Consider the following 57,671-nt stretch of genomic DNA (forward strand, 5'->3'; position numbering starts at 1 on the left):
CCACCACCCCCCAACCCACCCCCTAGCCCCCCCCCCCCCCCCCCCCTCCTTTCTCCCCCCCCCCCCCCCCCCCCCACGGCAGCTCGAGATGCCTAGGACTTGTCCTGGCCGATCCCCTGCCACCCCTCCGGGTCCACCCCTCCCGGCACAGGTGCCCCTTCGTCGTACGGCTGGCGCGTGAACACGAACGACCCGAGGTCCAGGTGGCTCACCGACCCGTCCGCGCGCCGCACGGCTCGCAGGAGTTCCCCGGCGTAGTAGCCCTCGAGCCCCGTCCACGTGCCATCGCTGTTCGCCCGGAAACGCGAGCTACGGCCATGGCCCGACAGCGGCTCCAGCGAGACTCCCCCACTGGGGGCCAGCCGCAGGGCGAAGGCGTGTGTCCCCCAGTACCACTGACCGGCCAACTCCAGCACGGAGGCGTCGACTTCCGGCAGCGGGCGCCACGGTTCGGGGAACCGGGGTTCCGCCTCGGCGACGATGCGAACGAGATCGGCACCGACCACGGCCGGCATCGGCCCGGACGTGCAGTTGGTCAGTACCACCGCAGCCACGTCGTCCTCCACGCTGATGGTGAGGTTGGCCAGGAAGCCCGGCAAGGAGCCGGAGTGCCCCACGAACAGCCGCCCGTCCCAGCGCTGGATCTGCAAACCCAGTCCGTAGGCCGAACCGTCCACGACGTCCGCGGCCTCGGCCGGCGCCGCGGGTGTCCTCATCTCCTGCACGGTCTCCGCGCTCAGCACCCTGTCGTCCCCCCTCGCCAGGAAGACGGCGAACCGTGCCAGATCACCCGTGGTGGACCAGAGCTGACCGGCAGGGGCCATCCGCCCGAGGTCTTCGGCAGGCTCGGCCAGCATCACATCGGCCCATGGATGCACCGCCCAGCCGCCGGCGTGGGGTGCCTGCGGACTCCCGGACGTACGGTCCAGACCCAGCGGTTGCAGCACCTCCCGCCGCAGCACGTCCTCCCACGGCGCACCGCGCAACTTCTCGACCAGCGCGCCGAGCAGGGTGTAGCCCGGGTTCGAGTAGTGGTGCCGACGGCCCGGCGGGTGCAGAAGCGGCTGCTCGCCCAGCACGTCGGCGAGCTCGGGCCTCAGCGAGCCCGGCGTCCGCTCCCACCACGGCGCGGGCGACTCTGCGGCCAGCCCGCCCGAGTGCGCCAGCAACTCGGCGATCGTGGCCTCGCCCGCTCCGGTACCTGGCAGGTGCTTCTCCAGCGGATCCCCGAGGTCGAGCACTCCTTCGTCGCGCAGCCGCAGGACGAGGACGGCGGTGAACGTCTTGGTGATCGAGCCGATCCGGTACTGCACGTTCTCGTCCGGGCCGTGCCCGTCTACCGAGGTCCGCGCTCCGTGCCACACGGTGCGCCCGTCCCGGACGACCGCTGCGACGAGCGACGGGGTACGCCCCTCGGCCTGAGCCACGGCGATCCGGTGCAACAGCGCCCGGCGGGTGGCGGGGAGCAGCTCTTCCTGAGATGTCGTCATGCTCCCAGTCCATCGGCCGGGGCGTCGCGCGTCGAGCGGATTTCCCCGCAGTGGGTCAGGTCTGGGCCATGTCCACGAAACGCGAGTAGTGGCCCTGGAAAGCGACGGTGATCGTCGCCGTCGGACCGTTGCGGTGCTTGGCCACGATCAGGTCCGCCTCGCCCGCGCGCGGCGACTCCTTCTCATAGGCGTCCTCTCGGTGCAGCAGGATGACCATGTCGGCGTCCTGCTCGATCGAACCTGACTCACGCAGGTCGGAGACCATCGGCTTCTTGTCGGTGCGCTGCTCGGGGCCACGGTTCAGCTGGGAGAGCGCGATGACCGGGATTTCCAGTTCCTTGGCCAGAAGCTTGAGGTTACGGGACATGTCCGAGACCTCCTGCTGACGGCTCTCCGCGCGCTTGGAGCCACCCGACTGCATCAGCTGGAGGTAGTCGATGATGACCAGCTTGAGGTCGTTGCGCTGTTTGAGACGGCGGCACTTGGCGCGGATCTCCATCATCGACAGGTTCGGGGAGTCGTCGATGTAGAGGGGAGCGGCCGAGACATCCGGCATCCGGCGGGCCAGGCGGGTCCAGTCGTCGTCCGTCATCGTGCCGGACCGCATGTGGTGCAGCGCGACGCGGGCCTCGGCGGACAGCAGACGCATCGCGATCTCGTTGCGCCCCATTTCGAGCGAGAAGATGACGCTCGGCAGGTTGCTCTTGATCGAGGCGGCCCGCGCGAAGTCCAGCGCGAGCGTCGACTTACCCATGGCGGGACGCGCCGCGATGACGATCATCTGACCGGGATGCAGCCCGTTGGTCAGCGAGTCGAAGTCCGTGAACCCCGTCGGCACACCGGTCATCTCGCCGCTGCGTGACCCGATCGCCTCGATCTCGTCGAGGGCACCCTCCATGATGTCACCGAGCGGCAGGTAGTCCTCACTGGTGCGCTGCTCAGTGACGGCGTAGATCTCCGCCTGGGCGCGGTTGACGATCTCGTCGACGTCGTCGTCGGCCGCGTACCCCATCTGCGTGATCCGTGTGCCTGCCTCCACCAGGCGGCGCAGGACGGCACGCTCGTGAACGATCTCCGCGTAGTACGCGGCGTTCGCGGCCGTCGGCACGGTCTGGACGAGAGTGTGCAGATAGGAGGCTCCGCCGACCTTGTTGATCTCGCCACGTTTGGTGAGCTCGGCGGCGATCGTGATGGGGTCGGCCGGCTCGCCCTTGGCGTAGACGTCGAGGATGGCCTGGTAGACGGTCTCGTGGGCCGGCTTGTAGAAGTCGTGGCCCTTGAGGATCTCGACGACGTCCGCAATGGCGTCCTTGGACAGGAGCATGCCGCCGAGGACGGACTGCTCCGCGTCCAGGTCCTGCGGGGGCACCCGCTCGAACGACGGCCCGCCGCCGTCCCACCCGGCACTGTCCGGACCCCGCTCGTGCTGCTCGTCGCGGCTGCGGCCGCCGTCTCCGCGGCGGCGGGAAGCGGGCAGACGATCACTGGGACCGGTGTCGGCCCACGGGTCGTCCAAGGGCTCGGAAATGCTCACCGAGCCACCTCCTCCCGTCCGCCGAGCGGACCTCGCCGTGCTCTCATTTCTACGGCACGGCACTGACAAATAGGACGCCCAACTCCGGTTCTGGCGCGTCGGTTTTGTGATGGTTCACCAGCCGACGGACGGAGGAGACGCCGGACCACCGTAGGCCTGCGGGCACCGTCAGCCAATCTGGTTATCCACAGGCCATGTGGACGACCGGCCAGATGCTGTGGAGAACTCCCCGAAACCTGTGCACGACCCGGTGGACAGCCCTGTGAACAAGCCCTCGAACCCACCTGCCAAACCCCTCTGACCTGGACCTCTGCCGTCCACTCCCTGTGCAGAAGAAAAACTTCCCCACTCAGTTCAAGATCGCTTCGAACCGTGCCCAGAAGTGCACGCGGCGAGACGGCACGTAAGGGTCATAGTCGCGTTGCATCTCTTACCTGTGGACGATTAGATTGGTGCTCATGACACAGGCTCCCGCGCGCTCCCGAACCGCCCGGCGCCGGCACAACCGAGACATCATCGCGCTGGCCGTCCCGGCCTTCGGCGCGCTCGTCGCCGAGCCCCTCTTCGTCATGGCCGACAGCGCGATCGTCGGCCATCTCGGCACCGCACAACTCGCCGGACTAGGCATCGCCTCGGCCCTGCTCACCACAGCCGTCAGCGTTTTCGTCTTCCTCGCCTACGCCACCACGGCGGCCGTGTCCCGGCGTGTCGGCGCGGGCGACCTGCAAGCCGCGATCCGCCAGGGCATGGACGGAATCTGGCTGGCGTTGCTGCTCGGTGCCGCCGTCATCGCCGTCGTCCTGCCCACGGCCCCCTCCCTCGTAGAACTCTTCGGCGCCTCCGACACCGCGGCCCCGTACGCCGTCACGTATCTGCGCATCTCCGCCCTCGGCATCCCCGCCATGCTCGTCGTACTGGCCTCAACCGGTGTCCTGCGGGGACTGCAGAACACCCGGACCCCTCTCTACGTCGCCATCGCCGGCTTCCTCGCCAACGCCGTTCTCAACGTCGTACTCGTCTACGGCGCCGGCCTCGGCATCGCGGGCTCCGCCTGGGGCACCGTCATCGCCCAGTGCGGCATGGCCGCCGTGTACCTCTGGGTGGTGATCCGCGGGGCACGCCGACACGGTGCCTCGCTGCGCCCGGATGTCGCCGGGATCAGGGCCTCCGCCCAGGCCGGGGTGCCGCTGCTGGTGCGTACCCTCTCGCTGCGGGCGATCCTCATGATCGCCACGGCTGTGGCGGCCCGGCTCGGTGACGCCGACATCGCGGCCCATCAGATCATCCTGTCCCTGTGGAGCCTGCTCGCCTTCGCCCTCGATGCCATCGCCATCGCCGGGCAGGCCATCATCGGGCGCTGCCTGGGGGCCGGCGACGCCCAGGGTGCCCGCGACGCCTGCCGCAGGATGGTGGAGTGGGGCGTCGCGGTCGGGGTCGTGCTCGGAGTGCTCGTGGTGCTCTCACGTCCGGTGTTCCTGCCCCTTTTCACCGGGGACTCCGCGGTCAAGGACACTGCCCTGCCCGCTCTCGTGATCGTGGCCGTATCGCAGCCGATCTGCGGAGTGGTCTACGTCCTGGACGGCGTTCTGATGGGTGCGGGCGACGGTCCGTATCTCGCTTGGGCGATGTTGGTCACTCTCGCGGTCTTCACTCCCGCGGCACTTCTGGTCCCGACGCTCGGTGGTGGGCTCACTGCCCTGTGGGCAGCCATGACGCTGATGATGGCGATGCGCCTGGTGACACTGTGGCTGCGAACGCGTTCGGGCCGCTGGGTCGTCACCGGCGCGACGCGCTGACCGTTTCGCATGAAACACGATGTTTCACGTGAAACTTCGGGCATGAGAGCAGCCGTCAAAAGCGGGGTCGTGAGAATCCGACCATGAAGAGGGGGCCGCATCCCCCTACCGGGAGATGCGGCCCCCTCTCATCGCTTCAGCGAGAGCAAGGCTCAGGCTGCGACGACCTCGATGCTGACCTTGGCGGCAACCTCGGGGTGCAGACGCACGGACGTCTCGTGGGCGCCCAGGGTCTTGATCGGCGAGCCCAGCTCAATGCGGCGCTTGTCGACGTCGGGACCACCGGCAGCCTTGATCGCCGAGGCGACGTCGGCCGGGGTGACGGAGCCGAAGAGACGACCGGCCTCGCCGGAGCGGACGGCCAGGCGGACCTTCACGCCTTCGAGCTGGCCCTTGACCTGGTTGGCCTGCTCGATGGTCTGGATCTCGTGGATCTTGCGAGCACGACGGATCTGCTCGACGTCCTTCTCGCCGCCCTTGGTCCAGCGGATGGCGAACTTCCGCGGGATCAGGTAGTTGCGAGCGTAACCGTCCTTGACGTCGACGACGTCGCCCGCGGCACCGAGGCCGGAGACCTCGTGGGTGAGGATGATCTTCATTAGTCGGTCACCCTTCCCTTATCGCGCGGTGGAGGTGTAGGGCAGCAGCGCCATCTCACGGCTGTTCTTCACGGCCGTGGCGACGTCACGCTGGTGCTGGGTGCAGTTACCGGTCACGCGGCGGGCACGGATCTTGCCACGGTCGGAAATGAACTTCCGCAGCATGTTCGTGTCCTTGTAGTCCACGTACGTGACCTTGTCCTTGCAGAATGCGCAGACCTTCTTCTTCGGCTTGCGCACAGGCGGCTTAGCCATGATGTTTCTCCTGTGTGATCAAGAAGTGTGAGTGGAGCGCCCTCTAGAAGGGGGGCTCGTCCGAGTAGCCGCCACCGCCGCCGGAGCCACCGCCCCAGCCGCCGCCCTGGCCGCCACCACCCTGCTGGCCACCGGCGGGAGCGCCGGTCGCCCAGGGGTCGTCGGCCGGAGCGCCGCCGCCCTGCTGGCCACCGCCGGGGCCGCCGCCCCAGCCGCCGCCACCCTGGCCGCCACCGCCACCGCCGCCGTAACCGCCCTGGCCTCCGCGGCCCTGGCCCGAGGTCTTGGTGACCTTGGCCGTGGCACTGCGCAGGCTGGCGCCGACCTCGTCGACGTCCAGCTCGTAGACCGTGCGCTTGACGCCCTCACGGTCCTCATAGGACCGCTGCTTCAGCCGGCCCTGCACGATGACGCGCATGCCTCGCTGGAGCGACTCGGCGACGTTCTCCGCCGCCTGACGCCAGACCGAGCAGGTGAGGAAGAGGCTTTCGCCGTCCTTCCACTCGTTCGTCTGACGGTCGAAGGTGCGGGGAGTCGACGCGACACGGAACTTCGCGACGGCCGCACCGGACGGGGTGAAGCGCAGCTCGGGGTCGTCGACAAGATTGCCGATGACCGTGATGACGGTCTCGCCTGCCATGGGGGAACCTCTCGGCGGGTTTGCTGCTGGCTGCTTGTGCTGCTACTCGAATCCCGGGATCGACTGAGCGGAAGGGCTCAGTGCATCTCGGGACGGAGGACCTTGGTCCGGAGGACCGACTCGTTCAGGTTCATCTGGCGGTCGAGCTCCTTGACGACCGCAGGCTCGGCCTGCAGGTCGATGACCGAGTAGATGCCCTCGGGCTTCTTCTTGATCTCGTACGAGAGACGACGACGGCCCCAGGTGTCGACCTTCTCGACCTTTCCGCCGCCGTCACGGACGACAGAGAGGAAGTTCTCGATCAGCGGGGAGACAGCACGCTCCTCGAGATCGGGGTCGAGGATGACCATCACCTCGTAGTGACGCATGTGGAACCCACCTCCTTTGGACTCAGCGGCCACGGTCGTTCCGTGGCAGGAGGGTTGCGATGCGTTGGCACCGGTATCAACGAGTAAACCAGGACCCACTGACAATCGGGCCTCCTCCGGGGAGGTGGCCCGGCCGTGGGACGGCAGCAGACACCAGTGCAGAAGGTACAGAGTACCCGTCCACCGGCTTGCGGTTGAAATCCGGCGGTGAGGGGACACAATCGGTACTCAGCGGAATGTGAAGGGCGAAGACACACTGCCTTTGGCAGGAGGTTCCCCATGGCACAGATCATGCGACCCGCCAAGCCGCGGACCGGGCTGCTGGCCACCGACGGCAAACCGCATCCCCTCCAAGACACGCTGCTCGCCGTGACCCTGGTGCTCGCGGTCCTCGCCCTCGCCACCGCGAGCTTCCGAGGGCTCCACGTCCTGACCTCGTGGGCCGGGCTGCTCGGGGTGCTGGCCGGCGGGTACGGCCAGCTCATCTCCGAGACGACACGTGAGCGCTTCGGCCTGGTGGTGGGCCTCGGAGGCGCCGCGCTCGGCCTGTACTTCGGCATCTACCACGGCGGGCTCTTCGGCTGAGCCCCCGGAGCCCGCTCCGGGCCGCCGACCGCCCCCCGGACACGCCCTTCCCTCCGCCTTCCACCCGTACGCCGAACGGGGCGCTCACGGGGCGCAGTAGGCTTCGCGCGAGAGCCGGAGCCCCTGTACCCATGGGGACACACCAGCCCGAGGAGCGCCCCGAATGAGCCTGACCCTGAGGACCATCAGTCGCGAGCAGCATCTGGCCTACATCCAGAGTCTGCCGGCGGCGAGTCACATGCAGGTCCCGGCATGGGCAGACGTGAAGGCGGAATGGCGCTCGGAGAACCTCGGCTGGTTCGACGACCGCACCGGTCATCTGGTCGGCGCAGGCCTTGTCCTGTACCGGCAGCTGCCCAAGATCAAGCGCTATCTCGCCTACCTCCCAGAGGGCCCGGTCATCAACTGGTTCGCGCCGAACCTCCAGGACTGGATGGAGCCCATGCTGGCGCACCTCAAGCAGCAGGGCGCCTTCTCGGTGAAGATGGGCCCGCCGGTGATCATCCGCCGCTGGGACGCCACGTCCATCAAGAAGGGCATCCAGGATCCCGACGTCAAGCGCCTGCGCGACATAGAGGCCGACCACATCGAGCCGCGCGCCTTCGAGGTGGCCGACAAGCTGCGCCGCATGGGCTGGCAGCAGGGCGAGGACGGCGGTGCCGGCTTCGGTGACGTGCAGCCCCGCTACGTCTTCCAGGTGCCGCTGGCCAACCGGTCCCTGGAAGAGGTCCACAAGAACTTCAACCAGCTGTGGCGCCGCAACATCAAGAAGGCCGAGAAGGCCGGCGTCGAGGTCGTCCAGGGTGGCTACCACGACCTCGAGGAGTGGCAGCGCCTGTACGAGATCACGGCCGTGCGCGACCGCTTCCGGCCGCGTCCGCTGTCGTACTTCCAGCGCATGTGGGCGGCCCTCAACAACGAGGACCCCAACCGCATGCGGCTGTACTTCGCCCGGCACAACGGGGTGAACCTGTCGGCGGCGACCATGTTGGTCGTCGGCGGGCACGTCTGGTACTCCTACGGCGCCTCCGACAACATCGGCCGCGAGGTCCGGCCCTCGAACGCGATGCAGTGGGCCATGCTGCGCGACGCCTACGCCCTGGGCGCCACCGTCTACGACCTGCGCGGCATCTCCGACTCCCTGGACGAGAACGACCACCTCTTCGGCCTGATCCAGTTCAAGGTCGGCACGGGCGGGCAGGCGGCCGAGTACCTCGGCGAGTGGGACTTCCCACTGAACAAGCTGCTCCACAAGGCGCTCGACATCTACATGTCGCGCCGCTGATCCCCTGCCCGGCGCTCCCGGCTCCAGTAGCGTCGGTGACAGCTTTCACAGCTCCACCAAGGCTTTTCCCCGCAGTCCCCGACACACCGCAGCACACCGCAGCCACGAGAAAGGTCCCAGGTCCGGCCATGGCGCTCACGCTCTACGTCGACACCGCGCGCTGGCGGGCGCACCACAAGCACGTGCAGGAGCAGTTCCCCGGGCTGGTCCCGGTCTGCAAGGGCAACGGCTACGGCTTCGGCCACGAGCGGCTGGCGGAGGAGGCCACGCGGCTGGGCTCGGACGTGCTGGCCGTCGGCACGACGTACGAGGCTGCCCGGATCAAGGACTTCTTCGGCGGTGACCTGCTGGTCCTGACGCCGTACCGGCGCGGCGAGGAGCCCGTACCGCTGCCCGACCGGGTCGTGCGCTCCGTGTCGTCCATCGACGGCGTGTACGGCCTCGTGGGCGCGCGCGTGGTCATCGAGGTGATGTCCTCGATGAAGCGGCACGGCATCAGCGAGCAGGACCTGCCGCAGCTTCACGCCGCCATAGAGAACGTCCGGCTGGAGGGCTTCGCCATCCACCTGCCGCTGGACCGTACCGACGGATCGGACGCCGTCGAGGAGGTCATCGGCTGGATGGACCGGTTGCGTGCGGCCCGGCTGCCGCTGCACACGATGTTCGTCAGCCACCTCAAGGCGGACGAACTGGCCCGGCTCCAGCAGCAGTTCCCGCAGACCCGCTTCCGCGCCCGAATCGGTACCCGGCTGTGGCTGGGGGACCACGAGGCCACCGAGTACCGCGGTGCGGTCCTGGACGTCACGCGCGTCGCCAAGGGCGAGCGATTCGGCTACCGGCAGCAGCGAGCCGCCTCCGACGGCTTCCTGGTGGTCGTGGCGGGCGGTACGTCGCACGGGGTGGGCCTGGAGGCACCGAAGGCGCTGCACGGCGTCATGCCGCGCGCCAAGGGCGTCGCCCGGGCCGGACTCGCCACGGTCAACCGCAATCTCGCGCCGTTCGTCTGGGGCGGCAAGCAGCGTTGGTTCGCGGAGCCGCCGCACATGCAGGTCTCGATCCTGTTCGTGCCCTCGGACGCGCCGGAGCCCAAGGTCGGTGACGAACTGGTGGCCCATCTGCGGCACACCACCACGCAGTTCGACCGGATCGTCGACCGCTGACGGCTGGGCCGGCATTCGGATCCGGCAACAGCGAAAAGGCCGTACACGCTGTCCCGTGTACGGCCTTCCCCATGGCTTACGGCGTCCGGTCCACACCAGGGCTCTGTTCGCTCAGAGCGAACCATCCGTCTGCTGTCCCACGCCCCACTGCACCCGGGATGTCTCGTAGTGAGCCGTGTGCCGCGGTGCATGAGCGGCGGGCCCCAGGACGAAGACGTCCTTCGCACCGTCGAGCACACCACCCGACGGGTCGTCGTCGCCCGTTCGCCGGACCGGGTCCCGGTCCGGCATCAGAATGTCGCGCACGACCATGACACACAGGAACAGCGTCCCCAGCAGGTGTACGCCGATGGCCCAGTGGTAGCCGTCCGTCGGCAGGCCTTTGTGAGCGTCGCCGCTGGTCGTGTACGCGAGATACATCCAGATGCCCAGGAAGTAGACGACCTCGCACGCCTGCCAGATCAGGAAGTCGCGCCACTTCGGCCGGGCCAGCGCCGCCAGCGGAACCAGCCACAGCACGTACTGCGGTGAATAGACCTTGTTGGTGAGGATGAACGCCGCGACGATCAGGAAGGCGAGCTGGGCGAACCGCGGACGCCTGGGGGCGGTCAGAGTGAGCGCCGCGATACCTCCGCAGCACAACACCATCAGGAGCGTGGCCAGCGTGTTGACGGTCTCGGTGCCGGGCGGGTTGTCGGAGTTCTGGGCCAGGATCAGCCAGAAGGATCCGAAGTCGACCCCGCGTTCCTGGCTGAACGTGTAGAACTTCGACCAGCCGTCGAAAGCGAAGAGCATCACCGGCAGGTTCACTACGAGCCAGGCGACGGCCGCACCCCCCAGGGCCTTCCCGAAGTCACGCCACTTGCCCGCACGCCAGCACAGCACGAGCAGCGGGCCCAGGATCAGGAAGGGATAGAGCTTCGCGGCCGTGGCAAGCCCCAGCAGAATGCCGAAGGCCAACGGACGCCCCCGCGACCACATCAGGATCGCGGCGGACGTCAGAGCGACCGCCAGCAGGTCCCAGTTGACGGTCGCGGTCAGCGCCAAGGCCGGCGCAAGGGCGACCAGCAGGCCGTCCCAGGGGCGCCGCGCGTGCGTACGGGTCACGCATACGGCGATGACGACGGCACACACCATGAGCATCCCGGCATTGACCATCCAGTACCACTGTTCCTGGTCCTGGATGGAGCCGTCGCCCGGCGTGAGCCAGGACGCGACCTCCATGAAAACGCCGGTCAGCACCGGGTATTCGAGGTACTCCATGTCACCCGGCAGCTTGTCGAAGTACGGCACAAGCCCGTCGACGAACCCGCGCCCCTGGTAGAGGTGCGGGATGTCCGAGTAACACGCATGCGTGTACTGGGAGCTGGCACCGAAGAACCAGGCACCGTTGTAACAGGGCGCTTTCTGGACCAGGCCGAGGGCGAACATGCCGATCACCACAAGAGCGATCACCCGCACGGGAGTCCACCAGGACGTCCCGAGCAGGGCACGTCGGCCGATAGGGCCGCCGATCAGCTCGCTGCCGGCGGCGGCGACCGTGTCCTCCTTGGTCGGCTGCGCCTGGTCCGGCTCGTGCGCGCTCGCTGGCGTCGATTCTGCACTGGGCATGGGGCACATCCTGCCGTACGTACCTGGGAATACGCCGGGGCCGCCGCACCCTCGTGGATGCAGCGGCCCCTGTTTCACGTGAAACCTGCGGGCGTTTCACGTGAAACGCCCATGCCGGGCAACTCTTCGGCTAACCGTTCGAGCCCCAGATGGTGTTTCCCTGACTGTTCCCGTCTCCGTTGCCGTCGCCGTTGTCCTCCGTCTCGGTGGCCGTCGGTGACGGTGCCCCGCTTCCGTCCGAGCCGCCCGGGCCGTTGCCGGAGTCGTCACTGCCGCCATCATTCCCGTTGTTGCAGTTCAAATCCCAGACGCCGCACGTCGACGTCGGTGCGGACGGTGTGGGGCTGGTCTCCGTCTGGCTCGGCGACGGGCTCGGCGAGGGGCTCGCCTCCTCCGTCTCGGAGGCAGAGGGCGAGGGAGAGGGAGACGGGCTTGGCGGCGGGGTGTCGTTGACGACCTCGCCGATGGGCTCCGGCTTCGGGAACTTCTCCGCCTTCGTGCCCTTCAGCGCGTCTTCCATGTAGTCCTTCCAGATGTGGGACGGGAACGACGCGCCGTGGATCTCCTTCTCACCGCCCGTTCCGTACATCTCCAGGAACGCCCGCTCCTTGACGGACTCGTCGTCCGGGTAGCGGAACATGCTGATCGCGGTCGACAGCTGCGGCGTGTAACCGACGAACCAGGCGGACTTGTTGCCGTCCGTGGTACCGGTCTTCCCCGCCACCTCGCGTCCGGGCAGCTGGGCGTTGGTACCCGTCCCCTCCTCGACGACGGTTTTCAGAATGTCCGTGACGTTGTCCGCGACCTGAGCGGTGAACGCCTGCTCGGTCTCGACCTTGTGCGTGTAGATCGTGCCGCTCTTGTCCGTCACCTTGGTCACGGAGTAGGGCTCGCTCTGCTTGCCGCTCGCCGCGAACGTCGCGTACGCGTCCGCCATACGGATGGCACTCGGAGACGAGACGCCGATGGAGAACGACGGGTAGCCGGCACCCGCCAGGCTGTCCTCGAGAAGGCCCGCATCAACGGCGGCCTCCTTCACCTTGTCCAGACCGACGTCCATGCCGAGCTGCACGAAGGCAGAGTTCGACGACTCCCGCATCGCCTCACGGAGGGTGATCTTGTAGTCCGGCGCATCGCCCAGTGACACCTTGCCGTCATTCCTCTGGAGCCACTGCTCACCGTCCTCGTTCTTCCAGATCGTCCCGTCGTATTCCTTGATCTTGAGGTCGTTCTTGCCGCTGTAGAGGCTCTTGGGGGAGACGATCGTGCGTTCGTCCTGGGACTGCGTCGGCCCGAGGTCGGGATCGCGCACGCCCCAGTTCATCGCCGCCGCCAGCACGAAGGGCTTGAACGTCGAACCTACCTGGGCACCGGTCACGTCGGCGTTGTTGGTGAAGTGCTTGGTGGCGTCCTCTCCACCGTAAACAGCCTTGATGGCGCCGGTTTCGGGATCCACGGACGCCCCGCCGAACTGAACGTGCGTGTCCTTGTCGGGACGCTTCTTGGGGTCGATCTTCTCCTTGTAGACCTTCTGCACCGCGGATTCGAGAGCCTCGACCTTCTTCTTGTCGAAGGTCGTGTAGATCGAGTAGCCGCCCCTCTCCATCTGCTGCTCCGAAACCACGCCGTTCCTGACCACGGACGACTTGGCAAGCCTGACGAGGTAACCGATCTGGCCGCCCAGCTGCGCGTTCGACTGCGGGTTCCGCACGGTGGGAAGGTCGGTGTACTTGTCCCGCTCCTCCTGGCTCAGATGTTCGTACTCCACCATCTTGTCGAGGGTGTCCTGCATCTGCCGCTTGGCACGCTCGCTGTTGGCCTCGGGAGTCGCGGCCGGGTCGATCGAAGTCGAGCCCGCCGGGTCGTAGTACGTGGCGCCCTTGAGCATCGCCGACAGGAAGGCGCACTGTCCCGCGTTGAGGTCGACGGCATCCACGTTGAAGTACGCCCGCGCCGCAGCCTGGATCCCGTAGGCGCCGCGGCCGTAGTACGCGGAGTTCAGGTAACCCTCGAGGATCTTGTCCTTCGGTTCCTTGGCGCCGACCTTGATCGAGACGAAGATCTCCTTGACCTTGCGGGAGATCGTCTGCGACTGGTCGTTCAGCATCGCGTTCTTCACGTACTGCTGGGTGATGGTGGAACCACCCTGCGTATCGCCACCCTTGGCCATGTTGAACACGGCTCGGGCGATGCCCTTGGGGTCGATGCCGCTGTCGGAGTAGAAGGTCTTGTTCTCCTGGGAGATGACGGCGTTGCGCATCTCCTTGGGAATCTGCGCGAAGCTGATGCTCTGACGGTTGCGCTCACCGCCCGTGGCGACCATCTGGGTGCCGTCGGCCCAGTAGTAGACGTTGTTCTGGGCCTCCGCGATCTTGGCGACATCAGGGATGCCCACCATGGCGTAGGCGATGCCCGCGGCGGCCACCATGGTGCCGAAGAACCCGACGCACAACCCGGAGACGAGTTTCCAGGAGGGCACCCAACGGTGCCATCCGTCCTTGTCGCGGCGCGGGTAATCGATCATCCGCTTCTTGCCGGACGCTGCCGCACGGCCCCGTCCGGCCCCTCCAGGGCCGCCGGGAGCGGCCCGCCGGCCTCCGCGAGACGGCTCGGCCACTCTGCGCCGACCGCCCCCGCTGCGCTGTGCCGCGCGCCGGGCTTCGGCACGACTCCCGTACGGACGCTCCTCGTCCTCCGGACCGTACGAGCCGGACGGAGACCCTGTGGCGCCTCGCGGTGCCGCACGGCGGCCGGAGGACGAGCCGGACTGGCCGCGTCGGGCCGCGGCACGTCCGCCTCCCTGCGGCGGCGGCGGTTTGCGACGGTGCTCGCTCATCGAACGACTACTCCTCGGGCAGGCGCACCTTTGCGCGCCTGGTAAAGGCGGCTGTTTTCCGGTCCCCCCGAAGTACGGATGCGGCCCCTCCCGCATTCACCCGTACTGCACCAGGGACAGGGACGCCCCCAGGCGTCACTCGGTTCCCGGTGGTCTGCATGGCGCACAGACTACGCACCGTCAAAACCCCCGAGCCCCGAAGTTCACCTCAAATCAGGCAACTTGCTCTCGATGAATCCCTGATGTGATCCCGTTCACCGGCCCCCCTCTTGTCGCACGAGGAAGCTCGTTCTATCGTGCTGATGTATCGAGTCGATACATCAGCGCGGCATAAGGACGAGAGGAGGCGACGATGAGCCGACGATCCGGCATCCTCGAGTTCGCTGTACTCGGCCTGCTCCGCGAATCCCCGATGCACGGCTATGAGCTGCGTAAACGGCTCAACACGTCACTGGGTGTGTTCCGGGCGTTCAGCTACGGGACGCTCTACCCCTGCCTCAAGACGCTGGTCGCCAATGGCTGGTTGATCGAGGAACCGGGGAACGTCGGCGAGGCCGCCGCTTCCCTCACGGGACGCCGCGCCAAGATCGTCTACCGGTTGACGGCCGACGGTAAGGAACACTTCGAGCAGCTCCTCTCCCAGACGGGCCCGGACGCGTACGAGGACGAGACCTTCGCCGCTCGCTTCGCGTTCTTCGGCCAGACGTCGCGCGACGTGCGCATGCGCGTGCTCGAGGGCCGGCGCAGCCGGCTGGAGGAGCGCCTGGAGAAGATGCGGGCCTCCCTGGCCCGCACCCGGGAGCGACTCGACGACTACACGCTTGAGCTCCAGCGCCACGGAATGGAGTCCGTGGAGCGCGAGGTGCGCTGGCTGAACGAGCTCATCGAGAGTGAGCGGGCGGGGCGGGACCTACGGGGTTCCGCTTCGGAGGGGACCGCTCAACAGGACACGACATCTGGAGCGACGGGCGGCCTGCCCCGGTCCGGGGACGACCCCCGGCCGGATACGCCCGGCGACACCGCCACGTGAGCGCCCAGTCAGGGCCTCACTCGTACACACAGGGAGCAACCGGAATGGGTTCGGTTCGCGTAGCCATCGTCGGTGTGGGCAACTGCGCCGCATCGCTGGTGCAGGGCGTCGAGTACTACAAGGACGCCGACCCGGCGGCCAAGGTCCCGGGCCTGATGCACGTCCAGTTCGGCGACTACCACGTCCGTGACATCGAGTTCGTCGCCGCCTTCGACGTGGACGCCAAGAAGGTCGGCCTGGATCTCGCGGACGCCATCGGCGCCTCCGAGAACAACACCATCAAGATCTGCGACGTCCCGAACAGCGGTGTCCAGGTCCAGCGCGGCCACACCCTCGACGGTCTCGGCAAGTACTACCGCGAGACCATCGAGGAGTCCGCCGAGGAGCCGGCCGACATCGTCCAGGTCCTCAAGGACAAGCAGGTCGACGTCCTCGTCTGCTACCTGCCCGTCGGCTCCGAGGACGCGGCGAAGTACTACGCCCAGTGCGCCATCGACGCCAAGGTCGCCTTCGTCAACGCCCTCCCGGTCTTCATCGCCGGCACCAAGGAGTGGGCGGACAAGTTCACCGAGGCGGGCGTCCCGATCGTCGGCGACGACATCAAGTCGCAGGTCGGCGCCACCATCACGCACCGCGTCATGGCGAAGCTGTTCGAGGACCGGGGTGTGATCCTGGACCGCACGATGCAGCTGAACGTCGGCGGCAACATGGACTTCAAGAACATGCTCGAGCGCGACCGCCTCGAGTCGAAGAAGATCTCCAAGACGCAGGCCGTCACCTCCCAGATCCCCGACCGGGACATGGGCGAGAAGAACGTCCACATCGGCCCGTCCGACTACGTGGCCTGGCTGGACGACCGCAAGTGGGCCTATGTCCGCCTGGAGGGCCGCGCGTTCGGTGACGTCCCGCTGAACCTGGAGTACAAGCTCGAGGTCTGGGACTCCCCGAACTCGGCGGGTGTCATCATCGACGCCCTGCGCGCCGCGAAGATCGCCAAGGACCGCGGCATCGGCGGTCCGATCCTGTCGGCGTCGAGCTACTTCATGAAGTCCCCGCCCGTGCAGTACTTCGACGACGAGGCCCGCACCAACGTCGAGAAGTTCATCGCCGGCGAGGTCGAGCGCTGACAAGCGCGGACTCCGGTCCGTCGGAGGTCCCCGGGTCGCATGACCCGGGGACCTTTCCCGTATGTGAGGCTGTGCCCCATGGCCGTCGTCCGTGACCTGCGCGTCCTGCTGCGCCTGAAGGGCTTTCGGCGCCTGCTCGCCGTACGCCTGCTCTCCCAGGGCGCCGACGGCGTCTACCAGGTCGCGCTCGCCGCCTACGTCGTCTTCTCCCCGGAGAAGCAGACCTCGCCCGCCGCGATCGCCTCCGCGATGGCGGTCCTGCTGCTGCCGTACTCCCTGGTGGGCCCCTTCGCCGGCGTCCTGCTGGACCGCTGGCGCCGCCGCCAGGTCTTCCTGTACGGCAACCTGCTGCGCGCCGCGCTGGCCTCGGTGACGGCCGTACTGATCCTCGCATCCGTCCCGGACTGGCTCTTCTACGTCTCGGCCCTCTGCGTCACCGCCGTCAACCGCTTCGTCCTCGCGGGCCTGTCCGCCGCGCTGCCACGCGTGGTCGACACCGACCGCCTGGTGATCGCCAACTCGCTCTCCCCGACCGCCGGTACCCTCGCCGCGACGGCGGGCGGCGGCCTCGCCTTCGTCGTACGTCTCGTGTTCGCGGACTCCGATGCCGCAGTGGTGCTGCTCGGGGCCGCCCTGTACCTGTGCGGAGCGCTGGCATCACTGCGCATCGCCGTGGAACTGCTGGGTCCCGACCCCACCCGCGTGCCGCCCCGACTGGCCTCGGCGCTCGCAGGCACCGCCCGCGATCTCGTGGCAGGAGTACGTCATCTCGCGGCCCCCGCACGCCGGGAAGCGGCTTGGTCACTGGCGGGCATGACGCTGATGAGGTTCTGCTACGGAGCCCTGCTGGTCATGCTGCTGATGCTGTGCCGGTACGCCCTGACCTCGGACACGGACGAGGGGCTCGCCCTGCTGGGGCTGGCGCTGGGCGTCTCCGGCGCCGGGTTCTTCGCGGCCGCGGTGGTCACCCCGTGGGCGGCGGGGCGGCTCGGGCCCGGCCGCTGGATGGCCGTGTGCGCGGCGGCCGCCACGGTGCTGGTCCCTGCACTCGGTCTGCCGTTCGCCACCGTGCCGCTGCTCGCCGCGGCGTTCGCCCTGGGTCTGACGACGCAGGGAGCGAAGATCGCGACCGACACGGTCGTACAGTCCTCGGTCGACGACGCCTTTCGCGGCCGGATCTTTTCCGTCTACGACGTGTTGTTCAACGTCGCCTTCGTCGGCGCCGCCGGGGTGGCCGCGCTGATGCTGCCGCCGGACGGCCGTTCGGTACCGCTGGTCGTGACAGTCACGGTGATCTACGGAGCGGTCGCGGCCGCTATGGCCCGGTTCGAAAGCCAGTAAGTGTCACACCGATGCCACGAAGTCTCAGCGAAATACAGAGATGTCAGTGGGGGGCGATAGCTTACGTGCGTTTTATTCGCGACCCGTTCGCTACACCGTCCCTATGCTTCAGGGGCCCCAGTGACCACTCCGCCGCCCCAGGGCAATCCATTCGCGCAGGGCCGGTCGGTGGTTTCATCGCGCGCCGGGACGACGCCGACCAGGCCGGCGTGGGTGACTGCCTGAAGTCCGCGCGTCGTCTTCCGACCGCATGGAGGTGGTGGACTGCTCCTCGGCGGATGCCGAGGCCAAGGTCATTGAGAAGATCAAGGACCACCACACGCAGTTCACTGCTGAGTCCGCATGCAGCAAGGTCGAGGGCGCCACCGGCTTCTACGCGGAGACGGGCGACGGGCGACGGGCGACGGGCGACGGGCGACGGGCGACGGGGAAAGAGTTCCTGCTCTGCCTCACCAACGTCTGAGCCACCCCGTAGCGAGACGCAGGGGCGGTGTTTCACGTGAAACATCGCCCCTGCCGCGTCAGGCCGGGTCATGTTTCACGTGAAACATGACCCGCTCTCCGCTACTCACGCCTCCTGCTCGGCCCACCACTGCTTGAGTGCCGCCACCGCCGCCTCGTGCCCCATCGGCCCGTGCTCCAGGCGAAGCTCCAGCAAATGCTTGTAGGCCTGGCCCACGGCCGGCCCGGGGTGGATGCCGAGGATGTCCATGATCTGGTTGCCGTCCAGGTCCGGACGGATCGCGTCCAGCTCCTCCTGCTCCTGCAGCTGCGCGATCCGCTCCTCCAACCCGTCGTACGCACGCGAGAGCGCCGAGGCCTTGCGCTTGTTGCGGGTCGTGCAGTCCGAACGGGTCAGCTTGTGGAGCCGGTCAAGCAGAGGGCCGGCGTCCCGGACGTACCGGCGGACGGCGGAGTCCGTCCACTCGCCCGTGCCGTAGCCGTGGAAACGCAGGTGCAGCTCCACCAGGCGCGAGACGTCCTTCACCAGGTCGTTGGAGTACTTGAGCGCGGTCATGCGCTTCTTCGTCATCTTGGCCCCGACCACTTCATGGTGGTGGAACGAGACCCGGCCGTCCTTCTCGAACCGGCGTGTGCGCGGCTTGCCGATGTCGTGCAGCAGGGCGGCCAGGCGGAGGGTCAGGTCGGGACCCTCGCTCTCCAGCGCCATCGCCTGCTCCAGAACGATGAGTGTGTGGTCGTAGACGTCCTTGTGCCGGTGGTGCTCGTCCCGCTCCAGGCGCAGCGCCGGCAGTTCGGGCAGGACCCGCTCGGCGAGGCCCGTCTCCACCAGCAGACTCAGGCCCTTGCGCGGGTGAGAGGAGAGAACGAGCTTGTTCAGCTCGTCCCGGACCCGCTCGGCCGAGACGATGTCGATGCGCCCGGCCATGTCCTTCATGGCAGCGACCACTTCGGGAGCCACCTCGAAGTCGAGCTGCGCGGCGAAGCGTGCGGCCCGCATCATCCGGAGCGGGTCGTCCGAGAAAGACTCCTCGGGGGTGCCGGGAGTACGCAGCACCCGCGCCGCGAGGTCGTCGAGACCGCCGTGCGGATCGATGAACTTCTTCTCCGGGAGCGCGACGGCCATGGCGTTCACGGTGAAGTCCCGCCGGACGAGGTCCTGCTCGATGGAGTCGCCGTAGGACACCTCGGGCTTGCGCGAGGTCCGGTCGTAGGCTTCCGACCGGTAGGTGGTCACCTCGATCTGAAAGCTTCGATCAGTGTCTCCGTCACGGGCGTCCTTCTGCGCACCGACCGTGCCGAAGGCGATTCCGACCTCCCAGACGGCATCCGCCCACGGCCGGAGGATCTTCAGGACGTCCTGCGGGCGGGCGTCGGTCGTGAAGTCCAGGTCGTTGCCGAGCCGGCCGAGCAACGCGTCCCGGACCGAGCCACCCACCAGGGCGAGAGAGAACCCGGCCTCCTGGAAGCGGCGGGCGAGGTCGTCGGCGACAGGGGCGACCCGCAGCGGTTCACTCACCGCGCGGTCCTCGTCCTGGCTCAGGGCACTGGGGTTGACTTCGTTGGCGTTCGGCACAACAGAACAGGGTACGTGGCCCGGGCGGACACCGGCGCCCCCATTGATCACGCAACGAATCCCCCACTCGTGCAGCGCTCCCTTTATAGGCGCACATACGGTGCGGCTCCGTCCGGTGGCGGATCTTGTGGCGTACTCCGCGGCACTTCCCCTCGGCCCGCATCGTTACCATGCGTGGACGCACATTCCGACGACCACTGACGACGACGAGGGACGGGCGAGCGCGTGGCCGAGGCGGCAGACTTCCAGGGGACCAGTCCCTCACCTGCCCGCCGGTGGCTACGGCGCACCACGGCGCTGCTCGCCGGGGCGCCCCTGGTGGCCGGTCTGCTCCAGCTGCCGGCCGCGGGCTCGGCACACGCCGACGGGCCGTCCCTCGCCAAGGCCGACGCCGATGCGGGTTCGGTGGCCGTCGCCGTCGACTCGCTCACCCCCTCCGCACCCACGGACGGGGACACGGTGACCGTGTCCGGCACCGTGACGAACAACGGCAAGCAGACCGTCACCGACGCCCACGTGGGGCTACGCGTGGGCCCTGAGGTCAATACCCGTTCGTCCGTCGACGCGATCGCCAAGGACGGCGACGATCTCCGCCGATCCATCGCCCCGGAGATCGACGACCAGTACACCGAGAAGTTCTCCAAGCTCACTCCCGGTGTCGCCGAGCACTTCAACATCTCCGTACCGGTCGACGACCTGAACCTCGGCGAGGACGGCGTCTACGAGTTCGCCGTCTCGCTCTCCGGGGAGACCTCCTCGCAGCCGTGGGAGCGGATCCTTGGCATCCAGCGGACCTTCCTGCCCTGGCAGCCCGACGGGGCCGCCCCCAGGACGAAGACGACGGCTCTGTGGCCGCTCGTGTCGACCACCCACATGGCCGCCGAGACGGGACCGAACGAGGAGCAGACACCGGTCTTCCTCAACGACGACCTGGCCAAGGAGATCTCCCCCGGGGGCCGCCTGAACCAGATGGTGACGCTGGGGAAGGAGCTCGACGTCACCTGGGTGGTCGACCCGGACCTGCTGGCCTCCGTCGACGCCATGACGGGCAGCTACCGCGTCCGGGACGGCGACAAGACCGTCGCCGGCGCGCACCAGGCGGTCGCCAAGCAGTGGCTCGCCGAGCTGCAGGACGCGGTGGCCGACGAGGAGGTCGTCGCCCTGCCCTTCGCCGACCCCGACCTGGCATCCCTGGCCCACAACGGCACGGACGTCACCGGCTCGCTGAACCAGCTGAAGAGCGCCACGGACGTCATCAGCAACACGGTCGAGCCGATCCTCCATGTAAAACCCAGCACCGACTTCGCCTGGCCCGTGGACGGAGCCGTCGACCGGTCGATCGTCAAGGTCGCCACCTCAGCGGGCGCCGACAACGTGATCGTCCGCAGCGACAGTCTCCAGGAGACCCGTGGTCTGCCCTACACGCCCTCCGCGGCCCGCCCCATCGGCGGCGGCACGACCGCCGTCGTCACGGACGCCCGGCTGTCCAAGGCGTTCGAGGGCGATCTGACGAAGGCATCCGCGTCCACACTCGCGGTGCAGCGGTTCCTCGCTCAGAGCCTGGCCCTGAATCTCCAGACCGGCGAGCAGCGCAGCGTGGTCGTCGCCCCACAGCGCATGCTCTCCGGGAGCCAGGCACGCGCGATGGCCGACGCGCTGCGGGCGCTGCAGGGCGGCACCTGGTCCGAGTCCCAGAAGCTGGCGGCGGCCGCCGCGGCCAAGCCGGACCCGGAGGCCACCACGGAGGTACCGGCAACCTCGTCCTACCCCGCGGCGCTGCGCAAGAAGGAGCTGCCCCGGTCGGCGTTCGTGCAGATCGCCCGGACCCAGGACACGCTCGACAACTTCAAGGTCGTCCTGTCGGACCCGTCCCGGGTGGTGACCCCGTTCGGACGCGCACTGAACAGGGACATGTCCGCGTCGTGGCGAGGCCGGGCCGACGAGGCGGAGTCCTTCCGCGCCGACGTGAAGTCGTACCTCGACGGGCTGACCGGCCGGGTCAGACTGATCGACAAGTCGGAGACGAAGCTCTCCGGCCGCAGCGCCACGATCCCCGTGACGGTGCAGAACAACCTGGTACAGGACGTGGGCCCCCTGGTGCTGCGGCTCACCTCCACGAACCCGACGCGCCTCGAGATCGACGGCGCCGACTACCAGGAGCAGCCGATCTCGGTCTCCGGCGGGCACAGCCAGTCGGTGAAGTTCACCACGTCGGCCAACGCCAACGGCCGGGCGACGGTGATCGCCCAGCTGTACACGACGGACGGGCGGAAGTACGGCGAGCCCGTTACCTTCGACGTGAAGGTCACCGAGATCACCGCCACCGTGATGCTCGTCATCGGCGGCGGTGTCCTGCTGCTCGTACTCGCCGGCTTCCGGATGTACACGCAGCGCAAGCGGGCCGCGGCCCGCAACGCCGAGAAGGGCGAGGACGACGAGACGGAGGAGCCCGGGGAATCCGAGGACGGTCCGGAGAACCCGGAAGGCTCCGACGAACGTCTCAAGGAGGAGTCCGAGACGGAGGCGTCCGAGGCACGCCCGCGGGCAGGCGCCCCGGAGCAGCCGAGTGACCCGACACCGGACACCGCAGCGGAAAACGCCGACCCGTCCGGCACGGGTGAGAGAGTGGACCGTTGAGGATGTCGTGGCCGGTGGGCCCGGGACGATGAGGTGGGGTAACCATGAACGCGCCGTACGACGGTGACCGCGGTCAGACCGTGGACGGCTCGGGTCACCCCGAGGATCCGCCGCCCGGCCCCGGCCAGGCATCGCCGCAGCCGCCCGCGGACATGTATCTCCAGGACGCCTACGACCAGGATCCCTACCGGGCTCAGGACCTCTCCGCCCAGGACCCGGTCTCCGAGGCTCTCTACGACCGCGCCGCGCACCCACCCCCGCCGCCGGGCACGTACCCGCCGCAGCAGCCGCTGTACGCCCAGCCCTCCCAGTCGCCCTATTCCCCCGACCCGCACATCTGGGCCCAGACCCCGGCCCCCGAGCCCGAAGGCCCGACGCAGTACCTGCCGTACGGCGACGACCCGCGGACCACCCAGTTCGTCGGCGTGGACGACCTGGTCACCCAGGCCGGCGAGCAGCGCCACGAGCCGGACGCCTTCGCCCACCTGTTCCGCGACCAGCAGCAAGGTGGCGGCCATCCCTCGTACGACGACCACGCGTCCGTACCCGCCCCCGCTCCGCCACCGGGGCAGTACGGCGGTACACCAGGACCGGGTCAGTACGGCGGTACACCGGGGCCAGGGCAGTACGGCGGGCACCAAGATCCCGCCCCGTACGGAAACGCTCCGGCACCGGGTCAGTACGGCGGGCACCAAGGCCCCGCCCCGTACGGAAACGCTCCGGCACCGGGTCAGTACGGCGGGCATCCGGGGCCCGGCCCCTACGGGACCGCACCGGCGCACGGCCAGTACGGCGGCCCCGCTCCGGCGCCCGGACAGCACGCTGCGCCTGCGCCGGGTCAGTACGCGGTGGCTCCCACCCCGGAAGCGGCCGAGGCGCCCCTCCAGGAGCCCGAGCCCGTTTCCGCGCCGGTCGTGCCCAAGAAGGGCGGACGTGCGGGTGGCCTGCTGAAGTCCAGCGCCGTGATGGCAGCGGGCACGATGGTGTCCCGGCTCACCGGGTTCATCCGGTCCGCGATGATCGTCTCGGCTCTGGGACTCGCACTGCTGGGCGAGACCTTCCAGATCGCCTACCAGCTGCCGACGATGATCTACATCCTGACCGTCGGCGGCGGCCTCAACTCCGTGTTCGTCCCGCAGCTCGTACGCGCGATGAAGGAGGACAAGGACGGCGGCGAGGCCTACGCCAACCGGCTTCTGACCCTGGTCATGGTCGCCCTCGGGCTCCTCACCGCGCTCGGTATGCTCGCGGCGCCACTGCTGGTCCGCGCGCTGTCCGACCCCGTCGCCTCGAACCCCGCGGCCAACGAGACGGCCGTCACCTTCACCCGGTACTTCCTGCCGTCCATCTTCTTCATGGGCGTCCACGTGGTGATGGGACAGATCCTCAACGCCCGCGGCCGGTTCGGCGCGATGATGTGGACCCCGGTCCTGAACAACATCGTCATCATCGTCACGCTCGGCATGTTCATCTGGGTCTACGGCACCGCCGCCGACTCAGGTATGACGGTCGAGAGCATTCCGCCCGAGGGTGAGCGGCTCCTCGGGGTCGGCATCCTCCTCGGCCTCGTGGTTCAGGCCCTCGCGATGATCCCCTACCTGCGCGAGACCGGCTTCAGGCTCCGACTGCGGTTCGACTGGAAGGGCCACGGTCTCGGCAAGGCGGCGATGCTCGCCAAGTGGACGATCCTGTTCGTGCTCGCCAACCAGGCAGGCGCACTCGTCGTCATCCAGCTGGCCACGGCGTCGGTCACGGACGCCGACATCGCCGGCACCGGTTACAGCGCCTACGCCAACGCCCAGCTCATCTGGGGCCTGCCTCAAGCCATCATCACCGTCTCCCTGATGGCCGCCCTGCTGCCCCGCATCTCCCGCTCGGCAGCCGAGGAGGACGGCGGCGCGGTCCGGGACGACATCTCCCAGGGCCTGCGCACGACGGCCGTCGCCATCGTGCCGGTCTCGTTCGGTTTCGTCGCGCTCGGCGTCCCGATGTGCACGCTGATTTTCGGCTCCTCGGGTACAGGCGCGGCCACCAACATGGGCTACATGCTGATGGCGTTCGGCCTCGGCCTTATCCCGTACTCCGTGCAGTACGTCGTCCTGCGCGCCTTCTACGCCTACGAGGACACCCGGACGCCCTTCTACAACACCGTCATCGTGGCCGTGGTCAACGCGGCGGCCTCGGCACTGTGTTACTTCCTGCTGCCCTCGCGCTGGGCCGTCGTCGGCATGGCCGCCGCCTACGGCCTGGCCTACGTGATCGGTGTGGGCGTCGCCTGGCGCAGGCTCCGCAAGCGGCTCGGCGGGGACCTGGACGGTGCCCGGGTACTTCGGACGTACGCCCGGCTGTGCATCGCGTCCGTCCCGGCCGCCCTGCTCAGCGGTGCGGCCTGTTACGCGATCAGCCGCGCGCTCGGTCAGGGCGTGCTGGGGTCGTTCGCCGCGCTGCTCGCCGGCGGGGTGCTCCTGTTCGGTGTCTTCTTCGTCGCCGCCCGCCGGATGCGCATCGAGGAAGTCAACTCGCTGGTCGGCATGGTGCGCGGACGCCTGGGACGCTGAGAGCGGGGGTAGGCGCACAACCATCGTCTGCCGCCGTGTGTCGTGCATAGCGGCGGACTGTGGGCACAATTGGGTTCGGCGTCGGACTGCGCGCATCGGGAGCCGGCCGGCGCGCATCGATTGGGGAGGCAGGAACGACGGTGGCGGAACGGAGCACAGCTGCCGTCGACGTGGCAGACAACAGCGGCGATGAGCCGCTGACCGCACAGGCGGACCAGTCCACGGCCGACGGGGTGGCCAACAACCGGGAGCGGGACACGGACGGCGACGAGGCACAGGGCAGCCCCACGAGCGAGGATTCCGGCAAGGCCTCGCCTCCCGAACTGCACAGCGGGCACAAGCTCGCCAGACGCTACCGCCTCGAGGAGTGCGTCACCCGCCTGGACGGTTTCAGCAGTTGGCGGGCCGTCGACGAGAAGCTCCGCCGCGCCGTCGGAGTCCACATCCTTCCCGCTGACCACACGCGCGCCCGCTCCGTGCTGGCCGCGGCACGCTCCTCCGCCCTTCTCGGCGACCCGCGCTTCGTCCAGGTCCTCGACGCCGTCGAGGACAACGACATCGTCTACGTCGTGCACGAGTGGCTCCCCGACGCCACCGAGCTGACCGCCCTCCTCGCCTCCGGCCCGCTGGAGGTGTACGACGCCTACCAGATGGTCAGTCAGGTCGCGGCCGCCATGGCGGCCGCCCATCGCGAAGGCCTCGCGCATCTGCGCCTGAGCCCCACCGCGGTGCTGCGGACGTCGACGGGTCAGTGGCGGATCCGCGGGCTCGCCGTCAACGCCGCCCTGCGCGGCATCAGTTCCGACACCCCTCAGCGCACCGACACCGAGGCCATCGGCGCCCTGCTGTACGCCGCCCTCACCCAGCGCTGGCCGTACGAGAGCGACGCCCACGGTCTGGCCGGTCTGCCCAAGGACATCGGACTGATCCCGCCTGACCAGGTGCGCGCGGGCGTCCACCGCGGCCTTTCCGAACTCGCCATGCGGGCGCTCGCCAACGACGGCGCCACCGCCTCCCGCCACGAGTCCCCCTGCACCACGCCGGAAGAACTGGTGAAGGCGATCGGCGAGATGCCCCGCATCCGCCCGCCCGAGCCGGCGTACACCGCCCCGCCCCAGTACCAGCGCACGGCCTACCAGCAGGGCGCCTACGGCCGCCCCGCGCCGCACCCTCGCGTCACCCAGCCGGTACCGGCCCCGCCGCCCCCGCTGCAGAGCCGCACCGGCAAGGCACTGAAGTGGAGCGTCTCCGCCCTGCTGATCGCCGCACTCGGCCTGGGCAGCTGGCAGCTCGCGGACGCGATCATGGAGCGGGGCGGCAAGGCCGACGACCAGAACCAGACGCAGACGACCGACGGCAACGACAAGAACAGCGAGCAGACCAAGCCGGTCAAGCCCATCAGCGTCCAAGGAGCCCAGGAGTACGTCGCCGAGGGCGTAGCCCAGGCCCCGGGAGACGTGACCAAGACCTACGACGGCGACCGTTCCACCTACTGGCGTACGAAAAAGTACGTCGACGGGCCGACACTCGCGCCGTACAAGCCCGGCGTCGGCATCGTCTACGACCTCGGATCGGCGCAGGAGCTATCGACGGCGTCGATAGGTCTGCGGTACGCCGGTGATCACACGACGGTGCACCTCTACGCCACCGATTCACTGTCGCCCTCGACAGGCATCGACGGAATGGAGAAGATCGCGACCGCCACGACCAGTGGCACCTCGCTCACGGTGAAGGCAGCCAAGCCACTCAAGACCCAGTACGTCCTGCTGTGGATCACGGCCGTGCCGAGTGCTCCCTCCGACGGCTACAGCGGCGCCGGGTACAAGCAGGCCGTCACCGACGTGACGTTCAAGGGCTGAGAGCCCGCCGGGGAAGAGGGAGAGGAGGCCCATGGCGGATGACACCGCATACAGCGGCATCAGCGATCAGGACCTCCTCGCCCGGCATGTCGAGGGCGACACCGACGCCTTCGGTGAGCTCGTACGCCGCCACCGTGACCGCCTCTGGGCGGTGGCCCTGCGGACGCTGGGGGACCGCGAGGAGGCCGCTGACGCCGTTCAGGACGCCCTGGTCTCCGCCTACCGGGCGGCCCATACCTTCCGCGGGCAGGCAGCCGTCACCACATGGCTGCACCGGATCACGGTGAACGCCTGCCTGGACCGCGCCCGCAAGGCCGCCTCCCGCAAGACCGCTCCCGTCGACGACACCGAGCGCCTGGAGCAGCTCCTGGAGCCGCACGAGTCGGCCTCGGCCCCCGCCGAGCGCAACGACCTGCACCGCCAGCTGCTGGAGGCCCTGGGCACCCTGCCGGCCGACCAGCGGGCGGCCCTGGTTCTGGTGGACATGCAGGGTTACCCGGTCGCAGAGGCCGCCCGGATCCTCGAGGTGCCGACCGGCACGATCAAGAGCCGGTGCGCCCGGGGCAGAGCCAGACTCCTGCCGCTGCTCACCCACCTGCGCCCCGAGGGCAGCGGCGAGGACGGGAGGCCCGGCACCGAACGGAACCGGGCGCAGGGGACATCCGTCCCACCCGCAGCGGGACCGCACCGTGCGGGTCCGTCGAGCGCGGGGCCGAGCGATTCAGCCGTAGTGAAGGGCGGAGGTGGACGAGCGTGACGTCGTCGACGACAGACATGACCGGGCACCCGGACGTCGCGGAGATCTCCGACCTCGCCGAAGGCCTGCTCCCGCCCTCGCGGACCACAGATCTACGGCGGCACCTGGAGACCTGCGCGCTCTGCGCCGACGTCTACACGTCGCTGGAGGAGATCCAGGGACTGCTCGGCACGCTGCCGGGACCGGCTCGGATGCCCGACGACGTGGCCGGCCGGATCGATGCCGCCCTGGCCGACGAGGCCCGGCTGAACGCCACTGCACCGGAAGCTCACGAGTACACGCCTGCCGCTACCGCGCCCGCCGCCCCGGGCAGGAACGACAGCACCCACGTTTCACGTGAAACATGGTCATCGGCAGACCGGCCCGCCGGACGTGTCCGCCCTTCATTCACCGGACCGGGCCGCAAGGACCGCCGACGAAGTGGGCGACGCCGGATCGCCGTCCTCAGCGCCGTCGCCGCCGCTGCCGCCCTCGGGCTCGGTTCCGTGCTCGTCTCCTCACTCAGCGGGGACGACTCGTCCGAGGACACCGCCCACGGGCAGCAGACCGCCCTCGCGGACACCTTCTCCGAGGGACAGCTGAAGGAACAGGTCACCGATCTCCTCGCCAGTGAGCAGGGCGCGCAGAACGGTCCGCGTACACCGCGCAGCTTCGGCACGGAGTCCGAGACCAGTGGTGAGAACCATGTCTTCAAGCAGCCGACGGTCCCCGAGTGCGTCCAGAAGGGCATCGGCCGCGACGACGCTGCGCTCGCCACCAAGGAGGGCGTCTACAAGGGCAAGGAAGCGCTGCTCGTCGTGGTGCCCGACGCCTCCAACGACAGCCGTGTCACCGCGTACATCGTCGAGTCGGCGTGTGTGGATCAGCCTGCTGTGAGCAAGGCCAAGATCCTCCTGAAGCACTCTTTCGCACGTTCCTGAGCACTGAGATCTGTTCCTCTTCAAGCACTGGCATCTGTTCCTCGTCCCGTCGGCCCGGGACTTTCACTCCGTGTGCCCCGACACAGCGGGAATGCGCGCCCCGTAGGATCCGTTGGGTGGGGTGAGAGCTCCGAGAGAAGCTCCACCCGGCCCTGAAGACGCAGTCCAGAGACGAGGAATGAAGCCGTGAGCGACGTCCGAAACGTGATCATCATCGGCTCCGGGCCCGCCGGCTACACGGCGGCGCTCTACACCGCGCGCGCGTCGCTGAAGCCGCTGGTGTTCGAGGGCGCCGTCACAGCGGGCGGTGCGCTGATGAACACCACCGAGGTGGAGAACTTCCCGGGCTTCCAGGACGGCATCATGGGCCCCGAGCTCATGGACAACATGCGTGCCCAGGCAGAGCGCTTCGGCGCCGAGCTGATCCCGGACGATGTCGTCGCCGTCGACCTGACCGGTGAGATCAAGACCGTCACCGACACCGCGGGCACCGTTCACCAGGCCAAGGCCGTCATCGTCACCACCGGCTCCCAGCACCGCAAGCTCGGTCTGCCGAACGAAGACGCCCTGTCCGGCCGCGGCGTCTCCTGGTGCGCGACCTGCGACGGCTTCTTCTTCAAGGACCAGGACATCGCTGTGATCGGCGGCGGTGACACCGCGATGGAGGAGGCCACGTTCCTCTCCCGCTTCGCCAAGTCCGTGACGATCGTCCACCGCCGTGACACCCTGCGTGCCTCCAAGGCGATGCAGGAGCGCGCCTTCGCCGACCCCAAGATTTCGTTCGTCTGGGACAGCGAGGTCGCCGAGGTACAGGGCGAGCAGAAGCTCTCGGGCCTGAAGCTGCGCAACGTCAAGACCGGCGAGCTTTCGGACCTGGCGGTGACCGGCCTGTTCATCGCGATCGGCCACGACCCGCGCACGGAGCTCTTCAAGGGCCAGCTCGACCTGGACCCGGAGGGCTACCTGAAGGTGGACGCCCCGTCGACCCACACCAACCTGACCGGTGTCTTCGGCGCCGGTGACGTGGTCGACCACACCTACCGCCAGGCGATCACCGCCGCCGGCACCGGTTGCTCCGCCGCGCTCGACGCCGAGCGTTTCCTCGCCGCGCTCACCGACGGGGACAAGGCCGAGCCCGAGAAGACCACTGTCTGACCCCTTCCACCCCACGCACCAACCAGTTAAGGAGCCCGCCGTGGCCGAAGCCCTGAAGAAGGTGACCGACGCCTCCTTCGACGAGGACGTCCTCAAGAGCGACAAGCCCGTCCTGGTGGACTTCTGGGCCGCCTGGTGCGGTCCGTGCCGCCAGATCGCGCCGTCCCTCGAGGCGATCGCCGCCGAGTACGGCGACAAGATCGAGGTCGTCAAGCTGAACATCGACGAGAACCCGGGTACGGCCGCCAAGTACGGCGTCATGTCCATCCCGACCCTGAACGTCTACCAGGGCGGCGAGGTCGCCAAGACCATCGTCGGCGCCAAGCCGAAGGCCGCGCTCGTCCGCGACCTCCAGGACTTCATCGCCGACTGACGTTTCACGTGAAACACGAATGGGCCGACCCGTCCGGGTCGGCCCATTTCGCATGGAAGCGGTCGTCGACACCGCAGCGCCGCTACAGCGGCCGCAGCGCCGGTTCCTTCTGCACGGCTCCGAGCAGGCGATCCAGTGCCATCTCCACATCTTCCTTCCAGGACAGCGTGGAACGCAGATCCAGCCGCAGCCGCGGATGGCTGGGATGGGGTCGGACCGTCTTGAAGCCCACAGCCAGCAGGTGGTCTGCGGGCAGGACACAGGCGGGCTCTTTCCAGCGGGCATCCCCGAACGCCTCGATCGCCTTGAAACCCCGGCGCAGCAGATCCTTGGCGACTGTCTGAACCATCACCCGGCCCAGTCCCTGCCCCTGATAGCCCGGCATCACGAACGCGGTCATCAACTGCACCGCATCGGGAGAGACAGGGCTGGTGGGAAATGCCGTCGAGCGCGGTACGTACGCCGGTGGAGCGTAGAGGACAAAGCCCACCGGAGTATCGTCGACGTAGACCACCCGGCCGCACGATCCCCAGTCCAGCAGGACGGCGGAGATCCAGGACTCCTTCTCCAGGGCCGGCGTGCCTGCCTCTACCGCGGCTTCACCGCTGACGGGGTCCAGCTCCCAGAAGACGCACGAGCGACAGCGCTGGGGAAGGTCCTGAAGGTTGTCCAGCGTGAGCGGTACGAGCCGGCGCCCCATGAAGGCCTTTCCTCGCTTCCTTCGCCCGCCGCGTCGCGGGCCGCTGTCAGAGCGCTCCGTTCCCTGAGCAGGCTGCCGATGAACCCACCGACCGCACCCAGCCCCAAGCCCGCGCTCACCAATCCGGTGCGGCTCATCGTTCGCATGGCCCCTGCCTTCCTCTCAGAGGTACCGCCAGGTGCTCGCGCCATCCTGATCGCATCGTATCCACGATGCGGTGACCCCGACACCGACGGAAAGCAAAGGGCGGGCCGTGTTCCGGTACGCACCGGACACGACCCGCCCCGTCAGCAGGTGGAGCACCGCCCGTGCTCCATCTGCCCTGGCCTCAGGAGTCGAGCTCCTCGGCTTCACCGTCCAGGAGGCCCTTCTGCAGCACGGGTCCTTCACCGGGAGCGAGGCTCCCAAGGATCCGCTCAAGGTCCTCCATGGAAGCGAACTCCACGGTGATCTTTCCTTTTTTCTGGCCCAGGTCGACCTTCACCCGGGTCTCGAAGCGATCCGAGAGCCGTGTCGCCAAGTCCGAGAGCGCCGGGGAGACCAGAGCACCGGCGCGCGGGCCCTTGGCGCGCTGCGCCTTCTGCGGCCGGGAACCCATCAAGGTGACGATCTCTTCGACGGACCGCACCGAAAGCCCCTCGGCCACGATCCGATGCGCCAGCCGGTCCTGCTCCTCAGGGTCCTCCACGGAGAGCAGTGCCCGCGCGTGCCCGGCGGAGAGCACTCCGGCAGCCACTCGGTTCTGAACCTTCGGCGACAGCTTCAGCAGACGCAGCGTGTTGGAAACCTGGGGACGGGAGCGACCGATGCGGTCCGCCAGCTGGTCGTGCGTACAGTTGAAGTCCTTCAGCAGCTGGTCGTAGGCGAAGGCCTCTTCCAGCGGGTTCAGCTGGGCCCGGTGCAGGTTCTCCAGCAGCGCGTCCAGGAGGAGCTTCTCGTCCTCTGTGGCCCGCACGATCGCTGGGATGGCATCCATCTCCAGCTCTCGGCAAGCCCGGAGTCGACGCTCGCCCATGATGAGCTCGTAGCGTCCGGGCCCCGTCTGACGGACAACGACCGGCTGGAGGAGACCGACCTCCCTGATGGAGGTGACAAGCTCGGCCAGCGCGTCGTCGTCGAAGTCCTTCCGCGGCTGCTTCGGATTCGGCGTGATGGCCTCGAGGGGGACCTCCGCGAAGTGCGCCCCCATGGGCGGCCTCAGCCCGTCCATACCGCTCGGTGCCGCACTGCGCGCCGCCGACTCCTCCGTTTCACGTGGAACCGGGGGCAGCGTCGCGACCTTCGCGGCGGCCACTCCACGGTCGCTCGGCAGCAGGGGCATCGTCCCCTGCGGCGCGGAAGCCGCACTCCCCAGTGCCGCCGAAGCCACCGACTTCTCCGTCGGAGCATTGGGGATCAGTGCGCCCAGACCTCGGCCCAGCCCCCTCCGTCGATCACTCACTGGATCCCCTCCACCATGTTCGGGTCATTCTGTGCGCCGGTGTGGGCGTGCGTCGCGTCGTAACTGACGCCTACACCCTTCAGCGCGATCTCGCGAGCTGCCTCCAGATAGGAGAGCGCTCCACTCGATCCTGGATCGTAGGTCAGTACCGTCTGTCCGTAACTCGGGGCCTCGGAGATACGAACCGACCGCGGAATACTCGTCCGCAGCACCTCGTCACCGAAGTGACTGCGCACCTCGTCAGCGACCTGGGACGCGAGTCGCGTCCGGCCGTCGTACATGGTGAGCAGAATCGTCGACACATGCAGCGTGGGGTTGAGGTGTCCCCGGACCAGGTCGACGTTCCGCAGCAGCTGCCCCAGTCCTTCCAGCGCGTAGTACTCGCACTGGATCGGGATCAGTACCTCCTGGCCCGCGACGAGCGCGTTGACTGTCAGCAGGCCGAGGGAGGGCGGGCAGTCGATGAGGATGTAGTCCAGCGGCTGCTCGTACGCCTGGATCGCCCGCTGAAGCCGGCTTTCGCGTGCCACCAGAGAGACCAGCTCGATCTCCGCACCGGCGAGATCGATCGTGGCGGGTGCACAGAAGAGACCCTCGACGTCGACTACCGGCTGGACCACTTCGGACAGTGGCCTGCTCTCGACCAGCACGTCGTAAATGGATGGGACGTCGGCGTGATGGTCGATGCCCAGCGCTGTGGAGGCATTGCCTTGCGGATCGAGGTCGACGACCAGGACCCTGGCACCGTGCAGGGCGAGCGACGCCGCAAGATTGACGGTCGTCGTCGTCTTGCCCACACCGCCCTTCTGATTGGCGACCACCATGACCCTGGTCTGCTCGGGCCGCGGCAGTCCCTCGCCGGCGCGTCCCAGAACCTCCACCGCCAGTTGGGCGGCACGACCGATCGGAGTGTCGTCCATCGGAGGCGGTGTTTCACGTGAAACATCCGCCCCCATCGACTCGGTACGGGGACCGGGGACCGGATCGGTCATCGGTCCCGCGATATTGGCGTCGGACCGCAAGGATTCACTCTCCTCGACTTCAGGCTCGCAATGAACAGAGCCTCCCATGTCTTCGGGGTCATGAACCAGTGAGGCCTGGTGTTCTGTGGAGAAATCCACCTCTGTGGACAACTCCGTGCCCTCCCCGAGCGACCCGAGAGGCTTTCGGTCACGAGGGTCGGCCGCAGCGCGGCCGCGACTGATGATGCCGTGCAGCAGTGAGCGACGTTTCACGTGAAACACGATGCACAGCAGCCGAAGCCGAACTGTCGCGACACTCCGGCGCGCGAAGGTTCGGCAGCTTGTGTGGAGTACTGCCGACCTTCAGGGCCCATCAGAACAGAACAGCGCCGCCCACGCCCATTGCGGCTACCCGCGCGGCTATCCGCGACGCCGACGCGTCCGCCCCGTCCGGGCTGCCTTGGCCCGCTTGGCGGCAAAACGCACGCCTCCCGGGCTTTCCCCGACCTCGACCCGCACCACGGTGGACATGGGGTTCACGACGCCCTCACCGACATGCAGGATGGACGTCTCCACCGCACCCAGCTTGCTCAGCGCCGAGGCCGCGGCCTTCAGCTCGTCCTCGGCCGTGTCGCCCTTGAGAGCGAGCATCTCGCCGTACGGCCGCAGCAGCGGAACCCCCCATGTGGCAAGACGGTCCAGCGGGGCGACGGCACGAGCCGTCACCACATGCACCGGCGGCATCTTGCCCATGACCTCCTCGGCCCGGCCACGCACGACCGTGACATGGTCGAGACCCAGCAACTCCACGACCTCGGTCAGAAAGTTGGTACGCCGCAGCAGCGGCTCCAAGAGCGTGATCTTCAGGTCTTCGCGGACGAGCGCCAGCGGGATTCCTGGCAGGCCCGCACCCGAGCCGACATCGCACACCGTCACACCCTCGGGCACAACCTCCGAGAGCACCGCGCAGTTCAGCAGATGGCGCTCCCACAGGCGGGGAACCTCGCGTGGACCGATCAGGCCACGCTTCACTCCCGCCTCGGCGAGCAGCTCCGCGTAGCGGACCGCATCCGCGTACCGATCACCGAACACGTCGCGTGCCTGCTCAGGCACAGGGGGAAGCTCCGCTGCCTCCGTCACAGGGGGACCGTCCTTCCGTACGGCACCGGCGCACCAGTCGCCGCTACAAGAACCACCAGAACTATCAGGCTGACAAAATCCGGCCCCGCCTGCGCAACAGACGGGGCCGGAGAACGTGAGAACAGGTCAGGCGGGAAGCACGACGACGAAGCGCTCGGGCTCCTCGCCCTCGGACTCGCTGCGCAGCCCCGCGGCCTTGACCGCGTCGTGCACGACCTTGCGCTCGAACGGCGTCATCGGCTTCATTCGCACCGGCTCGCCGCTGCTCCTGACCTCGGCAGCGGCCTTGGCGCCCAGCTCGGAGAGCTCGGCCCGCTTCCCGGCCCGGTAACCCGCGATGTCGAGCATCAGCCGACTGCGGTCGCCGGTCTCCCGGTGCACGGCCAGGCGCGTGAGCTCCTGCAGAGCCTCCAGCACCTCACCGTCCCGGCCGACCAGCTTCTGCAGGTCACGGCTGTTCGAGTCGCTGATGATCGAGACAGAGGCACGGTCGGCCTCGACGTCCATGTCGATGTCGCCGTCGAGGTCGGCGATGTCGAGCAGACCCTCCAGGTAGTCCGCAGCGATCTCGCCCTCGTTCTCGAGGCGAGTCAGGGTGTCTGCACCCTCGGCAGCGGCGGAGGTGGTGCCTTCCGTCACGGGATGGGCTCCTTCTTACTTCTTCGACGGGGACTTGGGCCGCTGCGGGCCCTTGCGCTGTCCGGACTGGGCCTTGCTACGGCCACCGCCGCCGGACTTCTGAGCCGGCTTGTTGGCGCCGGCGGCAGGCTTGGCGTCCTGCGGCTCGTCCGACTTGGTCAGCGACGTTTTCGACTCGGGCTCACCGGCCACCTTCGCGGCCTGGCGCTGAGACTTGCTCTGCCGCTTGGGCTGCTGGCGCTTGGGAGTGGCCGGAGTGGTCACGGTCGCGCCGTCCTCGGTCTGGGCGGAGACCGCGGCGTCGTTCTTCACCACGGTGCCGTCGGCCTGGGCCGCCATGCCCGCCTTGTTCAGACCGTTGATGAACTTCCGCTCGAACTCGTTGCGGTCCCGGCCCTTGGCGACGATGGCCTTCACGATGGCCTTCTCACCACGACCACGCGTCTTGCCGTGCTGCGTGACGCTCTTCTGCAGTCGCTCCAGGTAGGCGGCCTGCGCCTTGGAACCCGGCGTCGGGTTGTTGCGGATGACGTACATCTGCTGGCCCATGGTCCACACGTTGGTGGTCAGCCAGTAGACGAGGACACCGACGGGGAAGTTGATGCCGAAGACGGCGAACATGACCGGGAAGACATACATCAGCATCTTCTGCTGCTGCATGAACGGCGTCTTGACCGTCGTGTCGACGTTCTTGGTCATCAGCTGGCGCTGGGTGAAGAACTGCGACGCCGACATCAGCACGATCATGATCGCGGTGACGATCCGGACGTCCGTCAGCGAGGAACCGAGAGCCTCCACCGCGGACGCGCCGTCCGTGAACTTCGAGGCCAGCGGCGCGCCGAAGATGTGAGCCTTCTGCGCACTCTCCAGCAGGCCCTTGTCGATCACACCGATGGTGTCGTTCGACGCGATGCTGTTGAGCACGTGGTACAGGGCGAAGAAGAACGGAGACTGCGCCAGGATGGGAAGGCACGAGGAGAGCGGGTTGGTACCCGTCTCCTTGTACAGCTTCATCATCTCTTCGGACTGGCGCTGCTTGTCGTTCTTGTAGCGCTCCTGGATCTTCTTCATCTCCGGCTGGAGCGTCTGCATCCCGCGCGTCGCCTTGATCTGCTTCACGAAGAGCGGGATCAGGCAGATACGGATGAGAATCACCAGGGACACGATGGACAGGCCCCAGGCCCATCCGGTGTCAGGGCCGAAGATGGCGCCGTACACGCTGTGGAACTGGACGATGACCCAGGAGACAGGTGTCGTGATGAAGCTGAAGAGGCTGGCAATCGTGTCCACTAATCATGCTCCTTGGGCATGGGGCTGGGTCTCTGCGGCCGGGCTCGGAGGACTGGACTGGCTCGTCGGAGCAGTCTGTCCCTCGGTGGCCGGTTCGGCGGCGGAGGGCCCGCCCTTGCGTGCACGCCAGGCGCCGCGCAGCATTTCGTGCCACCGCGGACGCTTACGCGGCGGTACATGGTCCACGCCGCCCAGCGACCACGGATTGCACCGCAGGATCCGCCAAGCGGTGAGCGCCGTGCCCTTGATGGCACCGTGCCGGTCTATGGCCGTGTAGCCGTAGTGGGAACACGACGGGTAGTACTTGCACACCGGCCCCAGCAGCGGACTGATCGTCCACTGGTACAGCTTGATCAGAGCCAGCAGCGGGTACTTCATCGCGCGCCCCCTCCCAGCAGCCGCTCCAGGGCGGCATCCAGGTCTCGGGCCAGCTGTGCATGGTCTGCGTCACCCGCACCGGGTAGCGCTCGTACGACTACCAGGCTACCGGGGGGCAACAGGTCGATCCGGTCGCGCATCAGATGGCGAAACCTGCGCTTCACCTTGTTGCGCACGACCGCACCACCCACGGCCTTGCTCACGACGAAACCCGCACGTGTCGGGGGAGCGCTCTCCCCAGGCGCGTGCGGGTCCGTGGCACCGCTTCGAAGATGGACGACGAGGACCGGGCGGCCGGCCCGGCGACCTCGTCGTACAGCGGTCGCGAAGTCCTCGCGCCGCCTCAGCCGGTTCTCGGTGGGCAGCACGATGTCATGACCTGACCGGGATCAGGCGGACAGACGGGCGCGACCCTTGCTACGGCGAGTCGCGAGAATCGCGCGGCCGGCACGGGTACGCATACGCAGCCGGAAACCGTGGGTCTTCGCGCGGCGACGGTTGTTCGGCTGGAAGGTGCGCTTGCTCACTCGGGGGCTCCAGAAAGAATCGGGGTTGGCGGGGTGCCGTCCTGGCTGTCACCGTGCGCCCACGAGTAGCTCGCGTTACGCCCGAGTGCACCGCTTTTCGATCACCTTGGACGTGACCTGTGCCCATCGGAGGCAGGCGGCAGCAGCCATCGACAACTCGACTTGGTTACGGTACGTGGGACTGCGCCATTCGGTCAAACCAGCGGTGACCGGGAGACGCTTGTCCACAGGCTGGGGACAACAACTTGAACCCTACCGGCCGCGCTGACTACCGTGAATGGACTCCGATTCGTTCCCTTATCCCTGCCCCACCCGAGTTTCATCCCGACCCGTCCCCGAATCACACCTTCGAGGGACTCGTGAGAGAGCGTGCCCTGTGGCTGACGTACCTGCCGATCTTGCCGCAGTGTGGCCACGCGTACTGGAGCAACTCCTCGGGGAGGGCCGCGGGCAAGGTGTCGAGTCGAAGGACGAGCACTGGATCCGACGCTGCCAGCCCCTCGCACTGGTCGCCGACACCGCCCTGCTCGCCGTACCGAACGAATTCGCGAAGGGCGTACTGGAGGGCCGCCTCGCCCCCATCGTCAGCGAGACGCTGAGCCGTGAATGCGGCCGCCCCATCCGCATCGCGATCACCGTCGACGACACCGCGGGCGAACCCGCCGGCCCCACCCCGCCGGCGGCCCCCGCCCGCCCCCAGCCCCGCTACGAGGAGCCCGAGCTCCCCGCCCCCGGCGGCCAGGGCCGCGACGAGTACGAGAGCTACGACGGATACGGCCGCCACCGCGCCGAACAGCTCCCCACCGCCCGCCCCGCCTACCCGCAGGAGTACCAGCGCCCCGAGCCCGGCTCCTGGCCGCGCCCGGCACAGCAGGACGACTACGGCTGGCAGCAGCAGCGCCTCGGCTTCCCGGAACGGGACCCCTACGCGTCACCGCCGCAGGAGTCCTACGGCCCGGACCCGTACGCCAAGGACGCGTACCGGCAGGACTACCGTCCGCAGTCCCCGGACCGCCCGACGTACGACTCCCAGCGCGGCGACTCCCGCGGCGACTCCCGCGGTGACTCCCGCGGTGACTCCCGCGGTGACTACGAACGCAACGACTACGAACAGCCCCGCGGCGACTACGACCAGCGCGGCCCCCGCCGGGACCTGCCCGAACCGCAGTCCGGCTCCGGACACGTCCACCGCGGCGGCCCCGTCGGCCCCGGCCCCGCCACCGGCGCCCCCGGCCCGCTGGCCGCACAGCCCGCGCCGGCGACGGGCCCGGGTGAACCGACCGCACGACTGAACCCGAAGTACCTCTTCGACACCTTCGTCATCGGCGCCTCCAACCGCTTCGCCCACGCGGCGGCCGTCGCCGTCGCCGAAGCACCCGCGAAGGCGTACAACCCGCTCTTCATCTACGGGGAGTCGGGCCTCGGCAAGACCCATCTCCTGCACGCGATCGGGCACTACGCCCGCAGCCTCTACCCCGGCACACGCGTGCGCTACGTGAGCTCGGAGGAGTTCACCAACGAGTTCATCAACTCCATCCGCGACGGCAAGGGCGACAGCTTCCGCAAGCGCTACCGCGAGATGGACATCCTGCTCGTCGACGACATCCAGTTCCTCGCGGACAAGGAGTCGACCCAGGAGGAGTTCTTCCACACCTTCAACACGCTCCACAACGCGAACAAGCAGATCGTCCTCTCCTCCGACCGGCCCCCCAAGCAGCTGGTCACGCTGGAGGACCGGCTGCGGAACCGTTTCGAGTGGGGCCTGATCACCGACGTCCAGCCGCCCGAGCTGGAGACGCGCATCGCGATCCTGCGCAAGAAGGCGGTCCAGGAGCAGCTCAACGCCCCGCCGGAGGTACTGGAGTTCATCGCCTCCCGGATCTCGCGCAACATCCGCGAACTGGAGGGCGCGCTGATCCGGGTCACGGCGTTCGCATCGCTCAACCGGCAGCCGGTCGACCTGGGCCTCACGGAGATCGTCCTGAAGGACCTGATCCCCGGCGGCGAGGACTCGGCACCCGAGATCACCTCCACGGCCATCATGGGCGCGACCGCCGACTACTTCGGCCTCACCGTCGAGGACCTGTGCGGCACCTCGCGCGGGCGCGCACTGGTGACGGCCCGGCAGATCGCGATGTACCTGTGCCGCGAGCTGACGGACCTCTCCCTGCCGAAGATCGGCGCGTTGTTCGGCGGCCGGGACCACACCACCGTGATGCACGCAGACCGCAAGATCCGCAATCTGATGGCCGAGCGGCGCTCCATCTACAACCAGGTCACCGAGCTGACCAACCGCATCAAGAACGGCTGACACCGCCCGCACCGGTCACCGAGGCGCCCCGGACACCCCTGGGGCGCCTTTCCCGTGCCCTGTGCCCCGTGGCCCGTTCCTTGCGGCCCTGCGCCCCCGCTGCCGCCCGTACCTGCGGCCCTGTGCTGCCGGCGCCCCCCTGCGTCCCGTGCCTGTGCACGCGTCCCGCGCCTGCGATCCGTGTCCGGGACCGTCTCGGCGGGTCCGCAGCGGTGCGGCGCGGCAGGGGCCGGACCCGCCCAGGACCCGCCCCCCGCTCCTCCACTGTTCGAATTCCTGCCGGGTTACGGCCGCTCTCCACAGATTCGGTGACTTTTTTCCGTCCACACCTTGGGGACTGGGAAGTTGTCCCGATCCTGTCCACAGGCCAGGGTGTTACGAGATCATCGGGGCAGGTCAGGTCCCTGTGGATTCGTGGACGAACACTGTCCACAGCCTGTGGACAGTGAAACGGTCCACAGGCTGTGCACGAAGTTGTCCACGGGCAACCCACAGGCTGAGGCGAGTTGTCCCCAGCGATCCCCAGCTTCTCCACACGCCTGTCCACTGTTCGGCAACCTGACGCGCCCCGTCACCGCGTCGAGTGAAAGGCGTCACATCGAGAGCCCTGGTTGGGCTGTGGGCAACCTGGGTAAACCTGGGGACGGCTCTGGGGAGAAGTCGCCCCTCCCTGTGCACGGTGTGTGCAGAACTTTCTGTTCTCCACAGACGAGCCCGGTTGTCCACCGGCTCCGCCCACAGGCGCGGTGGACAAAAAACCTGCTCTGACCTGGGCAAACGAGGTTATCCACGGTATCCACAGGCCCTACTACTACTAACGACTAGAGAGAGTGCGGAATTCGTTTCGAAGTGGGTCCTGTGCACAACTCGCTCTCTCGAGCCCGGCCGCCCCTCGTCACGACTTGACCCCGAACGGCACCTACTGTCAGTGGGGTGCGTCAGACTGGTCCCCGGTGTTCTGCCCCTCACGGGGACCGACGACACCGACTCAGACGACGAAGGCCAGGCAGAGCGAGCAGCGCCGGCAACAGCAGGAGGCGGCAACAGTGAAGATCCGGGTGGAACGCGACGTACTCGCGGAGGCAGTGGCCTGGGCGGCTCGCAGCCTTCCGGCCCGTCCGCCGGCGCCGGTCCTCGCGGGCCTGCTGCTGAAGGCCGAGGAGGGGCAGCTGAGCCTGTCCAGCTTCGACTACGAGGTCTCCGCGCGGGTGTCGGTGGAGGCGGAGATCGAGGAGGAGGGCACGGTCCTGGTCTCGGGCCGCCTGCTCGCCGACATCTCCCGCGCCCTCCCCAACCGGCCGGTCGAGATCTCCACAGACGGTGTACGGGCAACAGTGGTCTGCGGCTCCTCGCGGTTCACCCTCCACACCCTGCCTGTGGAGGAGTACCCGGCGCTGCCGCAGATGCCGGAGGCGACGGGCACGGTCCCCGGCGAGGTGTTCGCCTCGGCCGTGCAGCAGGTCGCCATCGCCGCCGGCCGTGACGACACGCTGCCCGTCCTCACCGGTGTGCGCATCGAGATCGAGGGCGACTCGGTGACGCTGGCCTCCACCGACCGCTACCGCTTCGCGGTCCGCGAGTTCCTGTGGAAGCCGGAGAATCCCGACGTCTCCGCGGTCGCCCTGGTGCCCGCCAAGACGCTCCAGGACACCGCCAAGGCGCTGACCAGCGGCGACCAGGTGATCCTGGCGCTGTCCGGCTCGGGCGCCGGTGAGGGCCTGATCGGTTTCGAGGGCGCGGGCCGCCGGACGACGACGCGGCTGCTGGAGGGCGACCTCCCGAAGTACAAGACGCTGTTCCCGACGGAGTTCAACAGCGTCGCCGTGATCGAGACGGCTCCCTTCGTGGAGGCCGTCAAGCGCGTGGCCCTGGTCGCCGAGCGCAACACCCCGGTCCGGCTCAGCTTCGAGCAGGGCGTGCTCATCCTGGAGGCCGGCTCCAGCGACGACGCACAGGCTGTGGAAAGGGTGGACGCACAGCTGGAGGGCGACGACATCTCGATCGCCTTCAACCCGACGTTCCTGCTGGACGGTCTGAGCGCGATCGACTCTCCGGTGGCGCAGCTGTCCTTCACGACGTCCACGAAGCCGGCGCTGCTCAGCGGCAGGCCCGCGGTGGACGCCGAGGCGGACGAGGCCTACAAGTACCTGATCATGCCGGTGCGGCTGAGCGGCTGAGCGGCTGAGCGGCTGAGCGGCTCGGCTCATCGGGTGGGGCGCCGGTTGTCCACAGGGTGAGGGCAAACCCGCAGGTGAGGGCGTACGTATGAGCGCGTACGCCCACAGCTGTGCACGGGCGTCCGGGTTTAGGCTCGGACGTGGGTACGAAAGTGCCGCGGCACGCATCGTCGGGTCATCCGTCGGGTCAGGACGTGCCGTCCCGCCCCTCGCACACCTAAGGAAACGCAACTGATGGAGCTCGGTCTCGTCGGCCTCGGCAAGATGGGCGGCAACATGCGCGAGCGGATCCGCCGCGCGGGCCACACCGTCGTCGGATACGACCGCAATCCGGACCTCGCCGACGTCCACAGCCTGGAAGAGCTTGTGGGCAAGCTCAGCGCCCCGCGCGTGGTCTGGGTCATGGTCCCGGCCGGTGAGGCCACCCAGGCCACCGTCGACCGCCTCGGCGAGCTGCTGGAGCCCGGTGACATCGTCGTGGACGGCGGGAACTCCCGCTGGACGGACGACGAGAAGCACGCCGAGGAGCTGGCCGCCAAGGGCATAGGCTTCGTCGACTGCGGCGTCTCCGGCGGCGTGTGGGGCCTGGAGAACGGTTACGCGCTGATGTACGGCGGCGACGCGGACGACGTCGCCCGGGTGCAGCCGGTCTTCGACGCCCTCAAGCCGGAGGGCGACTTCGGCGCCGTGCACGCCGGCAAGGTGGGCTCCGGCCACTTCGCGAAGATGGTCCACAACGGCATCGAGTACGCCATGATGCAGGCCTACGCCGAGGGCTGGGAGCTGCTGGAGAAGGTCGACTCCGTGGAGAACGTCCGCGAGGTCTTCCGGTCCTGGCAGGAGGGCACGGTGATCCGTTCCTGGCTGCTGGACCTGGCGGTCAACGCGCTCGACGAGGACGAGCACCTCGGTGAGCTGCGGGGCTACGCGCAGGACTCCGGTGAGGGACGCTGGACTGTGGAGGCAGCGATCGACAACGCGGTGCCGCTGCCGGCGATCACGGCGTCGCTGTTCGCGCGGTTCGCGTCCCGGCAGGACGACTCGCCGCAGATGAAGATGATCGCCGCGCTGCGCAATCAGTTCGGTGGCCACGCGGTCGAGAAGAAGTAAGCAACACCCGAAGGTCAACACCGGAGGGTCAACACCCGAAGGCTGGGGAGGTCGGCGAAACGACCATGCACGTCACGCATCTGTCGCTGGCCGACTTCCGCTCGTACGCCCGGGTCGAGGTCCCGCTCGACCCGGGCGTCACCGCCTTCGTCGGTCCGAACGGGCAGGGCAAGACGAATCTCGTCGAGGCGGTCGGCTATCTCGCCACGCTCGGCAGCCACCGGGTCTCCTCCGATGCGCCCCTGGTCCGGATGGGCGCCGAGCGTGCGGTGATCCGCGCCCAGGTCAGGCAGGGGGAGCGGCAGCAGCTGATCGAGCTGGAGCTGAACCCGGGCAAGGCCAACCGTGCCCGTATCAACAGGTCCTCGCAGGTCAGACCGCGTGACGTGCTGGGCATCGTGCGTACCGTGCTGTTCGCGCCCGAGGATCTGGCCCTGGTGAAGGGTGACCCCGGTGAGCGGCGCCGCTTCCTGGACGAGCTGATCACCGCCCGCTCCCCGCGCATGGCCGGGGTGCGTTCCGACTATGACCGGGTCCTCAAGCAGCGCAACACCCTGCTGAAGTCGGCCGCGCTCGCCCGCCGTCACGGTGGCCGCACGATGGACCTGTCCACGCTGGACGTATGGGACCAGCACCTCGCGCGTGCGGGTGCCGAGCTGCTCGCGCAGCGGCTGGATCTGATCGCCTCCGTGCAGCCGCTGGCGGACAAGGCGTACGAGCAGCTGGCCCCGGGCGGGGGCCCCGTCACGCTGGAGTACAAGCCGTCGGCGCCCGGTGAGGCGCACACGCGTGAGGACCTCTACGAGCAGCTGATGGCCGCGCTCGCCGGGGCCCGCAAGCAGGAGATCGAGCGGGGCGTCACCCTGGTGGGGCCGCACCGGGACGATCTGCTGCTCAAACTCGGCCAGCTGCCCGCCAAGGGGTATGCCTCCCACGGCGAGTCCTGGTCGTATGCGCTGTCGCTTCGGCTGGCGTCGTTCGACCTGCTGCGGGCGGAGGGCAATGAGCCCGTTCTCGTCCTCGACGACGTCTTCGCCGAGCTGGACGCGCGGCGGCGGGAGCGGCTGGCCGAGCTGGTGGCGCCGGGTGAGCAGGTGCTGGTGACGGCCGCGGTCGACGACGACGTACCGCATGTGCTGGCGGGGGCGCGGTTCACGGTGGCGGAGGGGTCGGTGGAGCGCGTATGAGCGCGGACGAACCGGCCCCCGGAAAGCCTCCCGGCGGCAGCGGCAGGAGTCCGGAGCCGTCGGGTGTGGATCTCGCGCGCGTGGCACTCAGGGCCGCGCGGGAGGCGGCACGCGCGCGTGGGGACGCGGCGCAGCAGAAGAAGCAGGCGCGGCGTGGGGGCCTGCGCTCCGGCGCGCGCGCCGACGGCCGTGATCCCATGGCACTGGGTTCGGCGATCAACCGGCTGATCACCGAGCGCGGCTGGGAGACGCCGGCCGCGGTGGGCGGGGTGATGGGCCGGTGGCCGCAGATCGTCGGTGAGGACGTGGCGAAGCACTGTGTGCCGGAGCGGTACGACGAGGAGGAGCGGGTGCTGGTCGTCCGCTGCGACTCGACGGCGTGGGCGACGAACCTGCGGTTGCTGGCGCCGACGCTGGTGGCCCGGCTCAACGAGGATCTCGGGCACGGTTCGGTGCGGGTGATCAAGGTTCTGGGACCGGGTGGTTCCGGCGGGCCCGGCCGGCCTTACGGGCCGTTGCGCGCCCCTGGGAGCCGGGGTCCGGGAGACACCTACGGGTGACCCTGGGGGTGCTCTGGCACCCCGTCAGGGGTGGGTGATGTACCTCACATAATCGGGCGTCAGTGGCTGTGGTGAACCGCCGGCGCCCCCTTCGTCGTGGAACCGCACACGGTTGCGAATCGCGATCTGACTCCCAAGTAGCCAAGGGTTGACGCCTCGAAGCGCTGAGTGCCGTTGTGAGCCTCTTGAGGCCCCCATCCATATATCGGGAGTCGGACGAGCCTGGTTCAGGGCGGCACATGCGGACTCAGGTACCGGCAAACCCCCATCAGTGTCAGTGCTACCGGTAGAATGGAAGACAATCCCGCCCCGAATGTGGGGACCGTCCGGGACTAGCTGAGCAACGCTGATCAAGGCTTACCAACGCAACATGCCGCAGCCGCTCCGGCAACCCGCCGACGAGCCCGGCTCGTGCTGTGCCAGAAAGGGCGCTTCGTGGCCGATTCCGGCAACCCCAACGAGAACAACCCGTCCACCGACACCGGCGCGAACGACGCGGCGAGCACCCCGAACGGCGCGGCTCCCACCTCGTACGACGCCAGTGCCATCACCGTCCTCGAGGGTCTGGACGCGGTCCGCAAGCGACCCGGTATGTACATCGGCTCAACCGGTGAACGAGGCCTGCACCACCTGGTGCAGGAGGTCGTGGACAACTCCGTCGACGAGGCGCTGGCCGGCCACGCGGACACGGTCGACGTCACGATCCTCGCCGACGGCGGTGTCCGGGTCGTCGACAACGGCCGTGGCATCCCGGTGGGCATCGTCCCCTCGGAGGGCAAGCCCGCCGTCGAGGTCGTGCTGACCGTGCTGCACGCGGGCGGCAAGTTCGGCGGCGGCGGTTACGCGGTCTCCGGTGGTCTGCACGGCGTGGGTGTCTCCGTCGTCAACGCCCTCTCCACGAGGGTCGCCGTGGAGGTCAGGACCGACGGCTACCGCTGGACGCAGGACTACAAGCTGGGTGTTCCCACGGCGCCGCTGGCTCGGCACGAGGCCACCGAGGAGACCGGCACGTCGGTCACCTTCTGGGCCGACGGTGACATCTTCGAGACCACCGACTACTCCTTCGAGACGCTGTCCCGGCGCTTCCAGGAGATGGCCTTCCTCAACAAGGGCCTGCGGATCAACCTCACCGACGAGCGCGAGTCGGCGAAGGCCACCGCCGGCGCGGACGAGGCGGGCGAGGACGAGAAGCACGAGGTCAAGAGCGTCTCGTACCACTACGAGGGCGGCATCGTCGACTTCGTGAAGTACCTCAACTCCCGCAAGGGAGACCTGGTGCACCCGACCGTGATCGACCTCGAGGCCGAGGACAAGGACAAGAGCCTGTCCCTCGAGATCGCGATGCAGTGGAACGGCGGCTACACCGAGGGTGTGTACTCCTTCGCCAACATCATCCACACCCACGAGGGCGGCACGCACGAGGAGGGCTTCCGCGCGGCGCTCACCTCGCTGATCAACAAGTACGCGCGGGACAAGAAGCTGCTGCGCGAGAAGGACGACAACCTCACGGGTGACGACATCCGCGAGGGCCTGACGGCGATCATCTCGGTGAAGCTGGGCGAGCCGCAGTTCGAGGGCCAGACCAAGACCAAGCTGGGCAACACGGAGGTCAAGACCTTCGTGCAGCGCGTGGTCTACGAGCACCTGGCCGACTGGCTCGACCGCAATCCGAACGAGGCGGCGGACATCATCCGCAAGGGCATCCAGGCGGCCACCGCGCGCGTGGCGGCCCGCAAGGCCCGTGACCTGACCCGCCGCAAGGGGCTGCTGGAGACGGCGTCGCTGCCGGGCAAGCTGTCCGACTGCCAGTCGAACGACCCGACCAAGTGCGAGATCTTCATCGTCGAGGGCGACTCCGCCGGCGGCTCCGCCAAGTCCGGCCGGAACCCGCAGTACCAGGCGATCCTCCCGATCCGCGGCAAGATCCTCAACGTCGAGAAGGCGCGCATCGACCGGATCCTGCAGAACCAGGAGATCCAGGCGATGATCTCCGCGTTCGGCACGGGCGTGCACGAGGACTTCGACATCGAGAAGCTCCGCTATCACAAGATCATCCTGATGGCGGACGCCGACGTCGACGGCCAGCACATCAACACCCTGCTGCTGACCTTCCTGTTCCGGTTCATGCGGCCGCTGGTCGAGTCCGGGCACGTGTACCTCTCCCGCCCGCCGCTCTACAAGATCAAGTGGGGCCGGGACGACTTCGAGTACGCGTACTCCGACCGTGAGCGCGACGCTCTGATCGAGATGGGCCGCAACGCCGGCAAGCGCATCCGCGAGGACTCCGTGCAGCGCTTCAAGGGCCTCGGCGAGATGAACGCCGAGGAGCTGCGCATCACGACCATGGACCAGGAGCACCGCGTGCTCGGCCAGGTCACGCTCGACGACGCCGCGCAGGCCGACGACCTGTTCTCGGTGCTGATGGGCGAGGACGTCGAGGCCCGGCGCGCGTTCATCCAGCGCAACGCCAAGGACGTCCGCTTCCTCGACATCTGAGTCGGTCTCAGCTGACCGCACCAGGAAGGACCTTCACCAGCAATGACCGACGAGAACACCCCTGTGACGACGCCCGAGGGTGACGCCCTGGCCATGCGTGTCGAGCCCGTCGGGCTCGAGACGGAGATGCAGCGCTCCTACCTCGACTACGCGATGTCCGTCATCGTCTCGCGTGCGCTGCCCGACGTCCGCGACGGCCTCAAGCCCGTCCACCGGCGCGTGCTGTACGCCATGTACGACGGCGGCTACCGCCCCGAGCGCGGCTTCTACAAGTGCGCCCGCGTCGTCGGCGACGTCATGGGCAACTACCACCCGCACGGTGACACCTCCATCTACGACGCCCTGGTCCGCCTCGCCCAGCCCTGGTCGATGCGCATGCCGCTCGTCGACTCCAACGGCAACTTCGGCTCGCCGGGCAACGACCCGGCGGCGGCCATGCGGTACACCGAGTCGAAGATGGCGCCGCTGGCCATGGAGATGGTCCGTGACATCGACGAGGAGACCGTCGACTTCACGGACAACTACGACGGCCGCTCCCAGGAGCCGACCGTCCTGCCCGCCCGCTTCCCGAACCTGCTGATCAACGGCTCGGCGGGCATCGCGGTCGGCATGGCCACCAACATCCCGCCGCACAACCTGCGCGAGGTCGCGGCCGGCGCCCAGTGGTACCTGGAGAACTACGAGTCCTCGCACGAGGAGCTCCTCGACGCGCTCATCGAGCGCATCAAGGGCCCCGACTTCCCGACCGGCGCCCTGGTGGTGGGCCGCAAGGGCATCGAGGAGGCCTACCGGACCGGGCGCGGCTCGATCACCATGCGCGCGGTCGTCGAGGTCGAGGAGATCCAGAACCGCCAGTGCCTGGTGGTCACGGAGCTGCCGTACCAGACCAACCCGGACAACCTCGCGCAGAAGATCGCCGACCTGGTGAAGGACGGCAAGATCGGCGGTATCGCCGACGTCCGCGACGAGACGAGCTCGCGCACCGGCCAGCGCCTGGTCATCGTGCTCAAGCGGGACGCGGTCGCCAAGGTCGTCCTGAACAACCTGTACAAGCACACCGACCTGCAGTCGAACTTCGGCGCCAACATGCTGGCCCTGGTCGACGGCGTGCCGCGCACTCTGTCCCTGGACGCGTTCATCCGGCACTGGGTGAACCACCAGATCGAGGTCATCGTCCGGCGCACGAAGTTCCGGCTGCGCAAGGCCGAGGAGCGGGCGCACATCCTGCGCGGCCTGCTCAAGGCCCTGGACGCCATCGACGAGGTCATCGCGCTGATCCGGCGCAGTGACACCGTGGAGATCGCGCGCGGGGGCCTGATGGACCTCCTGGAGATCGACGAGATCCAGGCCAACGCGATCCTGGAGATGCAGCTGCGCCGCCTGGCCGCCCTGGAGCGCCAGAAGATCGTCCGGGAGCACGACGAACTCCAGGCGAAGATCAACGAGTACAACGAGATCCTCGCCTCCCCGGTCCGCCAGCGGGGGATCGTCAGCGAGGAGCTGGCCGCGCTCGTCGAGAAGTACGGCGACGACCGCAAGACCAAGCTGATCCCGTACGAGGGCGACATGTCCATCGAGGACCTGATCGCCGAGGAGGACATCGTCGTCACGGTCACGCGTGGCGGCTACATCAAGCGCACCAAGACCGACGACTACCGGGCGCAGAAGCGCGGCGGCAAGGGCGTACGGGGCACGAAGCTCAAGGAAGACGACATCGTCAACCACTTCTTCGTGTCCACCACGCACCACTGGCTGCTGTTCTTCACCAACAAGGGCCGGGTCTACCGGGCGAAGGCCTACGAGCTGCCCGACGCCGGCCGGGACGCGCGCGGTCAGCACGTGGCGAACCTGCTGGCCTTCCAGCCGGACGAGACGATCGCCCAGATCCGCGCGATCCGCGACTACGAGGCGGTGCCCTACCTGGTCCTGGCCACCAAGGCCGGCCTGGTGAAGAAGACGCCGCTGAAGGACTACGACTCGCCGCGCTCGGGCGGTGTGATCGCCATCAACCTTCGTGAGCAGGAGGACGGTTCCGACGACGAGCTGATCGGAGCCGAGCTGGTCTCGGCCGACGACGATCTGCTGCTGATCAGCAAGAAGGCTCAGTCGATCAGGTTCACGGCCTCGGACGACACGCTGCGCCCGATGGGACGTGCGACCTCGGGCGTAAAGGGCATGAGTTTCCGCGAAGGGGACCAACTGCTCTCGATGAATGTTGTTCGAGCCGGTACGTTCGTGTTCACTGCCACTGACGGCGGGTACGCGAAGCGGACCTCTGTCGACGAGTACCGCGTCCAGGGCCGCGGCGGCCTCGGCATCAAGGCTGCCAAGATCGTCGAGGACCGTGGATCGCTCGTGGGCGCGCTGGTGGTCGAGGAGCACGACGAGATCCTCGCCATCACACTCTCGGGCGGTGTGATTCGTACGCGAGTCAGCGGGGTCAGGGAGACGGGCCGTGACACCATGGGCGTCCAACTGATCAATCTGGGCAAGCGCGATGCCGTCGTCGGCATCGCTCGCAACGCCGAGGCGGGACGTGAGGCGGAGGAAGTCGACGGCGATGTGGTCGTCGACGAGACCGCCGAGGGTGCCGCGACCACCGGCACGGACGAGGGTGAGGCGCCCTCGGCCGAGTAGGACGAGGAGAGAGTCATCGTGAGCGGAGCCACGGGCGCCGGATCGGCCGGTACCTCCAGGGGTACGGATACGGGCGGCGGCGGCCGTGGCTCCGCAGCGCGTGCGACGGATTCGCACACGACTCAACTGCGCAAGATCGACGACGGCCCGGCCGATTCGCACTCGGCGAGCCCGTCCAAGACGCATGGATCCCAGGGGGGAACTGTGACGGACACCCGAGGCCAGCAGACTCAAGCGGCGGCCTCGCCGCTGCCGGGAGAACGGCAGCCCCAGCAGCCCAGCGGGCCGTACCACCCGCCGCAGGCCTACCAGACCCAGGGCGGCAACACGTCCGCCACCGTGCGCCGCCCGCGCACCGGCGCACGCACCACGCCCCGCGTCCGCAAGGCACGCCTGCGCGTGTCGAAGGCCGACCCGTGGTCGGTGATGAAGGTCAGCTTCCTGCTCTCCATCGCGCTCGGCATCTGCACGATCGTCGCGTCCGCCGTGCTGTGGATGGTCATGGACGCCATGGGCGTTTTCTCCTCGGTCGGCAGCACGGTCTCCGAGGCGACCGGCTCGAACGAGTCCAACGGCTTCGACCTGCAGTCGTTCCTGTCGCTGAGCAACGTGCTGCTGTTCACGACGGTCATCGCGGTCATCGACGTCGTCCTCGCGACGGCGCTGGCGACGCTCGGCGCGTTCATCTACAACCTGTCCGCCGGCTTCGTCGGCGGCGTGGAGCTGACGCTCGCCGAGGACGAGTGACCGTCGCCCACCGGGCTCGCCACAACCGATTTTGGGACTGCCCGCCTCGTGCGCTAATCTTCAGGAGTCAGCGCGCGGGACACACACCGCAGAGCGCGGCGGGGCTATAGCTCAGTTGGTTAGAGCGCATCCCTGATAAGGATGAGGCCACAGGTTCAAATCCTGTTAGCCCCACCAGCGAGAAGACCCCCAGTCGATACCGGCTGGGGGTCTTCGCCGTTCACGGGGATGTCCATGACGGGCATCGGACGATGTCCTGACGGGCACCAAGGGAAACGCCCGGCCGCTGGCGACGGGGGATGCGCCAGCGGCCGGGCTGTGGCCAAGGCTAACAAGGCCGGGTGCGTGGCGGGGGACATTCACTGATCGCACGGTGGTTCGTACGAGAGACGCGGCAGGTACTCGTGCCACTTCTCCTCGGTCAGCACGCCCCGGGTGGTCGAGCAGATGCGGTCGATGGCGTCGTCCACACCCAGGTTCCACAGCCGGACGGTGTCCGTACCGCTGGAGACCCCGAGCATGAGACTCACGGGGCTGAAGGACAGGAAGCCGCCGGTCTTGGCGTTGGGGTTCATCGACTCCCCGACGGGAGCGGCTTCGCCCGGTGTGTGGACGTCCCAGAGCCGGACCGTGTTGTCGTTGGAGCCGCTCGCCAGGGTGTCGCCGTCCCGGCTGAACGTCAGCGACACCACCGAGTCGGTGTGTCCGGCGAGCGTGGAGTCCGCCCGGTCCGGCCCGTCGGGGCCGCCGGTGTCCCAGAGCCGTACCGTGCCGTCGTCGCTGCCGCTGGCCAGCGTGTGGCCGTCCGGACTGTAGGCGAGCGCGTTGACGGGGCCCAGGTGCCCTGTACGGGGCGCGCCGAGGGGAGTGGCGTGGCCGGGGTCGGCCACGTCCCAGAGCCGTACGGTGTCGTCCGCGCTGCCGCTGGCGAGCGTGTGGCCGTCGGGGCTGAAGGCGAGGGTGTTGACGTACCCCGTGTGGCCGGTGAGCGGCGTGCCGAGCGGGCGGGGGCGGGCGGGGTCGGCGGTGTCCCACAGCTGGATGGTGCGGTCCTCGTAGGCCGTGGCGAGCGTGTGGCCGTCGGGGCTGAAGGCCAGCGTGTCGGGGCCCGCGTAACGGGTGCGCAGCGCCACGGGTGTCCCGTGGGCGGAGGGCCGGGCCGGGTCCGTGACGTTCCACAGGCGTACCTCGCGGTTTGCCGTCAGCACGGCGAGTGTGGCGCCGTCCGGGGAGAAGACGAGCGACCGTATGTCACCCGTCCCCGGGATGAAGGGCGCGCCCAGTGACACGGGCCGGCCGGGGTCCGTCACGTTCCACAGCCGGACCCTTCCGTCGCGCGAAGCCGTGGCCAGTACCTGCCCGTCCGGGCGGAACGCTCCGACGCGACCGGTCATGTCCGACGTCGGTATCGACCACAGACGGACCTTGCTGTCGCCGCTGCCGGTGGCGAGGGTGCGTCCGTCGGGGCTGAACCCCAGGGCGTACATCTCCCCGCTGCTTCCGGCGAGGGGCACGCCGATCTGCGACGGGTAGGCGGGGACACTGACGTTCCAGAGGCTCGCCGTGCTGTCCGCGCTGCTCGCGGCGAGCATGTCGCCGTCGGGACTGAAGGCCACCGACCAGATGGGTCCGGTGTGGCCGGTCAGCGGTGAGCCGATCCGCTTCGCGTCCCGCGGGTCGGCCACGTCCCAGAGCCGGACGGTGTCGTCCGCGCTGCCACTGGCGAGGGTGCGTCCGTCGGGGCTGAACGCCACGGAGTGCACCAGGCCGGTGTGGCCGGTCAGCGGTGAGCCGATCCGTGTCGCGTCCCGCGGGTCCGCCACGTCCCAGAGCCGCACGGTGTCGTCGTCGCCCCCGGCTGCCAGCGTCCGGCCGTCGGGGCTGAACGCCACCGAGCGCACCGCCGCGGTGGCGCCCGTCAGGGTGTCGAGCTGCTCCGGCCGGCGGGGGTCGGCCACGTTCCACAGCCGTACGGCGTGGTCGTCGTGGGCGGAGGCCAGTGAACGGCCGTCCGGGCTGAAGGCGAGCAGGTAGACGGTGCCGCCGTGACCGGGCAGGGGAGCACCGAGCGGGCGCGGGTGACGCGGGTCGCCGATGTCCCACAGCCGGATCGAGCCGTCGTCGGAGGCGCTGGCCAGGGTCTTGCCGTCCGGGCTGAACACCGCCGAGCTCACCCAGCTCGTGTGGCCGGTGAGGGGCTCGCCCAGTGGTCGCGGACGCGCGGGGTCCGACACGTCCCACAGGCGGACGGTCCGGTCGTAGCTGGCCGTCGCCAGGACCTTCCCGTCGGGGCTGAAGGAGGTGAGGTACACGGCGCCCGTGTGCCCGAGCAGCGGCGTGGCCAGCGGCGCGTTCACGATCGAGAGCAGCCGGTTCCGCACATCCTCGTCGTCCGGTCGCAGCCGGTGCGCCGCCAGGTCGAGCTGGGCCGACAGCGACGGGTCCGTGTACTGGACCCGGTCCGCCTCGGCGACCACCTGCTCGAACACCGCGTCGTTGCGCTGCTGCCAGGCGATCACCGCCGAACCGACCGCCACGAGCGCCAGGACGACCAGCGCGGACACCGCGGCACGGCGGATCAGGACGGTGCGCCTGCGCGACCTGACCGCGGCGGCCAGGAACTCCACCGCGCTCCGGGTCAGGAAGGTTCCGTCGTCCGACTCCGCCCAGCTGTGGGCCTGTTCCAGGCGGGAGCCCCGGTAGAGCAGCGAAGCGTCCCGGTCCGACTCCTCCCAGGCCCGGCCGTCCTCCTCCAGACGCTGGCGCAGCAGGTTGCCGGTGCGGTCCTCGTCGATCCAGTCGCGCAGCCGCGGCCAGGCGTGGAGCAGCGCCTCGTGGGTGATCTCCACGGTGTCCGCGTCGAGTGTCACCAGCCGGGCGCGCACCAGCGCCTCGAGCGACTCCTCCGTCTTGCCGGGGTCCCTCGACTCCTGGGCCAGCCGGCGCCGCGCGCCCCGCCTGCGGGTGGCCTGGGTGTCCTCGCTCAGCCGGACCAGCCTGAGCAGGAGCAGCCGCGCGGCCGTGCGTGCCGCCGGGTCGAGGCCCGACCAGGCCCGTTCGGCGGTCGCCGCCACCGCTCCCTGGATCCCGCCGGCCGCGCGGTAGCCGGCCAGCGTGAGCCGGCCCGCCTTGCGGCGCTGCCAGGTGGCGAGCAGGGCGTGGGAGAGGAGGGGCAGCACGCCCGCGTCGTGCGCGCCGCGCGGGCCGTCGGTGCTCACCTCACGGATGATCAGCTCCGCCAGCCCCGGTTCGAGTTCCATGCCCACGGCCCTGGCCGGGCCGGTCACCGCTTCGCGCAGTTCCGCCGTGGTCAGCGGCCCGAGCACCATGTGCCGGTGCTGCAGGGCGTCGGCCAGTTCGGGGTAGCGCAGGCACTGCTCGTAGAAGTCCGCGCGTACACCGAGGGCGACGAGCACGGGTGCCGGGTCCTCCGCGTCGCCGGGCGCGCAGATGGCCTGGAGGAGCTGGACGAACGCGCGCCGGTCCGACTCGTCGGTGCAGAGGGTGAAGACCTCCTCGAACTGGTCCACGATGACGACCGGGCGGGCCGCCGCGGTCGTGCCTGACGGAGACGTCTCCGTCGTGTCTGCAGACGCCTCCGCAGTCTCCTTCGCCGGCTCCTCCGATGGCGTCGTGGCCGCGCGGGCCCATGCCGCGATGGCCTTTCTGGCGGCCCGCGCGATCTCCGGAGCGCCGGGCTGCTCCGCCGCCGCACCCTCCGCGGTGGAGGCGGTGGAGGCGGTGGAGGCGGTGGAGGCAGTGGAGGCAGTGGAGGCGGTGGAGGCAGTGGAGGCGGTGGAGGCAGTGGGGACACTAGGGACAAGGGTGACGCTTGAGGCGATGACGGGCGCGAGGCCGGGGATCCGGCGGGCCAGCTCTCCGAGCGGATCACTTCCCGGTACGAGCTGGAGTACTTGCCTCGGCCGGCCGGTTCCGTCGCCCTCGGCGTCCCCGTCGTCCAGCGCGCCGTTCCGCAGGGCGGGCACCAGGCCGGCGTTCAGCAGGGACGACTTCCCGGCTCCCGAGGCGCCTACGAGCATGACCAGGCCGCCCGTGTCCTGGGCCGCGCGGAGCTGGGCGACGAGGGCGTCCGTGCTCCGCCTCCGTCCGAAGAACCAGTCGGCGTCCTGCTGACGGTACGCGGCCAGCCCGCGGTAGGGGCAGACACCGCCGGGACCGGCCGGGAACTCGGCCGGGAGGCGTTCCTCGTCCGAGGGGTGCGGCACGGGCCGTTCTCCGGTCGGGTCGGCCACCGCGCGCTCCCACAGGAGCTGCCACCGGGCCAGGTCGTACAGGCCCGTGGAGACCGGTACGGGTCGCGCGCGCCGCGCCTGGGGGATGAGGACGTGCAGCACCGCCGCGAGGGCGGGGAACTGGGCGGGCACGTTCTTGGCCCGCCGCCAGTCGCTGATCCGTTGCGCGGAGACCCGTACGGGCCGCCCCCGTTCGTCGACCCGCTGGAGCCGGACGACCGCCTCGGACACGCGTTTCAGGGGAGGGTTGCCGGCCTCCTTGTAGAGCAGTGCGAGACGTTCTGCGAAGGCCGTGCGTGCCCCTGAGTCGAAACTCAAGGTCTCCACTCCTTACTTCCCCCGCACTTGGACGTCCGGACCGGAAAACTCACTCTATACGCCTGACCTGCGGGTACGTCAGGGTCGCGGCACCGGAACCTCCCCAGCGGCGACCGTGGATGGCAGGATCACGTCGCAGTGGCGAGTCGGCCGCCCGGCACCCTGACAGGTCAGCGGCCCAGCACACGACGGAGCCACCCCGCGCGGCCGAACGTTCTCGGTCAGCTTTCGGTGGCCCGGCCCTCTTCGACCCGGTCCGGTACCGCGTACAACACGGTGCCGGCATGGTTCGGTACCGGTCCCCACGAGGGGAGGGACCGGTGCCGAACGATGCCGGCGGGCGCGGGCGGCCGTCGCGGGCGGCGGTCAGTCCTTGGCGGACGGCCGACGGGCGGGCGGTACCAGCAGGTCGCGCTCGGGATGTTTCTCGCCGGTGACGCTGCCCTGGATACCGAGGTCGGCCCGGGCGTTCTCGTGGAAGGCGTTGATGGCCCGGAACGCCGTCCGGTGCCGCTCGCGCCACTCCTCCAGGCTGCCGGTGATACGGCCCGTGGCCTGCCAGTCGATCTCGGCGAGCACCGCGTTCAGCTCGTGCCCGGCCTCGACGGCGTCGTCACCGCCGAGCAGCATGACCCGCTCGAACGCCGATCCCCACCGCCGGCTCGTCTCCGCCAGGTCCTCGCGGAGGTCCTCCTCGGGCCGGTGGTCCTCGCGCAGGCCCTCCCTGGCCTCGTAGAGCCGGACGGCAGCGGCGATCCTCATCTTCGAGGCGTCCACGTACTCCCCGTACGCGTCGACCTTCTTGTCGTCCCAGCGCGTCAGCGACTGGTGGCGGTTTCTGCTCCGCTCCATCAAGTGGTTCGTGACGTGTGTGCTCAGTGCGCCGAGCAGCACGGCCGCGATCGTCACGAGTTGCTCGCCGGTCCCCAAACCGTCCCCCAGTCACAACTCCGCAAGATGCTGGATGATCTTACGTTCATCGGACCAACAGGCAAGCGGGCAGGGCGGATTCAGCGCCATGATCCGCGGGCAGGCAGGTCCTGATGGTTCCGAGTCAACCGCCGCTGGAGTGTGTATGAGGATCTCCGTCGACCCCGAGCAGTGTTACGGCTCCGGCGACTGCGTCCACCGGGCCCCGTCCGTCTTCACCAAGGTGGACGGCCTGGGCGCCGTGATACCCGGACGGGAGAACGATGTCGACGCACCACGGGTGCGCGAGGCGGCCGAGGGATGCCCCTCCGCCGCGATCACCATCACGGGGGAGCACTGAGCACCCGAGGAGAAATGAGGATCTCGGCGCATCGGGCCCCGGTCACGCGCGGCAGCGGGGCAGCCGCTCCTCGTCGCGTCGGAACGAGAGGTGATCCCATCGGAACGAGAGGTGATCGCATGACGGACCGTGCTTCGGAACTGCTCGTCACGCTCGCCCGCGGGTACGTGAGGCAGGCCCCCGGTTCCCTGTTCAAGGGGGCGATCGCCGCGCGATACCTGAATCCCCGCCTGCGCGACCACCCTCGACGACGGGTGGTCGAGGCCGGGTTCGGGGCCAGGTTCGCCGTCGACACCCGCGACCTGATCCAGCGGTACGTCTACATGTACGGCGCCTGGGAGCCGCACATGATGCGATGGCTCGCGAGCCGGCTCCGGACCGGGGACGTCCTCGTCGACGTCGGCGCGAACCTCGGCTTCCTGAGCGTCTACGGCTCCCGGCTGGTGGGGAGAACGGGCCGGGTGGTGTCGATCGAAGCGTCCCCCGTCTTCCATCGGCGACTGATCCAGCACGCCGGGCTCAACGGGTGCGACAACATCCGTGCGGTCAACGCCGCGGTCTCGGACCGCCACAGGACGGTCACCTTCGTACTCGCGAGCTCGCGGAACACGGGCGCGAACAGCATCGTGCCGTGGGACGGGCCGGCCGAGTCCACCTTCGAGACGGAAGCGCGTCCGCTGCCCGAACTCCTCCGGCCGGACGAGATCGCACGAGCGCGTGTGATCAAGATCGATGTGGAGGGCGCGGAGGGCGGTGTCGTACGCGGGCTCGCCCCGTTGCTCGACGGGCTCCGTCCCGATGCGGAGATCGCTGTGGAGGTGACTCCGGAGCGCATGGAGCTGCTGGGCGATTCCGTCGACGAGTTGCTGGGCACGATGCGCGGGCACGGTTTCCACACCTACCGCCTGGCCAACGACTACGCGCCGGAGAGCTATCCGAGCGCCCTGCGCCGGCCCGAACCTCCGGTGCGGTGGCGCGGGCCGGTCACAGCCGAGAGTGACCTGGTCTTCTCCCGGGTCGACGCCGAGGTGCTGACGTGACGTGACGTGACTCCGCCGCTCCCCGGGTGGCCTCGGTCCGGGCGCACGTCGCGCAGTCGCGCACGCCTCGGGCGCGGCGGCGGGAGGGCTGGTGCAACCGGGGTGGGCGGCGGGAGGGGCTGGTCCGACCAGGTGCGGCGGCGGGCGCCGGTCCGCCGGGTACGGGGCGCGGGTGCCGGTGCCGCTCCCGGTTCAGCTGCGGGCCCCGCGAGTCTCAGGTCCTCCGTCCGGAAAACGCCACCCGAAGGACGCCAGCGCCCGCGCCCTGGCCTCCACCACCGCCATCCGGGCGTCCCGTTCGGCGGGGTCCACATGGGCCGCCTGGCCGGTCACCTGGCCCTCCCACTTGCGGTAGAGAAGGCCCACCTCCTCGGAGAACCACCCCCGGCTCACGCAGTTGAGCGCCAGCAGCAGGCCGGTGTCCTCGGACGCGGGCAGGGCCATCCAGCCGCCGAGCGCGAGCAGCAGATCACGCCGTACCAGGAGCGTCGCCGGGTGGACCTGGGCGCGGAACGCGTTCGCCTTCCAGAATTC

45 protein-coding genes, 1 tRNA gene and 1 pseudogene (1 of these 47 running past the window's edge) are annotated in these 57,671 nt (G+C 68.8%); 26 read left to right on the forward strand and 21 right to left on the reverse strand.

Annotated features, from left to right (window positions below):
* Nucleotides 1-92: 92 nt before the first annotated feature.
* Nucleotides 93-1,490 carry a serine hydrolase domain-containing protein gene (locus ACZ7G3_RS19860; protein ID WP_470927151.1) on the reverse strand — a complete coding sequence of 466 codons (1,398 nt, stop codon included), beginning with the start codon at nucleotides 1,488-1,490 and terminating at the stop codon, nucleotides 93-95.
* A gap of 55 nt (nucleotides 1,491-1,545) precedes the next feature.
* Nucleotides 1,546-3,024: a replicative DNA helicase gene (gene dnaB, locus ACZ7G3_RS19865; protein ID WP_426556243.1), complete on the reverse strand. Its 1,479-nt coding sequence runs from the start codon at nucleotides 3,022-3,024 to the stop codon at nucleotides 1,546-1,548.
* Nucleotides 3,025-3,482: 458 nt separating this feature from the next.
* On the opposite strand from dnaB, the gene ACZ7G3_RS19870 reads away from it, so the two are divergent.
* A complete protein-coding gene (locus ACZ7G3_RS19870) occupies nucleotides 3,483-4,820 on the forward strand; it encodes an MATE family efflux transporter (protein WP_470927153.1) in 1,338 nt (445 codons plus the stop codon).
* Nucleotides 4,821-4,972: 152 nt separating this feature from the next.
* On the opposite strand, the gene rplI is transcribed toward ACZ7G3_RS19870, so the two are convergent.
* The 4 genes from rplI to rpsF form a co-directional block, all read right to left on the reverse strand.
* Nucleotides 4,973-5,419: a 50S ribosomal protein L9 gene (gene rplI, locus ACZ7G3_RS19875; RefSeq protein WP_398134266.1), complete on the reverse strand. Its 447-nt coding sequence runs from the start codon at nucleotides 5,417-5,419 to the stop codon at nucleotides 4,973-4,975.
* A gap of 18 nt (nucleotides 5,420-5,437) precedes the next feature.
* A complete protein-coding gene (rpsR, locus tag ACZ7G3_RS19880; protein WP_003949403.1) occupies nucleotides 5,438-5,674 on the reverse strand; it encodes a 30S ribosomal protein S18 in 237 nt (78 codons plus the stop codon).
* Nucleotides 5,675-5,717: 43 nt separating this feature from the next.
* Nucleotides 5,718-6,314, reverse strand: coding sequence for a single-stranded DNA-binding protein (locus ACZ7G3_RS19885; protein WP_426599638.1), 597 nt, complete (start codon nucleotides 6,312-6,314; stop codon nucleotides 5,718-5,720).
* A gap of 77 nt (nucleotides 6,315-6,391) precedes the next feature.
* On the reverse strand, nucleotides 6,392-6,682 hold the full coding sequence (gene rpsF, locus ACZ7G3_RS19890; RefSeq protein ID WP_077798159.1) for a 30S ribosomal protein S6: 291 nt from the start codon (nucleotides 6,680-6,682) through the stop codon (nucleotides 6,392-6,394).
* A 279-nt stretch (nucleotides 6,683-6,961) separates the two neighbouring features.
* Here rpsF and ACZ7G3_RS19895 point away from each other — a divergent pair, with 279 nt between their 5' ends.
* The 3 genes from ACZ7G3_RS19895 to ACZ7G3_RS19905 all read left to right on the forward strand — a co-directional run bounded on the left by ACZ7G3_RS19895 (nucleotide 6,962) and on the right by ACZ7G3_RS19905 (nucleotide 9,712).
* Complete coding sequence (locus ACZ7G3_RS19895) at nucleotides 6,962-7,267, forward strand: hypothetical protein (protein ID WP_426599637.1); 306 nt, start codon at nucleotides 6,962-6,964, stop codon at nucleotides 7,265-7,267.
* 163 nt (nucleotides 7,268-7,430) lie between these two features.
* Nucleotides 7,431-8,552: a peptidoglycan bridge formation glycyltransferase FemX gene (gene femX, locus ACZ7G3_RS19900; RefSeq protein ID WP_426521487.1), complete on the forward strand. Its 1,122-nt coding sequence runs from the start codon at nucleotides 7,431-7,433 to the stop codon at nucleotides 8,550-8,552.
* A gap of 128 nt (nucleotides 8,553-8,680) precedes the next feature.
* A complete protein-coding gene (locus ACZ7G3_RS19905) occupies nucleotides 8,681-9,712 on the forward strand; it encodes an alanine racemase (RefSeq protein ID WP_426521488.1) in 1,032 nt (343 codons plus the stop codon).
* A gap of 111 nt (nucleotides 9,713-9,823) precedes the next feature.
* Here ACZ7G3_RS19905 and ACZ7G3_RS19910 read toward each other — a convergent pair whose 3' ends face one another.
* Both ACZ7G3_RS19910 and ACZ7G3_RS19915 read right to left on the reverse strand, forming a co-directional pair.
* Nucleotides 9,824-11,332: a glycosyltransferase family 87 protein gene (locus ACZ7G3_RS19910; protein ID WP_470927156.1), complete on the reverse strand. Its 1,509-nt coding sequence runs from the start codon at nucleotides 11,330-11,332 to the stop codon at nucleotides 9,824-9,826.
* Nucleotides 11,333-11,453: 121 nt separating this feature from the next.
* On the reverse strand, nucleotides 11,454-13,847 hold the full coding sequence (locus tag ACZ7G3_RS19915; RefSeq protein ID WP_470927158.1) for a transglycosylase domain-containing protein: 2,394 nt from the start codon (nucleotides 13,845-13,847) through the stop codon (nucleotides 11,454-11,456).
* 664 nt (nucleotides 13,848-14,511) lie between these two features.
* Here ACZ7G3_RS19915 and ACZ7G3_RS19920 point away from each other — a divergent pair.
* The 4 genes from ACZ7G3_RS19920 to ACZ7G3_RS19935 all read left to right on the forward strand — a co-directional run bounded on the left by ACZ7G3_RS19920 (nucleotide 14,512) and on the right by ACZ7G3_RS19935 (nucleotide 18,120).
* Nucleotides 14,512-15,189, forward strand: coding sequence for a PadR family transcriptional regulator (locus ACZ7G3_RS19920; protein ID WP_426521491.1), 678 nt, complete (start codon nucleotides 14,512-14,514; stop codon nucleotides 15,187-15,189).
* Nucleotides 15,190-15,233: 44 nt separating this feature from the next.
* Nucleotides 15,234-16,316, forward strand: coding sequence for an inositol-3-phosphate synthase (locus ACZ7G3_RS19925; RefSeq protein ID WP_426599634.1), 1,083 nt, complete (start codon nucleotides 15,234-15,236; stop codon nucleotides 16,314-16,316).
* A 78-nt stretch (nucleotides 16,317-16,394) separates the two neighbouring features.
* Nucleotides 16,395-17,657: an MFS transporter gene (locus ACZ7G3_RS19930; protein ID WP_426599633.1), complete on the forward strand. Its 1,263-nt coding sequence runs from the start codon at nucleotides 16,395-16,397 to the stop codon at nucleotides 17,655-17,657.
* A gap of 250 nt (nucleotides 17,658-17,907) precedes the next feature.
* A complete protein-coding gene (locus ACZ7G3_RS19935) occupies nucleotides 17,908-18,120 on the forward strand; it encodes an LppU/SCO3897 family protein (protein ID WP_470927160.1) in 213 nt (70 codons plus the stop codon).
* A gap of 105 nt (nucleotides 18,121-18,225) precedes the next feature.
* Here ACZ7G3_RS19935 and ACZ7G3_RS19940 read toward each other — a convergent pair whose 3' ends face one another.
* On the reverse strand, nucleotides 18,226-19,695 hold the full coding sequence (locus ACZ7G3_RS19940) for a CCA tRNA nucleotidyltransferase (RefSeq protein ID WP_426599631.1): 1,470 nt from the start codon (nucleotides 19,693-19,695) through the stop codon (nucleotides 18,226-18,228).
* Between the two features lie 225 nt (nucleotides 19,696-19,920).
* Between ACZ7G3_RS19940 and ACZ7G3_RS19945 the strand changes: the two genes are divergently transcribed.
* The 7 genes from ACZ7G3_RS19945 to trxA all read left to right on the forward strand — a co-directional run bounded on the left by ACZ7G3_RS19945 (nucleotide 19,921) and on the right by trxA (nucleotide 29,954).
* A complete protein-coding gene (locus ACZ7G3_RS19945; protein ID WP_470927162.1) occupies nucleotides 19,921-22,332 on the forward strand; it encodes a DUF6049 family protein in 2,412 nt (803 codons plus the stop codon).
* Nucleotides 22,333-22,376: 44 nt separating this feature from the next.
* Complete coding sequence (gene murJ, locus ACZ7G3_RS19950; protein ID WP_470927164.1) at nucleotides 22,377-24,890, forward strand: murein biosynthesis integral membrane protein MurJ; 2,514 nt, start codon at nucleotides 22,377-22,379, stop codon at nucleotides 24,888-24,890.
* A 140-nt stretch (nucleotides 24,891-25,030) separates the two neighbouring features.
* Nucleotides 25,031-26,749 (forward strand): protein kinase family protein, encoded by a 1,719-nt coding sequence (locus tag ACZ7G3_RS19955; protein WP_470927166.1) that lies wholly within the window; start codon nucleotides 25,031-25,033, stop codon nucleotides 26,747-26,749.
* A 31-nt stretch (nucleotides 26,750-26,780) separates the two neighbouring features.
* Nucleotides 26,781-27,506, forward strand: coding sequence for an RNA polymerase sigma factor SigM (gene sigM, locus ACZ7G3_RS19960; protein ID WP_426599627.1), 726 nt, complete (start codon nucleotides 26,781-26,783; stop codon nucleotides 27,504-27,506).
* Nucleotides 27,507-27,523: 17 nt separating this feature from the next.
* Complete coding sequence (locus tag ACZ7G3_RS19965) at nucleotides 27,524-28,426, forward strand: anti-sigma factor family protein (RefSeq protein WP_470927409.1); 903 nt, start codon at nucleotides 27,524-27,526, stop codon at nucleotides 28,424-28,426.
* 186 nt (nucleotides 28,427-28,612) lie between these two features.
* The gene (gene trxB, locus ACZ7G3_RS19970) at nucleotides 28,613-29,581 is read left to right on the forward strand and encodes a thioredoxin-disulfide reductase (RefSeq protein WP_470927168.1); all 969 of its coding nucleotides are present in this window, start codon (nucleotides 28,613-28,615) and stop codon (nucleotides 29,579-29,581) included.
* 40 nt (nucleotides 29,582-29,621) lie between these two features.
* The gene (gene trxA, locus ACZ7G3_RS19975) at nucleotides 29,622-29,954 is read left to right on the forward strand and encodes a thioredoxin (RefSeq protein WP_426599625.1); all 333 of its coding nucleotides are present in this window, start codon (nucleotides 29,622-29,624) and stop codon (nucleotides 29,952-29,954) included.
* Between the two features lie 82 nt (nucleotides 29,955-30,036).
* Here trxA and ACZ7G3_RS19980 read toward each other — a convergent pair whose 3' ends face one another.
* The 9 genes from ACZ7G3_RS19980 to rpmH form a co-directional block, all read right to left on the reverse strand.
* Nucleotides 30,037-30,654, reverse strand: a complete 618-nt coding sequence (locus ACZ7G3_RS19980; protein ID WP_470927171.1) for a GNAT family N-acetyltransferase — start codon at nucleotides 30,652-30,654, stop codon at nucleotides 30,037-30,039.
* Nucleotides 30,655-30,982: 328 nt separating this feature from the next.
* Nucleotides 30,983-32,095 carry a ParB/RepB/Spo0J family partition protein gene (locus ACZ7G3_RS19985; protein WP_426599623.1) on the reverse strand — a complete coding sequence of 371 codons (1,113 nt, stop codon included), beginning with the start codon at nucleotides 32,093-32,095 and terminating at the stop codon, nucleotides 30,983-30,985.
* The gene (locus tag ACZ7G3_RS19990; protein WP_470927411.1) at nucleotides 32,092-33,165 is read right to left on the reverse strand and encodes a ParA family protein; all 1,074 of its coding nucleotides are present in this window, start codon (nucleotides 33,163-33,165) and stop codon (nucleotides 32,092-32,094) included. The genes ACZ7G3_RS19985 and ACZ7G3_RS19990 overlap by 4 nt, the downstream gene beginning before the upstream one ends.
* 312 nt (nucleotides 33,166-33,477) lie before the next feature.
* Nucleotides 33,478-34,197 (reverse strand): 16S rRNA (guanine(527)-N(7))-methyltransferase RsmG, encoded by a 720-nt coding sequence (gene rsmG / locus ACZ7G3_RS19995; RefSeq protein ID WP_426599622.1) that lies wholly within the window; start codon nucleotides 34,195-34,197, stop codon nucleotides 33,478-33,480.
* A gap of 126 nt (nucleotides 34,198-34,323) precedes the next feature.
* On the reverse strand, nucleotides 34,324-34,836 hold the full coding sequence (locus ACZ7G3_RS20000; RefSeq protein WP_426521504.1) for a Jag family protein: 513 nt from the start codon (nucleotides 34,834-34,836) through the stop codon (nucleotides 34,324-34,326).
* A gap of 15 nt (nucleotides 34,837-34,851) precedes the next feature.
* Nucleotides 34,852-36,126, reverse strand: coding sequence for a membrane protein insertase YidC (gene yidC / locus ACZ7G3_RS20005; RefSeq protein WP_426599621.1), 1,275 nt, complete (start codon nucleotides 36,124-36,126; stop codon nucleotides 34,852-34,854).
* 3 nt (nucleotides 36,127-36,129) lie between these two features.
* Nucleotides 36,130-36,504, reverse strand: coding sequence for a membrane protein insertion efficiency factor YidD (yidD, locus tag ACZ7G3_RS20010; protein WP_426599620.1), 375 nt, complete (start codon nucleotides 36,502-36,504; stop codon nucleotides 36,130-36,132).
* Nucleotides 36,501-36,872, reverse strand: coding sequence for a ribonuclease P protein component (rnpA, locus tag ACZ7G3_RS20015; RefSeq protein WP_426521507.1), 372 nt, complete (start codon nucleotides 36,870-36,872; stop codon nucleotides 36,501-36,503). The genes yidD and rnpA overlap by 4 nt, the downstream gene beginning before the upstream one ends.
* Before the next feature lie 21 nt (nucleotides 36,873-36,893).
* Nucleotides 36,894-37,031: a 50S ribosomal protein L34 gene (gene rpmH, locus ACZ7G3_RS20020; protein WP_003975051.1), complete on the reverse strand. Its 138-nt coding sequence runs from the start codon at nucleotides 37,029-37,031 to the stop codon at nucleotides 36,894-36,896.
* Nucleotides 37,032-37,407: 376 nt separating this feature from the next.
* Here rpmH and dnaA point away from each other — a divergent pair, with 376 nt between their 5' ends.
* The 9 genes and pseudogenes from dnaA to ACZ7G3_RS20065 all read left to right on the forward strand — a co-directional run bounded on the left by dnaA (nucleotide 37,408) and on the right by ACZ7G3_RS20065 (nucleotide 50,433).
* The gene (gene dnaA / locus ACZ7G3_RS20025; RefSeq protein ID WP_470927175.1) at nucleotides 37,408-39,342 is read left to right on the forward strand and encodes a chromosomal replication initiator protein DnaA; all 1,935 of its coding nucleotides are present in this window, start codon (nucleotides 37,408-37,410) and stop codon (nucleotides 39,340-39,342) included.
* Between the two features lie 1,046 nt (nucleotides 39,343-40,388).
* Entirely contained in the window at nucleotides 40,389-41,519 is a 1,131-nt protein-coding gene (gene dnaN, locus ACZ7G3_RS20030; protein ID WP_426599618.1) for a DNA polymerase III subunit beta, read from the forward strand.
* A gap of 159 nt (nucleotides 41,520-41,678) precedes the next feature.
* Nucleotides 41,679-42,629, forward strand: a pseudogene (gene gnd, locus ACZ7G3_RS20035) (phosphogluconate dehydrogenase (NAD(+)-dependent, decarboxylating)); the annotation flags it as partial.
* 65 nt (nucleotides 42,630-42,694) lie between these two features.
* Nucleotides 42,695-43,816, forward strand: coding sequence for a DNA replication/repair protein RecF (recF, locus tag ACZ7G3_RS20040; RefSeq protein ID WP_470927177.1), 1,122 nt, complete (start codon nucleotides 42,695-42,697; stop codon nucleotides 43,814-43,816).
* The gene (locus ACZ7G3_RS20045; protein ID WP_470927179.1) at nucleotides 43,813-44,376 is read left to right on the forward strand and encodes a DciA family protein; all 564 of its coding nucleotides are present in this window, start codon (nucleotides 43,813-43,815) and stop codon (nucleotides 44,374-44,376) included. The genes recF and ACZ7G3_RS20045 overlap by 4 nt, the downstream gene beginning before the upstream one ends.
* A gap of 435 nt (nucleotides 44,377-44,811) precedes the next feature.
* Nucleotides 44,812-46,872, forward strand: a complete 2,061-nt coding sequence (gene gyrB, locus ACZ7G3_RS20050) for a DNA topoisomerase (ATP-hydrolyzing) subunit B (protein ID WP_426599615.1) — start codon at nucleotides 44,812-44,814, stop codon at nucleotides 46,870-46,872.
* A 42-nt stretch (nucleotides 46,873-46,914) separates the two neighbouring features.
* A complete protein-coding gene (gyrA, locus tag ACZ7G3_RS20055) occupies nucleotides 46,915-49,509 on the forward strand; it encodes a DNA gyrase subunit A (protein ID WP_426599614.1) in 2,595 nt (864 codons plus the stop codon).
* 18 nt (nucleotides 49,510-49,527) lie between these two features.
* Nucleotides 49,528-50,256 carry a DUF3566 domain-containing protein gene (locus tag ACZ7G3_RS20060; RefSeq protein WP_470927181.1) on the forward strand — a complete coding sequence of 243 codons (729 nt, stop codon included), beginning with the start codon at nucleotides 49,528-49,530 and terminating at the stop codon, nucleotides 50,254-50,256.
* A 100-nt stretch (nucleotides 50,257-50,356) separates the two neighbouring features.
* A tRNA-Ile gene (locus ACZ7G3_RS20065) sits at nucleotides 50,357-50,433 on the forward strand.
* Between the two features lie 182 nt (nucleotides 50,434-50,615).
* On the opposite strand, the gene ACZ7G3_RS20070 is transcribed toward ACZ7G3_RS20065, so the two are convergent.
* On the reverse strand, nucleotides 50,616-54,836 hold the full coding sequence (locus ACZ7G3_RS20070; protein ID WP_470927183.1) for an nSTAND1 domain-containing NTPase: 4,221 nt from the start codon (nucleotides 54,834-54,836) through the stop codon (nucleotides 50,616-50,618).
* Nucleotides 54,837-55,193: 357 nt separating this feature from the next.
* Nucleotides 55,194-55,736, reverse strand: a complete 543-nt coding sequence (locus tag ACZ7G3_RS20075; RefSeq protein ID WP_470927185.1) for a hypothetical protein — start codon at nucleotides 55,734-55,736, stop codon at nucleotides 55,194-55,196.
* A 166-nt stretch (nucleotides 55,737-55,902) separates the two neighbouring features.
* Between ACZ7G3_RS20075 and ACZ7G3_RS20080 the strand changes: the two genes are divergently transcribed.
* On the forward strand, nucleotides 55,903-56,097 hold the full coding sequence (locus ACZ7G3_RS20080) for a ferredoxin (protein WP_426521530.1): 195 nt from the start codon (nucleotides 55,903-55,905) through the stop codon (nucleotides 56,095-56,097).
* Between the two features lie 119 nt (nucleotides 56,098-56,216).
* Entirely contained in the window at nucleotides 56,217-57,137 is a 921-nt protein-coding gene (locus ACZ7G3_RS20085; RefSeq protein WP_470927187.1) for an FkbM family methyltransferase, read from the forward strand.
* A 192-nt stretch (nucleotides 57,138-57,329) separates the two neighbouring features.
* Here ACZ7G3_RS20085 and ACZ7G3_RS20090 read toward each other — a convergent pair whose 3' ends face one another.
* Nucleotides 57,330-57,671, reverse strand: the 3' portion of a protein-coding gene (locus tag ACZ7G3_RS20090; protein ID WP_470927189.1) for a glycosyltransferase family 2 protein. It continues 450 nt past the right edge of the window; only the last 342 of its 792 coding nucleotides appear in the window; the start codon falls outside the window, past its right edge — the gene reads right to left on this strand; the stop codon is at nucleotides 57,330-57,332.

The organism is Streptomyces sp. NPDC037271 (genome assembly GCF_055603605.1).

Excerpts from the sequence above, each read along its gene's own strand:
- ACZ7G3_RS19860 (WP_470927151.1), bottom strand. The coding sequence starts at position 1,490 with ATGACGACATCTCAGGAAGAGCTGCTCCCCGCCACCCGCCGGGCGCTG.
- ACZ7G3_RS19870 (WP_470927153.1), top strand. The coding sequence starts at position 3,483 with ATGACACAGGCTCCCGCGCGCTCCCGAACCGCCCGGCGCCGGCACAAC.
- rplI (WP_398134266.1), bottom strand. The coding sequence starts at position 5,419 with ATGAAGATCATCCTCACCCACGAGGTCTCCGGCCTCGGTGCCGCGGGC.
- rpsR (WP_003949403.1), bottom strand. The coding sequence starts at position 5,674 with ATGGCTAAGCCGCCTGTGCGCAAGCCGAAGAAGAAGGTCTGCGCATTC.
- ACZ7G3_RS19885 (WP_426599638.1), bottom strand. The coding sequence starts at position 6,314 with ATGGCAGGCGAGACCGTCATCACGGTCATCGGCAATCTTGTCGACGAC.
- rpsF (WP_077798159.1), bottom strand. The coding sequence starts at position 6,682 with ATGCGTCACTACGAGGTGATGGTCATCCTCGACCCCGATCTCGAGGAG.
- ACZ7G3_RS19895 (WP_426599637.1), top strand. The coding sequence starts at position 6,962 with ATGGCACAGATCATGCGACCCGCCAAGCCGCGGACCGGGCTGCTGGCC.
- femX (WP_426521487.1), top strand. The coding sequence starts at position 7,431 with ATGAGCCTGACCCTGAGGACCATCAGTCGCGAGCAGCATCTGGCCTAC.
- ACZ7G3_RS19905 (WP_426521488.1), top strand. The coding sequence starts at position 8,681 with ATGGCGCTCACGCTCTACGTCGACACCGCGCGCTGGCGGGCGCACCAC.
- ACZ7G3_RS19910 (WP_470927156.1), bottom strand. The coding sequence starts at position 11,332 with ATGTGCCCCATGCCCAGTGCAGAATCGACGCCAGCGAGCGCGCACGAG.
- ACZ7G3_RS19915 (WP_470927158.1), bottom strand. The coding sequence starts at position 13,847 with ATGATCGATTACCCGCGCCGCGACAAGGACGGATGGCACCGTTGGGTG.
- ACZ7G3_RS19920 (WP_426521491.1), top strand. The coding sequence starts at position 14,512 with ATGAGCCGACGATCCGGCATCCTCGAGTTCGCTGTACTCGGCCTGCTC.
- ACZ7G3_RS19925 (WP_426599634.1), top strand. The coding sequence starts at position 15,234 with ATGGGTTCGGTTCGCGTAGCCATCGTCGGTGTGGGCAACTGCGCCGCA.
- ACZ7G3_RS19930 (WP_426599633.1), top strand. The coding sequence starts at position 16,395 with ATGGCCGTCGTCCGTGACCTGCGCGTCCTGCTGCGCCTGAAGGGCTTT.
- ACZ7G3_RS19935 (WP_470927160.1), top strand. The coding sequence starts at position 17,908 with ATGGAGGTGGTGGACTGCTCCTCGGCGGATGCCGAGGCCAAGGTCATT.
- murJ (WP_470927164.1), top strand. The coding sequence starts at position 22,377 with ATGAACGCGCCGTACGACGGTGACCGCGGTCAGACCGTGGACGGCTCG.
- sigM (WP_426599627.1), top strand. The coding sequence starts at position 26,781 with ATGGCGGATGACACCGCATACAGCGGCATCAGCGATCAGGACCTCCTC.
- ACZ7G3_RS19965 (WP_470927409.1), top strand. The coding sequence starts at position 27,524 with ATGACCGGGCACCCGGACGTCGCGGAGATCTCCGACCTCGCCGAAGGC.
- ACZ7G3_RS19980 (WP_470927171.1), bottom strand. The coding sequence starts at position 30,654 with ATGGGGCGCCGGCTCGTACCGCTCACGCTGGACAACCTTCAGGACCTT.
- ACZ7G3_RS19990 (WP_470927411.1), bottom strand. The coding sequence starts at position 33,165 with ATGGGAGGCTCTGTTCATTGCGAGCCTGAAGTCGAGGAGAGTGAATCC.
- yidD (WP_426599620.1), bottom strand. The coding sequence starts at position 36,504 with ATGAAGTACCCGCTGCTGGCTCTGATCAAGCTGTACCAGTGGACGATC.
- recF (WP_470927177.1), top strand. The coding sequence starts at position 42,695 with ATGCACGTCACGCATCTGTCGCTGGCCGACTTCCGCTCGTACGCCCGG.
- ACZ7G3_RS20045 (WP_470927179.1), top strand. The coding sequence starts at position 43,813 with ATGAGCGCGGACGAACCGGCCCCCGGAAAGCCTCCCGGCGGCAGCGGC.
- gyrA (WP_426599614.1), top strand. The coding sequence starts at position 46,915 with ATGACCGACGAGAACACCCCTGTGACGACGCCCGAGGGTGACGCCCTG.
- ACZ7G3_RS20080 (WP_426521530.1), top strand. The coding sequence starts at position 55,903 with ATGAGGATCTCCGTCGACCCCGAGCAGTGTTACGGCTCCGGCGACTGC.
- ACZ7G3_RS20085 (WP_470927187.1), top strand. The coding sequence starts at position 56,217 with ATGACGGACCGTGCTTCGGAACTGCTCGTCACGCTCGCCCGCGGGTAC.